Annotated in this window: 55 protein-coding genes and 1 tRNA gene (2 of these 56 only partly in view); 22 read left to right on the top strand and 34 right to left on the bottom strand. The window is 68.8% G+C overall.

All coding sequences use genetic code 11. The features are described 5' to 3' along the window. Positions 1-303: the beginning of a UDP-N-acetylglucosamine 1-carboxyvinyltransferase gene (gene murA, locus ACN27E_RS25615; protein ID WP_422745828.1), read on the bottom strand. The gene continues 951 nt to the left of window position 1, outside the view; the window shows 303 of its 1,254 coding nt (coding positions 1-303); it begins with the start codon at positions 301-303; the stop codon falls past the left edge of the window. An 81-nt stretch (positions 304-384) separates the two neighbouring features. On the opposite strand from murA, the gene ACN27E_RS25610 reads away from it, so the two are divergent. Then, positions 385-966, top strand: coding sequence for a cob(I)yrinic acid a,c-diamide adenosyltransferase (locus tag ACN27E_RS25610; RefSeq protein WP_422745826.1), 582 nt, complete (start codon positions 385-387; stop codon positions 964-966). On the opposite strand, the gene ACN27E_RS25605 is transcribed toward ACN27E_RS25610, so the two are convergent. The 16 genes from ACN27E_RS25605 to ACN27E_RS25530 form a co-directional block, all read right to left on the bottom strand. After that, positions 960-1,406 (bottom strand): DUF2550 domain-containing protein, encoded by a 447-nt coding sequence (locus ACN27E_RS25605; RefSeq protein WP_422745825.1) that lies wholly within the window; start codon positions 1,404-1,406, stop codon positions 960-962. The two genes, ACN27E_RS25610 and ACN27E_RS25605, sit on opposite strands and share 7 nt — an antisense overlap. Positions 1,407-1,448: 42 nt before the next feature. After that, a complete protein-coding gene (locus ACN27E_RS25600; RefSeq protein ID WP_422750125.1) occupies positions 1,449-1,814 on the bottom strand; it encodes a F0F1 ATP synthase subunit epsilon in 366 nt (121 codons plus the stop codon). Positions 1,815-1,816: 2 nt separating this feature from the next. Next, entirely contained in the window at positions 1,817-3,367 is a 1,551-nt protein-coding gene (atpD, locus tag ACN27E_RS25595; protein ID WP_422745823.1) for a F0F1 ATP synthase subunit beta, read from the bottom strand. A 21-nt stretch (positions 3,368-3,388) separates the two neighbouring features. Continuing rightward, positions 3,389-4,318: a F0F1 ATP synthase subunit gamma gene (locus tag ACN27E_RS25590; protein ID WP_422745821.1), complete on the bottom strand. Its 930-nt coding sequence runs from the start codon at positions 4,316-4,318 to the stop codon at positions 3,389-3,391. 27 nt (positions 4,319-4,345) lie between these two features. After that, positions 4,346-5,992, bottom strand: a complete 1,647-nt coding sequence (atpA, locus tag ACN27E_RS25585) for a F0F1 ATP synthase subunit alpha (RefSeq protein WP_422745818.1) — start codon at positions 5,990-5,992, stop codon at positions 4,346-4,348. A gap of 51 nt (positions 5,993-6,043) precedes the next feature. After that, complete coding sequence (locus ACN27E_RS25580) at positions 6,044-7,375, bottom strand: F0F1 ATP synthase subunit B/delta (RefSeq protein WP_422745817.1); 1,332 nt, start codon at positions 7,373-7,375, stop codon at positions 6,044-6,046. Positions 7,376-7,378: 3 nt separating this feature from the next. Beyond that, entirely contained in the window at positions 7,379-7,888 is a 510-nt protein-coding gene (locus tag ACN27E_RS25575) for a F0F1 ATP synthase subunit B (RefSeq protein ID WP_422745816.1), read from the bottom strand. A 21-nt stretch (positions 7,889-7,909) separates the two neighbouring features. Further along, entirely contained in the window at positions 7,910-8,155 is a 246-nt protein-coding gene (locus tag ACN27E_RS25570; protein WP_024449289.1) for a F0F1 ATP synthase subunit C, read from the bottom strand. A 76-nt stretch (positions 8,156-8,231) separates the two neighbouring features. Continuing rightward, the gene (gene atpB / locus ACN27E_RS25565) at positions 8,232-8,987 is read right to left on the bottom strand and encodes a F0F1 ATP synthase subunit A (protein ID WP_422745813.1); all 756 of its coding nucleotides are present in this window, start codon (positions 8,985-8,987) and stop codon (positions 8,232-8,234) included. Further along, positions 8,984-9,430, bottom strand: coding sequence for an ATP synthase subunit I (locus ACN27E_RS25560; protein WP_422745811.1), 447 nt, complete (start codon positions 9,428-9,430; stop codon positions 8,984-8,986). Before ACN27E_RS25560 ends, atpB begins: the two co-directional genes overlap by 4 nt. A gap of 253 nt (positions 9,431-9,683) precedes the next feature. Continuing rightward, the gene (locus ACN27E_RS25555; RefSeq protein WP_422750123.1) at positions 9,684-10,859 is read right to left on the bottom strand and encodes a glycosyltransferase family 4 protein; all 1,176 of its coding nucleotides are present in this window, start codon (positions 10,857-10,859) and stop codon (positions 9,684-9,686) included. Positions 10,860-10,890: 31 nt separating this feature from the next. Next, complete coding sequence (locus ACN27E_RS25550; RefSeq protein ID WP_422745810.1) at positions 10,891-11,547, bottom strand: L-threonylcarbamoyladenylate synthase; 657 nt, start codon at positions 11,545-11,547, stop codon at positions 10,891-10,893. Further along, positions 11,544-12,410 carry a peptide chain release factor N(5)-glutamine methyltransferase gene (gene prmC / locus ACN27E_RS25545; RefSeq protein ID WP_422745809.1) on the bottom strand — a complete coding sequence of 289 codons (867 nt, stop codon included), beginning with the start codon at positions 12,408-12,410 and terminating at the stop codon, positions 11,544-11,546. The genes ACN27E_RS25550 and prmC overlap by 4 nt, the downstream gene beginning before the upstream one ends. Beyond that, entirely contained in the window at positions 12,407-13,468 is a 1,062-nt protein-coding gene (prfA, locus tag ACN27E_RS25540; protein ID WP_422745807.1) for a peptide chain release factor 1, read from the bottom strand. Before prfA ends, prmC begins: the two co-directional genes overlap by 4 nt. A gap of 78 nt (positions 13,469-13,546) precedes the next feature. Next, positions 13,547-13,789, bottom strand: coding sequence for a 50S ribosomal protein L31 (gene rpmE, locus ACN27E_RS25535; protein WP_422745806.1), 243 nt, complete (start codon positions 13,787-13,789; stop codon positions 13,547-13,549). Between the two features lie 120 nt (positions 13,790-13,909). Beyond that, positions 13,910-14,503, bottom strand: a complete 594-nt coding sequence (locus ACN27E_RS25530) for a maleylpyruvate isomerase family mycothiol-dependent enzyme (protein ID WP_422745805.1) — start codon at positions 14,501-14,503, stop codon at positions 13,910-13,912. Between the two features lie 94 nt (positions 14,504-14,597). Between ACN27E_RS25530 and ACN27E_RS25525 the strand changes: the two genes are divergently transcribed. Then, positions 14,598-15,002: a MarR family winged helix-turn-helix transcriptional regulator gene (locus tag ACN27E_RS25525; RefSeq protein WP_422750122.1), complete on the top strand. Its 405-nt coding sequence runs from the start codon at positions 14,598-14,600 to the stop codon at positions 15,000-15,002. Here the strand turns inward: ACN27E_RS25525 and fadD1 are convergent. Continuing rightward, positions 14,983-16,569, bottom strand: coding sequence for a fatty-acid--CoA ligase FadD1 (gene fadD1, locus ACN27E_RS25520; RefSeq protein WP_422745803.1), 1,587 nt, complete (start codon positions 16,567-16,569; stop codon positions 14,983-14,985). The genes ACN27E_RS25525 and fadD1 overlap by 20 nt on opposite strands. Positions 16,570-16,715: 146 nt before the next feature. On the opposite strand from fadD1, the gene ACN27E_RS25515 reads away from it, so the two are divergent. Continuing rightward, positions 16,716-17,330: a TetR/AcrR family transcriptional regulator gene (locus tag ACN27E_RS25515; RefSeq protein WP_422745801.1), complete on the top strand. Its 615-nt coding sequence runs from the start codon at positions 16,716-16,718 to the stop codon at positions 17,328-17,330. 53 nt (positions 17,331-17,383) lie between these two features. Here the strand turns inward: ACN27E_RS25515 and rho are convergent, their stop codons facing one another. The 6 genes from rho to argS all read right to left on the bottom strand — a co-directional run bounded on the left by rho (position 17,384) and on the right by argS (position 26,105). Continuing rightward, positions 17,384-19,387, bottom strand: a complete 2,004-nt coding sequence (rho, locus tag ACN27E_RS25510; RefSeq protein WP_422745799.1) for a transcription termination factor Rho — start codon at positions 19,385-19,387, stop codon at positions 17,384-17,386. A gap of 290 nt (positions 19,388-19,677) precedes the next feature. Beyond that, positions 19,678-20,622 carry a homoserine kinase gene (gene thrB / locus ACN27E_RS25505; protein ID WP_422745798.1) on the bottom strand — a complete coding sequence of 315 codons (945 nt, stop codon included), beginning with the start codon at positions 20,620-20,622 and terminating at the stop codon, positions 19,678-19,680. Positions 20,623-20,633: 11 nt separating this feature from the next. Next, positions 20,634-21,716 (bottom strand): threonine synthase, encoded by a 1,083-nt coding sequence (thrC, locus tag ACN27E_RS25500; protein WP_422745794.1) that lies wholly within the window; start codon positions 21,714-21,716, stop codon positions 20,634-20,636. Further along, positions 21,713-23,035, bottom strand: coding sequence for a homoserine dehydrogenase (locus ACN27E_RS25495; RefSeq protein ID WP_422745792.1), 1,323 nt, complete (start codon positions 23,033-23,035; stop codon positions 21,713-21,715). Before ACN27E_RS25495 ends, thrC begins: the two co-directional genes overlap by 4 nt. Continuing rightward, a complete protein-coding gene (lysA, locus tag ACN27E_RS25490; protein WP_422750121.1) occupies positions 23,032-24,372 on the bottom strand; it encodes a diaminopimelate decarboxylase in 1,341 nt (446 codons plus the stop codon). The genes ACN27E_RS25495 and lysA overlap by 4 nt, the downstream gene beginning before the upstream one ends. 80 nt (positions 24,373-24,452) lie before the next feature. Next, complete coding sequence (argS, locus tag ACN27E_RS25485; protein WP_422745791.1) at positions 24,453-26,105, bottom strand: arginine--tRNA ligase; 1,653 nt, start codon at positions 26,103-26,105, stop codon at positions 24,453-24,455. Between the two features lie 101 nt (positions 26,106-26,206). On the opposite strand from argS, the gene ACN27E_RS25480 reads away from it, so the two are divergent. The 3 genes from ACN27E_RS25480 (at position 26,207) to ACN27E_RS25470 (ending at position 28,926) form a co-directional block, all read left to right on the top strand. Then, a tRNA-Arg gene (locus ACN27E_RS25480) sits at positions 26,207-26,282 on the top strand. 120 nt (positions 26,283-26,402) lie between these two features. Continuing rightward, positions 26,403-28,319, top strand: coding sequence for a DUF1214 domain-containing protein (locus ACN27E_RS25475; RefSeq protein WP_422745789.1), 1,917 nt, complete (start codon positions 26,403-26,405; stop codon positions 28,317-28,319). A 190-nt stretch (positions 28,320-28,509) separates the two neighbouring features. Then, positions 28,510-28,926 carry a ChaB family protein gene (locus ACN27E_RS25470; RefSeq protein ID WP_422750119.1) on the top strand — a complete coding sequence of 139 codons (417 nt, stop codon included), beginning with the start codon at positions 28,510-28,512 and terminating at the stop codon, positions 28,924-28,926. A gap of 30 nt (positions 28,927-28,956) precedes the next feature. Here the strand turns inward: ACN27E_RS25470 and ACN27E_RS25465 are convergent, their stop codons facing one another. The 3 genes from ACN27E_RS25465 to ACN27E_RS25455 are packed head-to-tail and all read right to left on the bottom strand — an operon-like array spanning position 28,957 to position 31,268. Next, positions 28,957-29,868: a haloalkane dehalogenase gene (locus tag ACN27E_RS25465; RefSeq protein ID WP_422745787.1), complete on the bottom strand. Its 912-nt coding sequence runs from the start codon at positions 29,866-29,868 to the stop codon at positions 28,957-28,959. A 47-nt stretch (positions 29,869-29,915) separates the two neighbouring features. Next, positions 29,916-30,341 carry a nitroreductase family deazaflavin-dependent oxidoreductase gene (locus tag ACN27E_RS25460; RefSeq protein ID WP_422745786.1) on the bottom strand — a complete coding sequence of 142 codons (426 nt, stop codon included), beginning with the start codon at positions 30,339-30,341 and terminating at the stop codon, positions 29,916-29,918. Positions 30,342-30,377: 36 nt separating this feature from the next. Beyond that, a complete protein-coding gene (locus tag ACN27E_RS25455; protein ID WP_422745785.1) occupies positions 30,378-31,268 on the bottom strand; it encodes an SDR family NAD(P)-dependent oxidoreductase in 891 nt (296 codons plus the stop codon). Between the two features lie 177 nt (positions 31,269-31,445). Between ACN27E_RS25455 and ACN27E_RS25450 the strand changes: the two genes are divergently transcribed. The 6 genes from ACN27E_RS25450 (at position 31,446) to ACN27E_RS25425 (ending at position 37,563) form a co-directional block, all read left to right on the top strand. Further along, entirely contained in the window at positions 31,446-32,957 is a 1,512-nt protein-coding gene (locus ACN27E_RS25450; RefSeq protein WP_422745783.1) for a hypothetical protein, read from the top strand. Between the two features lie 61 nt (positions 32,958-33,018). Further along, positions 33,019-33,462 (top strand): nuclear transport factor 2 family protein, encoded by a 444-nt coding sequence (locus ACN27E_RS25445; RefSeq protein ID WP_422745781.1) that lies wholly within the window; start codon positions 33,019-33,021, stop codon positions 33,460-33,462. A 37-nt stretch (positions 33,463-33,499) separates the two neighbouring features. Beyond that, complete coding sequence (locus ACN27E_RS25440; protein ID WP_422750117.1) at positions 33,500-34,657, top strand: sulfotransferase family protein; 1,158 nt, start codon at positions 33,500-33,502, stop codon at positions 34,655-34,657. Then, a complete protein-coding gene (locus ACN27E_RS25435; protein WP_422745780.1) occupies positions 34,654-35,907 on the top strand; it encodes a hypothetical protein in 1,254 nt (417 codons plus the stop codon). The genes ACN27E_RS25440 and ACN27E_RS25435 overlap by 4 nt, the downstream gene beginning before the upstream one ends. Position 35,908: 1 nt before the next feature. Then, complete coding sequence (locus tag ACN27E_RS25430) at positions 35,909-36,745, top strand: oxidoreductase (protein ID WP_422745778.1); 837 nt, start codon at positions 35,909-35,911, stop codon at positions 36,743-36,745. Continuing rightward, positions 36,745-37,563 (top strand): mycofactocin-coupled SDR family oxidoreductase, encoded by an 819-nt coding sequence (locus ACN27E_RS25425; protein ID WP_422745777.1) that lies wholly within the window; start codon positions 36,745-36,747, stop codon positions 37,561-37,563. The genes ACN27E_RS25430 and ACN27E_RS25425 overlap by 1 nt, the downstream gene beginning before the upstream one ends. On the opposite strand, the gene ACN27E_RS25420 is transcribed toward ACN27E_RS25425, so the two are convergent. After that, positions 37,560-38,696: an MFS transporter gene (locus ACN27E_RS25420; protein ID WP_422745776.1), complete on the bottom strand. Its 1,137-nt coding sequence runs from the start codon at positions 38,694-38,696 to the stop codon at positions 37,560-37,562. The two genes, ACN27E_RS25425 and ACN27E_RS25420, sit on opposite strands and share 4 nt — an antisense overlap. 17 nt (positions 38,697-38,713) lie before the next feature. Here ACN27E_RS25420 and ACN27E_RS25415 point away from each other — a divergent pair, with 17 nt between their 5' ends. The 6 genes from ACN27E_RS25415 to ACN27E_RS25390 all read left to right on the top strand — a co-directional run bounded on the left by ACN27E_RS25415 (position 38,714) and on the right by ACN27E_RS25390 (position 46,205). Then, positions 38,714-39,277: a TetR/AcrR family transcriptional regulator gene (locus ACN27E_RS25415; RefSeq protein WP_422745774.1), complete on the top strand. Its 564-nt coding sequence runs from the start codon at positions 38,714-38,716 to the stop codon at positions 39,275-39,277. A 179-nt stretch (positions 39,278-39,456) separates the two neighbouring features. After that, a complete protein-coding gene (locus ACN27E_RS25410) occupies positions 39,457-40,257 on the top strand; it encodes a hypothetical protein (protein ID WP_422745772.1) in 801 nt (266 codons plus the stop codon). A gap of 132 nt (positions 40,258-40,389) precedes the next feature. Beyond that, on the top strand, positions 40,390-41,925 hold the full coding sequence (locus tag ACN27E_RS25405; protein WP_422745770.1) for a PGRS repeat-containing protein: 1,536 nt from the start codon (positions 40,390-40,392) through the stop codon (positions 41,923-41,925). Between the two features lie 644 nt (positions 41,926-42,569). Beyond that, positions 42,570-44,120 (top strand): PGRS repeat-containing protein, encoded by a 1,551-nt coding sequence (locus ACN27E_RS25400; RefSeq protein WP_422745768.1) that lies wholly within the window; start codon positions 42,570-42,572, stop codon positions 44,118-44,120. A 111-nt stretch (positions 44,121-44,231) separates the two neighbouring features. Then, entirely contained in the window at positions 44,232-45,569 is a 1,338-nt protein-coding gene (locus ACN27E_RS25395) for a flavin monoamine oxidase family protein (protein WP_422745766.1), read from the top strand. A 96-nt stretch (positions 45,570-45,665) separates the two neighbouring features. Next, positions 45,666-46,205 (top strand): hypothetical protein, encoded by a 540-nt coding sequence (locus tag ACN27E_RS25390; protein ID WP_422745764.1) that lies wholly within the window; start codon positions 45,666-45,668, stop codon positions 46,203-46,205. A 10-nt stretch (positions 46,206-46,215) separates the two neighbouring features. On the opposite strand, the gene ACN27E_RS25385 is transcribed toward ACN27E_RS25390, so the two are convergent. Further along, positions 46,216-47,097: an LLM class flavin-dependent oxidoreductase gene (locus ACN27E_RS25385; RefSeq protein ID WP_422750115.1), complete on the bottom strand. Its 882-nt coding sequence runs from the start codon at positions 47,095-47,097 to the stop codon at positions 46,216-46,218. 119 nt (positions 47,098-47,216) lie between these two features. On the opposite strand from ACN27E_RS25385, the gene ACN27E_RS25380 reads away from it, so the two are divergent. Genes ACN27E_RS25380 through ACN27E_RS25370 form a run of 3 tightly spaced genes read left to right on the top strand, consistent with a single transcriptional unit; the run spans position 47,217 to position 50,073 of the window. Further along, the gene (locus ACN27E_RS25380) at positions 47,217-48,524 is read left to right on the top strand and encodes a histidine kinase (protein WP_422745762.1); all 1,308 of its coding nucleotides are present in this window, start codon (positions 47,217-47,219) and stop codon (positions 48,522-48,524) included. After that, a complete protein-coding gene (locus tag ACN27E_RS25375; RefSeq protein ID WP_422745760.1) occupies positions 48,512-49,156 on the top strand; it encodes a response regulator transcription factor in 645 nt (214 codons plus the stop codon). Before ACN27E_RS25380 ends, ACN27E_RS25375 begins: the two co-directional genes overlap by 13 nt. Before the next feature lie 32 nt (positions 49,157-49,188). Continuing rightward, on the top strand, positions 49,189-50,073 hold the full coding sequence (locus ACN27E_RS25370; protein ID WP_422745758.1) for a DUF4097 family beta strand repeat-containing protein: 885 nt from the start codon (positions 49,189-49,191) through the stop codon (positions 50,071-50,073). Here the strand turns inward: ACN27E_RS25370 and ACN27E_RS25365 are convergent. Further along, entirely contained in the window at positions 50,054-51,070 is a 1,017-nt protein-coding gene (locus tag ACN27E_RS25365) for a nitronate monooxygenase (RefSeq protein WP_422745756.1), read from the bottom strand. The genes ACN27E_RS25370 and ACN27E_RS25365 overlap by 20 nt on opposite strands. A gap of 141 nt (positions 51,071-51,211) precedes the next feature. Between ACN27E_RS25365 and ACN27E_RS25360 the strand changes: the two genes are divergently transcribed. Beyond that, the gene (locus ACN27E_RS25360; protein ID WP_422745754.1) at positions 51,212-52,306 is read left to right on the top strand and encodes a dihydrodipicolinate reductase; all 1,095 of its coding nucleotides are present in this window, start codon (positions 51,212-51,214) and stop codon (positions 52,304-52,306) included. Positions 52,307-52,369: 63 nt separating this feature from the next. Here the strand turns inward: ACN27E_RS25360 and ACN27E_RS25355 are convergent, their stop codons facing one another. The 4 genes in view from ACN27E_RS25355 to ACN27E_RS25340 are tightly spaced (at most 41 nt apart) and all read right to left on the bottom strand, a layout consistent with a single transcriptional unit that may run on beyond the window. Continuing rightward, positions 52,370-53,959: a threonine/serine ThrE exporter family protein gene (locus ACN27E_RS25355; protein ID WP_422745752.1), complete on the bottom strand. Its 1,590-nt coding sequence runs from the start codon at positions 53,957-53,959 to the stop codon at positions 52,370-52,372. Positions 53,960-54,000: 41 nt separating this feature from the next. Next, complete coding sequence (locus tag ACN27E_RS25350; RefSeq protein WP_422745750.1) at positions 54,001-54,489, bottom strand: Rrf2 family transcriptional regulator; 489 nt, start codon at positions 54,487-54,489, stop codon at positions 54,001-54,003. A 17-nt stretch (positions 54,490-54,506) separates the two neighbouring features. Continuing rightward, a complete protein-coding gene (locus ACN27E_RS25345) occupies positions 54,507-56,015 on the bottom strand; it encodes an NAD-dependent succinate-semialdehyde dehydrogenase (protein WP_422745748.1) in 1,509 nt (502 codons plus the stop codon). Between the two features lie 5 nt (positions 56,016-56,020). Then, a protein-coding gene (locus tag ACN27E_RS25340; protein WP_422750114.1) for an FAD-binding and (Fe-S)-binding domain-containing protein crosses the window boundary here: on the bottom strand, positions 56,021-56,961 show its end. The gene runs 1,960 nt beyond the window's last position; 941 of the gene's 2,901 nt are visible here — the last part of the coding sequence; its start codon lies off the right edge, out of view; it ends in the stop codon at positions 56,021-56,023.

The following is a 56,961-nucleotide window of genomic DNA, read 5'->3' as shown; positions in this document are numbered from 1 at the left end:
TGGTCCGAGCACACACACCGAGGCCCGGAACTGCCGGACCGCTGCGAAGTCGGCGTCGTATTTGAGCTCGTCGGGACTGGTGATGCGCACGGTGTCGCCGTCGAGTTCGACCGTGGCGCCCAATCCCCGCAGCACCTCGGCCATCAGCGGGACGTCCAGGATGTCCGGGCAGTTGGTGATCGTGCTCGTGCCCTCGGCCAGCAGCGACGCTGCCATCAGTTTGAGCACACTGTTCTTGGCACCGCCGACGGCGACTTCGCCTGACAACCGGTGTCCCCCGGTCACCACGAATCGCTCGCTCACGCGGCCAGTGTAAACAGCGCTCTCGGCCATGTCAGTTTCCTGGAACATACTGGCCGAACGCCGCGCGGTACCGTTTCGGCCATGGCCGTACACCTCACCCGTATTTACACGCGGACCGGCGATGACGGAACGACCGGGTTGAGTGATTTCAGCCGGGTGTCCAAGAACGATCCGCGGTTGGTCGCCTATGCCGATTGCGACGAGGCCAACGCTGCGATCGGCGTCGCGGTCGCGTTGGGCGAGCCCCCCGAGCAACTGCTGACCGTGCTGCGCCAGATCCAGAACGACCTGTTCGATGCGGGCGCCGACCTGTCCACGCCGGTCGTCGAGAATCCGCAATATCCGCCGCTGCGCATCACCGCGCCCTACATCGACCGCCTCGAGTCCTGGTGCGACGAATTCAACGAACCGCTACCGGCGTTGAACTCCTTCGTCCTGCCCGGCGGCACCGGGCTGTCGGCACTTCTGCACGTCGCCAGGACCGTCACCCGACGCGCCGAGCGATCGGCCTGGGAAGCCGTTGCGGCACATGGCGATTCGATCAGTGTGCTACCTGCCAAATACTTGAACCGACTGTCGGATCTGCTGTTCATCCTGTCTCGGGTGGCCAATCCGGGCGGCGATGTGCTCTGGCAGCCGGGCGGTACCCGCGACGATCAGTAGTTGCGCCGGCGCGCACGCGGCGACGGCCGCGACTCGAGCCAGGACATGAAGGCGGTCAATGCGCCACGGTCCAGGGCGATCTCGTACGCGCGGCCCCGCTCGGGACTGATATCGCGCAGCTCGAGGACGACGATCTCGTCGGTCATGATGTCGAATTCGTCTCCCCGTGGGGATCGGCGGGACACCACTTCCAGGCCGCGGCGGCTCAACCGGCGGTCGGGCCACCAGCGCAGGCTCGACAACCGGTAGAAGCCGGCTTCTCCCCCGCGGTACCGCACCACGCCGTGGCGCCAACCGTGCCCACCGACCGCCGGGAAATCACGCATGATCGCGGCGGTGCCGCCGACCTGGCGCAGCTTCCACAACCGATAGAACAGCACGCTGACGACCAGCAGTAGCACACCCACGAGCGCGACCATGCTCCACATGGGCGCGCTCATCTGTACTCCCCGTCGCTTCGCTCGCCCCGGTGGCGGACCGCGCTAGTCGATCTGACCGAGCGCGCGAAGCCTCGCGCGACCCCTGGCCGCCGTCGCCGGATCGTCGGAGTCCGCGTCGCTGCGCGCCTGGCTCTCGTCGATCTCCGACTCCAGCGCGGCGGACTCGGCCAGGATGATCACGTTCGACTCGGTCACCGACATGAAGCCGCCGTCGACGGCGACCCGCAGATCGTCCTCGCCCTCGCGTTCGACGCGCACCATGGCGTCGTCGACGAGCTGGGCCACCAGCGGAATGTGCCGTGGGAGGATGCCGATCTCACCGGACGTCGTCCGAGTGAATACGAACGACGCCTTACCCGACCAGATCTCCCGCTCGACGGCGACGATCTCAACGTCCAGGTCGGCCATCGTCATTCGCCCTTGTCGGCGTCGTCATCCTTGGAGTCGTCATCCTTGGAATCGTCATCCTTGGACTCGCTCTGGGCCGGCGCACCGTCACTGGCGTTGTCGTCGATCTTCGCGCCCAGGCTCTCGGCCTTGCGCTGCAGATCCTCCAGACCACCGATGAGGAAGAACGCCTGCTCGGGCAGGTGGTCGAAATCGCCCTTGCTCAGCTTGTCGAACGCCTCGATGGTCTCCTTGAGCGGAACCGTCGAACCCGGCTGGCCGGTGAACTGCTCGGCGGCCATCATGTTCTGGCTCAGGAAGCGCTCGATACGACGTGCCCGCTGCACCAGCTGCTTGTCCTCCTCGGCGAGCTCGTCGATACCGAGAATGGCGATGATGTCCTGAAGATCCTTGTAGCGCTGCAGGATCCGGATGACTTCCTGAGCGACGCGGTAGTGCTCGTCGCCCACGACCGAGGGGTCGAGGATCGTCGAGCTCGACGCCAGCGGGTCCACCGCCGGGAAGATGCCCTTGGAGAACACCGTTCGGGACAGCTCCGTGGTCGCGTCGAGGTGCGCGAACGTGGTGGCCGGCGCCGGGTCGGTGTAGTCGTCGGCGGGCACGTACACGGCCTGCATCGAGGTGATGGAGCGACCGCGCGTCGAGGTGATGCGCTCCTGGAGCTCACCCATCTCGTCGGCCAGGGTCGGCTGGTAACCCACGGCCGAGGGCATACGGCCGAGCAGCGTCGAGACCTCCGAACCGGCCTGGGTGAACCGGAAGATGTTGTCGATGAACAGCAGCACGTCCTGCTGCTGCTCGTCGCGGAAGTACTCCGCCATCGTCAGCGCCGACAGCGCGACGCGCATACGGGTGCCCGGCGGCTCGTCCATCTGGCCGAACACCAGCGCGGTGTCCTTGAGCACGTTGGCATCGCCGAGCTCGACCCAGAGGTCGTTGCCCTCGCGCGTGCGCTCACCCACGCCGGCGAAGACCGAGGTGCCGCCGAAGTTGCGGGCGATACGGTTGATCATCTCCTGGATGAGCACCGTCTTACCCACGCCGGCACCGCCGAACAGGGCGATCTTGCCGCCACGGACGTACGGGGTCAGCAGGTCGACGACCTTCAGACCGGTCTCGAGCATCTCGGTACGCGGTTCGAGCTCGTCGAAGGCCGGGGGCTTGCGGTGGATCGACCACTTCTCGAAGTCCTTGCCGTAGCCCGGATCATCGAGGCAATCGCCCAGGGCGTTGAACACATGGCCCTTGACGCCGTCGCCCACCGGGACCGAGATCGACGCGCCGGTGTCGGTCACGTCGACGCCCCGGACCAGGCCGTCGGTCGGCTGCAGCGAGATGCAGCGCACGAGATTGTCACCCAGGTGCTGGGCAACCTCCAGCGTCAGGGTCTTGGCGAGGTCTTTGTAGTCGATCTCGGCGTGCAGAGCGTTGAACAGCTCCGGCACGGAGCCGCGCGGGAACTCCACGTCGACCACCGGGCCGGTCACGCGTACGACGCGGCCCGTGGTGTCGCCGCTCTTCGTCGACTCTTTTTGTTCGGTAGCAGCAGTCATTTTCTCTTCGCTTCCTACGGGCTACTTCTTGGCGGCGTCCGCGAGCGCGTTGGCGCCACCGACGATTTCGCTGATTTCCTGGGTGATCTGGGACTGCCGCTCACGGTTGGCCATCAGGGTCAGGTCCTTGATCAGATCGTCGGCGTTGTCGGACGCCGACTTCATGGCGCGCCGGCGCGAAGCCGACTCCGACGCCGCCGCTTCGAGCATCGCGGCGAAGATGCGCGTCGAGACGTACCGCGGCAGCAGCGCGTCGAACAGCGTCTCAGCGCTCGGCTCGAACGAGAACAGCGTCCGAAGGCTGTTGTCGTCCTCTTCGCTGTATTCCACCACCATCGGGGCGATGCGGCGGGCGATCGCCGACTGCGAGAGCATCGACCGGAACTCGGTGAAGACGATGTGGAGTTCGTCGAGGCCCAGGACACCGTCGGCGCCCGCGTCGTCGCCCTCGTCGTCGACACCGGCCATGAACGCCTCGACCAGCGTCTTGCCGATCTCCTGCGCATGCTCGTACTCCGGCCGCTCGGAGAAGCCGGTCCACGACTCGGCCACGTCCCAGTTGCGGAAGCTGTAGTAGCCCAATGCCTTTCGGCCGACGACGTAGAGCACCGGCTCTTTGCCCTCCTCGCGGAGCAGCGAGAACAGCTCCTCGGAGCGGCGGAACACGTTGGCGTTGTAGGCGCCGGCCAGCCCGCGGTCGGAGGACACCACCAGCACACCGGCACGCTTGGGCTGCTCGCGTTCGACGAGCAACGGATGGTCCAGCGCGCTGGCGCTGGCCAGTTCGGTGAGCATATTGGTGATCTCACGGTCGTAGGGCCGAGCCGCTTCGACTCGGGCCTGCGCCTTGGCGATACGCGAGGTCGCGATCATCTCCTGAGCCTTGGTGATCTTCTTGATCGACCCGGCGGAGCGGATGCGGCCGCGCAATTCGCGCAGTGTTGCTGCCATGTGTTTCCCCTTGGACCCTTCGGTGCCTTACTTCTTCTTCGGGGCGGGCTTGCGGACCTTGACCGATTCCTTCTCGAGGTCCTCCTCGGCCATGGCGTCGACGTTCTCGTCGGGAACCACCGACTCGCCGGAGGTGCTCTCGAAGCCCTTCTTGAAGTCGTTGACGACGTCGGTCAGCGTCTTCTCGAGCTCGTCGGAGAGCTTCTTGCTCTCGCGGATCTCCTTGAGGATCTCGTCCTTCGAGGAGCGGACGTGCTCGAGCAGTTCCTGCTCGAAACGCTGCACGTCCTCGACCGGGACCGAGTCCAGGTGGCCGCGGGTGCCGAGGAAGATCGCGACGACCTGCTCCTCGACCGGCATCGGGCTGTTCTGCGGCTGCTTCAGCAGCTCCACCAGGCGGGCACCGCGGTCGAGCTGCGCCTTCGAAGCCGCATCCAGGTCCGACGCGAACGCCGCGAACGACTCCAGCTCGCGGTACTGGGACAGATCCAGACGCAGCGAACCGGCGACCTCTTTCATCGCCTTGATCTGGGCGGCGCCGCCGACGCGGGACACCGAGACACCGACGTTGATCGCCGGTCGCACACCCTGGTTGAACAGGTCGGTCTCCAGGAAGCACTGACCGTCGGTGATCGAGATGACGTTGGTGGGGATGTAGGCCGAGATGTCGTTGGCCTTGGTCTCGATCAGCGGCAAGCCGGTCATCGAGCCGCCACCCAGTTCGTCGGACAGCTTGGCGCAACGCTCCAGCAGCCGGGAGTGCAGGTAGAACACGTCACCGGGGAACGCCTCGCGGCCCGGCGGGCGGCGCAGCAGCAGCGAGATGGCGCGGTAGGCCTCAGCATGCTTGGTCAGGTCGTCGAACACGATCAGCACGTGCTTGCTGTCGTACATCCAGTGCTGGGCGATTGCCGAACCGGTGTACGGCGCCAGCCATTTGAAGCCGGCCGAATCCGACGCCGGGGCCGCGACGATGGTGGTGTAGTCCATCGCGCCGCCCTCTTCGAGGGTGCGTCGCACCGACGCGATCGTCGTGCCCTTCTGGCCGATGGCGACGTAGACGCAGCGCACCTGCTGGTCGGGGTCACCGGTCTCCCAGTTCTGGCGCTGGTTGAGGATGGTGTCCACACAGACCGCGGTCTTGCCGGTCTTGCGGTCGCCGATGATCAGCTGGCGCTGGCCGCGACCGATCGGCGTCTGCGAGTCGATGGCCTTGATACCGGTCTGCAGCGGCTCACTGACGCCCTGGCGCTGCACCACCGACGGGGCCTGGAGCTCCAGTGCACGACGCTCGGTGGTCTCGATCTCGCCGCGGCCGTCGATCGGCTGACCGAGCGGGTTCACGACGCGGCCGAGGAAGCCGTCACCGACGGGCACCGACAGCACCTCGCCGGTCCGCTTGACCTGCTGGCCCTCTTCGATCTTCTCGAAGTCACCGAGAACGACCGCGCCGATGCTGTGCTCGTCGAGGTTCAGGGCGACGCCCAGGACACCACCGGGGAACTCGAGGAGCTCCTGCGTCATCACCGAGGGCAGGCCCTCGACGTGCGCGATGCCGTCACCGGCATCGATGACGGTGCCGATCTCTTCCCGGTCGGTGTCGGTGGCGAAGTTGGCGACGTAGTCCTCGATCGCCCCTTGGATGTCAGCAGCCGAGATTGTCAACTCTGCCATGGGTTCGTTCCTGCCTGTCTGAGTTCTTTGTCGTGAGTTCTGGAGTGGGGGTTAGTCGGGCAGCCGGGTCTCGGCCGATTCGAGGCGCGAGGCCAGGGATCCGTCGATGACCTCGTCGCCCACCGCGATGGTCAGGCCACCAAGGATCTCGGGCGCGATGTGCAGCTGGATCGAGACCGGGTGGCCGTAGATCCGGCTGAGCACCTCGGTGAGGCGCGTGCGCTGCGCGTCGCTCAGGCCGTCGGCGGCGTTGACGTGAGCCACCACCTCGCCACGGCGGGCCACCGCGAGCCCGGCGAGTTCGCGCACCGCCTCATCGGCGCGCTCACCGCGCAACAGCTCGACCGTCTGGGCCAGCAGCGCCTTGGTGGTGTCACCCGCCTGGTCGCCGAGCAGCCGGTTCAGCAATTCGATGCGGCCGTCCGCCGGAGTGGTGTAGTCGCTGAGCACCGCGGACAGCCGGGACTCCGAGTCCAGGATCCGGCTGAATCGGAACAGCTGGTCCTCCACGTCGCTGGTCTCGTCGTTGCGCTCGGCGCGGACCAGTAGGGCCAGCTGGGCGACGTGACGCATCGCGTAGTGCAGATCCGATTCCTCGGACCAGCGCTGCGCCGCAGCGGTTTTCACCAACTCCAGCGCGCTGTCGGAGACCTTGCCCGACAGCAGCGCCTCGGCCAGGTTCGCCTTGGCGTCGCCCTGTTCGGTCGGCTCGCTGAAGTGCTTGCTCAGCACCGGCTCGCTTCTGAGCAGCTTCGCGACGGCGGCCAAATCGTCACCGAGACCGGTGAGGCCGTTCGCGTCGACGTCAGCGGTCAACTCGTCGAATCGCGCCACCAGCGTCTTGAGCGAGTCGCGGCTCGTGGCGCGCAACCGCGCACCCGCGGCGTCGTCGAGCGATGCCTCCGACGGAGCCATCGCGTCGAGTTCGTCGAGGAACCGGTCGACGGTCGCGGAGCGGTTGCCGTCGTCGGAGACGTGCTCGCGCACCAGCTCGCGGGCGCGGGCGACCGACTCGGTGCCCAGGTGCGACCGGAGTTCCCGGATGAGCTGCTGGCGCAGCAGCTGAACCTGCGCGGCGCCCTGCACCTTGATCCGCTCGACCTCTGCGTCGGCCTGCGCCCGCAGCTGCTCGGTGATCTTCTCCGCGTCGGTGCGGGCCTCCTCCACCACGCGGGCGGCGTCGGCTTTGGCCTCCTCGACCGCCTTGGCGTGCTGCTGGTCGGCTTGGTCGACCTTGTTGGCCGCGGTGGCGCTCTCCTCGAGTTGCCGGCGCACCGTGTCCTGCTGCGTCTTCATCATCCGCTTCACGGGCGGCACGACATAGCGCACCACCAGGAACACGATGAGCGCGAACCCGATCAGCTGACCGATGAAAGTCGACATGCCCTAGCGCCCCTGTCCCGTGGTGGTCGGCGTACCGATCTCGACGCCGAGCACCCGGCTGGCCAGGGTCGCCGACAGCGTCTCGATCGACGTCTGCAACTCGTCGGCCGTCTGCCGGCCCTGCCGGGACAACTCGTCGTTGGCCGCCTCCAGCGTGGACGCCGCCTCGGCGCCGGCCCGCGCCCGGTGGTCCTCGACGATCTGGCGTCCGTCGCCGCGGGCCTTGTCGCGGATGGCCGCAGCCTCCCGGCGCGCGGACCCCATCACCTTCTGGGAGTCCGCCTGGGCTGCTGCGAACAATTCGGCCGACTTGCGGTTGTCCTCGACCGTCTTGGTGACCATCGCTTCGCGATCGTGCAGCACCTTGCTGATCGGCGGCACCACGAATTTCGCGATGACGCCGAGAACGATCAGGAAGATGAGCAGGACGAAGAAGAAGGTGCCGTTGGGGACGAGGAAGTTCCCGCCCCCGCCCTCTTCGGCGGCCAGGATGGTCGTGCTCAGGTCAACCATGACTGAAGATTCCAAACTGACTTAGCCGACCGGGGTGGCGAAGACGAACAGCGCCATGAAGGCCAGGTTGATGAAGTAGGCGGCCTCGACCAGACCGACCGTGATGAAGAACGGTGTGAACAGCCGACCCTGGGCCTCGGGCTGCCGGGCGATGCCGGCGATCAGGGCGTTACCGGCGATACCGTCGCCGATACCCGCACCGATGGCGCCACCGGCCATGATCAGTCCACCGCCGATGAGGGCACCGGCCGCGATAGTGGGATCCATCTTTATCCTCCTTGATAACTGGTAGTCGGACTACCAGGACGTGGGTCGAGCGGTTGTTTTCGGTTCGTCTGTGGGATCAGTGGTGATCTTCGTCGAGTTCCATCGACTGGCTGAAGTACAGGATGGTCAGCAGGGCGAAGATGAACGCCTGGATGGCGCCGACGAACAGGTCGAAGCTCTTCCAGATGGCGTTGGGCGCCCACATGATCCACGGCGGGAACAGCGCGATCAGAGCGACCAGGATGCCGCCGGCGAAGATGTTGCCGAAGAGTCGCAGGGACAGCGAGATCGGCTTGGCGAGTTCCTCGACCAGGTTGATCGGGGCCAGCACCGCGACGTGGCCCTTCAGCAGCTTCTTCGGGTGACCCAGCACGCCACGGCGCCAGAAGCCGGCCGCGTGGTAGGCGATGAACACGAACAGCGCCAAGGCGAGCACGAAGTTGATGTCGGATGCCGCGGGCTTGAGCAGCTCGTGGATGCCGGTCTCGTCGGAGTACTGCACCGGCAGCACCGACAGCCAGTTGGCGATCAGGATGAACGCGAACAGCGTGACCGCCAGCGGCAGCACGAAGCCGGCGACCCGCATGCCGATCGCGCTCTCGATCTGGTTGCGCATCTGAACGGTCAGCGCCTCCCAGAACAACTGCACCCCGTTGGGAACGCCGGTCGAGGTGACCTTGGCCCGCAGGAAGAACGCCAGGCCGAGCACGATCGCCGCGGCGATCGCGGTGGAGAGGATGGTGTCGGTGTTGACCGTCAGCCCGAACCAGTGGGCCTCGGTGTGATGGCCGACTTCGATGCCACCTTCGGCGGCGAGGATGGTCTCGGTCATTGCTGGGGGGTCTCTCCTTCGAGTCCGTCAGCTGCTTGTGCTTTGAGCTTCTTCACCACCGGCAGGGTCGTGGAGGCGACCAGGATGACCTGGAAGAGCGCCATTCCGAAGACCACACCGAGGCCCTGCGGTTTGAAGATGTAGGCGATGGTCAGGCCGATCACGGTCATGATCAGCAGGCGGGTGGCCGAGTTCATGGCCATGTTCCGCTTGAGCGGGTGGTCCTTGGCGGTGATCGACAGCACGGAGCGCTGGATCATCACGGCGTTGAGCAGACCGAGCCCGAGCCCGATCGCGAAGAACAGCGCCACCATCGGATAACCGAGCAGGGTGGCGGCCACCGCTGCGGCGGCGGCCAGCAGTACACAGATGACGAGTAGGCGCACCGGTCGGAAAGCGACTGCGGGCAACACCAACGGCGCGTCCTGCGCTGGCGTCGTCACGACTTCACCTCAATCCCGCGGTTGTGTGGAGGAGCTGATCCCGGTGTACCTGTGAGCAACCTGTCCGAGAGTATCGGAGCGCGTATCGCTCGCTGGAATCACCCAAGGGGTAGCTCCCTTTTGTCGGTCTGATTCGGCACCGATCGGTACTCCGATGGGCCGGTGGCCGGCAACCCGCGAGGTTCAGGTTTCGGGTCTTGGCTGGGTTCTAGCAGCACCGTACCACATGGTAGGCGGCCCTAAACCGGACCTACTACTTTTTGTCGTACATCGGCTCGGAGGGCTCGTTGCGCCGCCTCACGAGCGGTATCAGCGTCACCACGATCGCGACCAGAATCGCCGCGGCCATCACTGCCCCGGTGTAGCGGGGGTCGAAGAAGATGGTGCTGGCCGCCCCCAGCGCGACGATGCCCACCCACAGGTAGATCAGCAGCACGACGCGGCGGTGCGAGTGCCCGATCTCCAGCAACCGGTGATGCAGGTGCATCTTGTCGGGGCTGAACGGGCTCAACCCCGCGCGGGTGCGCCGGATGATGGCCAGCAGCATGTCCAGTGCGGGGACGAACATGACGGCGACGACCAGCAAGAACGGCGAGAGCAACGCGAACACGTCGCGGGCGCCGTAGGCGGTCTGCGAGATCGGTCCGGCGGCGGTGGTCGACGCCGCGGCGAGCATCAGCCCGATCAGCATCGATCCCGAGTCGCCCATGAAGATCTTGGCCTTGTGGAAATTGTGCGGCAGGAAACCCAGACACGCCCCGGCCAGCACCACCGAGATGACGGCCGGCGGATAGAACAGCACGTCGCCGCCGTGATCGCGTAACAGTCCGATGGAGAAGATGCAGATCGCCGACGCGGTGATCAGCCCGAGCCCGGCGGCCAGGCCGTCGAGGCCGTCGACGAAGTTCATGGCGTTGACGATGGCGACCGTGAGCGCCAACGTCAGCAGGATCGACGAGACCTGGTCGAGCACGATCGTGCCGACGCCGCCGATCGGGATGTAGAGCACACTCCACGCGACACCCATGGTGACCAGCACGCTGGCCGCGGTGATCTGACCGGCGAACTTGGTCAGCGCGTCGAGACCCCAGCGGTCGTCGATCAATCCGATCACCATGATGAGGCCGCCCGCGACGACCACCGCGGGCATGCCCGTGGAGTAGACGAAACCGCGGGTGAGCGCGGGTAGCTGCGACGCCAGCAGCACCGCCGCCGCCACCCCGATGTACATGGCGAGCCCGCCCATCCGCGGCGTCGGCTGGACGTGGACGTCGCGTTCCCGGGGGTAGGCCACCGCCCCGAGGCGGGTCGCCAGCGCACGCACCCACCCGGTCGCGAAGTAGGTGATGATCGCGGCGGTCAATCCGACCAGGGCGAGCTCGCGCAGCGGCACACCGGTGCCGCGATCGGACAGCGCAAGGACATCCATCACCGCGTGACGCTACTGCACTGGACCGTGCTCAATCGGTGAGCAGACTCTCGGCGTTGACGCCGAGGACCTCGGCGACGGCGTCGGCGCCGATCGGTCCCGTGCGCAGGATGCGCGGGTGCACACCGGTGAGGTCGACGATGGTGGACGCGGCCTGCTGTTCGGACGGGCCGGCGTCGAGGTACACCTCGACCAGGTCACCGAGCTGGTCGCGGGCCTCTGCTGCCGTGACGGCGGCGGGCCGGCCGGAGATGTTGGCGCTGGAGACCGCCATCGGACCGACTTCCCGGAGCAGTTCGATGGCGACCGGATGCAGTGGCATACGCAGCATGACCGTTCCGTGCGCGTCGCCGAGATCCCACTGCAGCGACGGCGCCTGCCGGACCACGAGGCTCAACGCCCCGGGCCAGAACGCCTCGATCAGCTCCCGCGCGGTGTTGGGCACGGTGTAGACGAGGCCGTCGATGGTGTGCCACGAACCGACGAGCACGGGCACCGGCATATCCCGGCCGCGGCCCTTGGCCGCCAGCAGCGCGGCGACGGCTTCGCTGTCGAAGGCGTCGGCGCCGAGACCGTACACGGTGTCGGTGGGCAGCACGACCAGCCGGCTGCCCTTGAGTGCGCTGACGGCCGAGGCGATGCCGGTGGCCCGCTGGTCGGCGTCGGTGCAGTCGAAGAGTTCGGTCATGGCATCTGAACCTCCGTGTCGCGGCGGGTGGCGGTGACGAACCTGGGCCGGCCGGTCAGATCCCGTCGCGGGGTGACGTCGCCGAAGCCGCCGATCCGGACGAATGCCTCGACGGTCTGCGCCGAGGTGGTGTCGTCGTGCTCGACGGCGCACCGACCACCGGCTCGGAGCCAGCGCTTGCCCAGCGCGGCGATCGCCTCGATGACCGTCATACCGTCGGGCCCGCCGAATAGCGCATGCGCCGGGTCGTGGTCGGTCACTTCGGGTGGCAGGGCGGCACCGTCGGGAATGTAGGGCGGGTTCGCGACGAGCACATCCACAGCCGAGTCCAACTCGGGCATCAGGCCGCGGGAGGTGACGTCGGCGTCCACGAGTTCGACACCGGTGCCGTCGAGGTTGCGGCGGGCGTAGCCCAAGGCGGCCGGCGAATCGTCCACGGCGATGACACGAGCCGCCGGTCGGTGGGTGGCCAGCGCGAGGGCCAGCGCACCCGACCCGGTGCACAGGTCCACGATCACCGGATCCGACGGAAGGGTCAGCCCCATGGCCCATTCGAGCAGGGCCTCGGTCTCGGGCCGCGGGACGAAGACCCCGGGGCCCACCGCGACCTCGACGGGGCCGAACGCGGCGGTGCCGACGAGATGTTGCAGCGGGATCCGCCTGGCCCGCTCGGCCACCAGGCCGTCGTAGCGGGCAGGGAAGTCGGCGGGTAGATCGTTAGGTCCGGTGAGCAGGCCCAGGCGCGTGCGATCGGTGCCGGCGGCGTGCGCGGCCAGCAACTCGGCGTCCACCCGGGCCGAGCCGACGCCCGCGTCGGCAAGCGCCGCCGCGGCGTCGTCGATCAACCGGCGCAGGGTCGTCATGCGCGTTGCAGTCGGGCCTGCTTGTCGGCGGCGGCCAGCGCGTCGAACAACGGATCGAGGTCCCCGTCGAGGACCTGGTCGAGGTTGTGCGACTTGAAATTGATGCGGTGATCGGCGATGCGGTTCTCGGGGAAGTTGTAGGTGCGGATCCGCTCGCTGCGGTCGACGGTGCGGATCTGGCTGGCCCGGTCCGCCGAGGCGTCGGCCTGAGCCTGTTCCTCGGCCAGCGCCTGCAGCCGGGCGGCGAGCACCTGCATCGCGCGGGCCTTGTTCTGCAACTGGGAGCGCTCGTTCTGACAGGTGACGACGATGCCGGTCGGCAGATGGGTGATGCGCACGGCGGAATCGGTGGTGTTCACGCCCTGCCCGCCCTTACCCGAGGATCGGTAGACGTCGATCCGCAGGTCCGATTCGTCGATCCGGACCTCCTCGACCTCGTCCGTTTCGGGATAGACGAGGACGCCGGCCGCCGACGTGTGGACCCGGCCCTGCGATTCGGTGACCGGAACGCGCTGCACCCGGTGCACACCGCCCTCGAATTTCAGCCGGGACCAGACACCGTCGGCCGAGTCGCCCTTGCTGCGGATGGACAGCGTGGCGTCCTTGTAGCCGCCCAGGTCGGAGTAGGTCTCGCCGAGCAGCGACACGGTCCACCCGTGCCGTTCGGCGTACCGGGTGTACATCCGGGCCAGGTCGGCGGCGAAGAGCGCGGACTCCTCTCCGCCCTCCCCCGACTTGACCTCGAGGACGATGTCGTCGGCGTCGTGCGGGTCGCGCGGGGCGAGCAGATCCGACAGCTGCGTCTCGAGCTGGTCGACCTGCGCCTCGAGCTCGGGGACCTCCGCGGCGAAGGATTTGTCGTCGGCGGCCAACTCGCGAGCCGCCTCGAGGTCGCCGCGGGCCGACTCGAGCTTGCGGTGCGTGGCGACGACGGGCGCGAGCTGCGCAAACCGCCGGCCCACCCGTCGGGCGCGGGCCGCGTCGGCGTGCAGCGCAGGGTCGGCGAGCTGCGCCTCCAGGTCGGCGTGCTCGGCGAGCAGCGTGTCGATCGCGGTCATCGCGACGACCTCCTTCCCGAAACGCAAACCGACGCCCGGCCTGCGCACACGGCGGCAGATCGGGCGTCGGACTGGTAGCTAGTTGTCGGCTGCGGACTTCTCGGCGCCGGCGGACTTGCGCTTGCCGTAGCGCTTCTCGAAGCGGGCGACGCGGCCGCCGCTGTCGAGGATCTTCTGCTTGCCGGTGTAGAACGGATGGCACTGCGAGCAGACCTCGACGTTGATCTGGCCGCTCTGCTTGGTGCTCTTCGTGGTGAACGTATTGCCGCAGCCGCACACCACAGTGGTGTCGACGTAATCGGGGTGAATACCCGTCTTCATTGCTGGTCCTCTTCGATAGGTGGCCGCCGGGTCGCCCGTCCATGCGTGGGCAGGATCGGACGTGAACCGGAACCGAGGGTGTGACTAGCGATCGATTATGCCAGGACGACCGCTGTCAGCCTAAACGCCGGCCTCCAGGCGACTATTCCGTCCGGACAGGGCCAATACGATGTCGCGGATCGGCCCCGTCAACGGTGCCCCGGCGCCGCGGCGGAAGTCGGCGTCGGTGGCCTGCAGCGCGTATCCGGCGAAACGTCTGCGGGCGTGGAACGGGAAGCCCATCTCCCACAGCCGCTCGGCGGCCAGGACGGCCGGCGTGGTCGGCATGGGCAGATCGACACCGATCGGCACGGCGATGTCCTGACCGTGCACCAGCACGTCGGTCAGCGGGTCGGCCACCGCCGTCCCGGGCGGTCGGCGTCGCACGCCGGCCATCGCGCGGATGGCGGCGACGAGCTGGTCGGGCGTCCGCGGATCCGTGCGCGCCAGCCGCGCCAACATCGCGTTGAAGCGCAACCCCGACCGCGCCGCTTCCCACCCCATCCGCGGCCAGCTCATCGTCGAGTGGGTGAGATGCGCGGTGACGTCGCGTACCGCCCACCCCGGACACAGCGACGGGGCCGCCCATTGGTCGGCGGTCAGCGTGGCCAGCAGGTCGGCCAGCGCGGCACGCTGCGCGTCGATGTGTGTCCAGATCTCGTCGTCGGATCGCACCACGCCTCCCCCATAGTCAGGCTTCCTGTCTAGTTAGACAGGAAGCCGTACTAAAGTCAAGGCTGTGACCGACGGACCCTCGACGGCGAACCTGATGTTCATCGCATACCGGGCGGCGGAAGCGCAGGTGCTGAAAGCACTGCGGACCGACGGGTTCGCGGATCTCACGCTTGCGCAGTGCCGCCTGGCGCAGCGACTGCGGCCGGCGGGGATCCGCATCACCGACCTCGCCGACGAGGCCGGGGTGACCAAGCAGACCGCAGGCGGTCTGCTCGACGAACTCGAGCGCAACGGGTATGTGACTCGCCACCCGGATCCGGTGGACGCCCGCGCCCGGCTGATCCTGCTCAGCGAGCGGGGTCAGCGGCTGTGCGCCGCGGCGGCGGCCGAGGTGACCGCGGTGGAGACGCAGTGGCGGCGACGGCTCGGCGCAGTGGCATTCGCCGAATTGCGCGAGGCGCTGTTGTCGCTGCGCGAGATCACCGATCCGTACCGCTGAGGTCCCGGTAGACACCCGCGCGGTCGCGCTTCCAGATCACCCGCCCGCGCGGTTGCACACCCAGGGCGACGAGTTCGCGCTTGAGGATCTTGTTGGTCGCGGTGCTCGGCAGATCGTCGGCCACCCAGAGGTAGCGCGGCCACGCCTTGGGCGAGAGGTCCGGCTGCTCGGCAAGGAATTCACCGAACTCCGCGGCGGTCAGCTTCGCGTCGTCCTGGAGCACGACAGCCGCCATCACCTGATCACCGACCAGGTCGTCGGGCACCGGGTACACCGCGACGCGGTTGATCGCCGGCAGCCGCAGCAGGATCCGTTCGATCGGCGCCGCGGTGAGGTTCTCCCCGTCGACGCGCATCCAGTCCGCGGTGCGGCCGGCCAGGTAGATCCAGCCGTCGGCGTCGCGGTAGGCCAGGTCGCCCGACCAGTACATGCCGTGGCGCATCCGGTCGTCGGTGGCGCCGTCGTCGTTGTAATACCCCTTGAACAGACCGCCGCCTGCGGTGTTGACCAGCTCTCCGATCGCGGCGTCGGGATTGGCGAGCGCGCCGTTCTCGTCGAAGCGCGCGATGTCGCATTCTTTGACGGTCTCGGGGTCGTAGATCGCAACGCCGGGGAAGCCCCGGCCGATCGAACCGACCGGGCAGTCGTCGGGCCGGGTGATGATGACGGCCGTCTCGGTCGAGCCGAAGCCGTCCCAGACGGTGCAGTCGAACCGCCGGGCGAACGCGTCGATGTCGCGGTCGGCGGCTTCGTTGCCGAAGGCGATGCGTAGCGGATTGTCGTGGTCGTCGGGCTTCTCCGTCGTCGCCAGGATGTAGGCCAGCGGCTTGCCGACGTAGTTCATGTAGGTGGCGGCGTAGTGCCGGATGTCGGTCAGGAACCGGGATGCCGAGAAGGACGCCGGCGCCATCGCCGCACCCGCCCCGACCGCGACGCTCCACCCGGCGTACACGGCGTTCGAGTGGAACAGCGGCATCGCCAGATAGCACACATCGTCGCTGGTCAGACCGTAGCGGTCGACCAGGGCGCTGCCCGCGAACAGCACCATCGCATGCGGCACCTGCACGGCCTTGGGTTCTCCGCTGGTACCCGAGGTGAAGATCATCATGAAGGTGTCGTCGGCCCCGACCTCGCGGTGCGGGGTCAGCGCCGGGGCGGCCGCCAGACGCGTCATCCATGCGTCGGAGCCGGTGTCGAGGACGGTGACGCCGGGCAGGTCCAGACCCTCGATCAGGTGTCGGTGTTCGGCGTTGACCACGAGAAGCTGACAGTCCACCCGGGCGATGTCGCGGGCCAGCGCGTCGCCGCGGCGCGTGGTGTTGATCCCGCACAGCACGTAGCCGCCCAGCGCGGCCGCGGCGAGCGCGGTCAGCATGTCCGGGGTATTGCCCAGCAGCACGCCGACGTGCAGCGGTCGCGCCGGGTCGGCCGCGCCGATCAGTGCCGCCGCCTGCCGGGATGCCTCGGCCACGTGCTCGCGCCAGGTCCAGCTCGCGTCGCCGTAGCGCACCGCGACGGTGTCGGCATCGGCGCGCTCGCGAAGCAGTTGCTGCAGCGTCTCCGGCATCGGCAGGCCACCTCGATTCGACGGAGTAAACAGATTTGACGATCTGTCTACCACGTTGTCCTGTGTCACCGCACCGGTGCTCTGCTTGGCAGAATGCAGTGACCGCGGCCGTTCCGCGGCGAAATGCCCGAGGAGGTGGCACACCGGTGCCGGCAACCACGCCCACACGGTCGGTCCGCGACCGGTTGATCGACGCCGCCGAAGAGTGTCTGCGCAGCAAGGGGATCCGCGCGACGACGGTCTCGGAGGTGGCTGAGGCGGCCGGCGTATCGCGCGGCTGGCTCTACCGGCACTTCCCGGACAAGGTGACGCTGCTCGGGGCGGCCATCGTGCGCCTGAACGAGGCGTACTGGTCGGAAGCGCACGCCATGCTCGAGCAGATATCGGGACTGGACGCCCAGATCACGGCGGGCATCCGGCACGGCCGCAGCGCCTATGACGATCCGGGTGCACTGCTGATGAGGCTACGACTGGCAGAACCCGACGAGTTCACCGCCTGCGCCGGCGCCGGGGTGCAGGGCCTGGTACCCGACCTCGCTCAATTCTGGAGCCGGTATCTACTCGCCGCACGCGAGCGCGGCGAGATCCACCCGGCGACGGACATCCCGGAAGCCTCGGAATGGGTTGCGCGGGTGCTGATTTCGCTGGCAACGGTGCCGGGCGACACCCTGGACCCGGCAGACGCGGCCGCTCTGCTGCGGCAGGTGCGGCGCTACGTCATGCCGGGTCTGCAGGCCGATCCCACGGCCGAGCAGACGTAAAAGGCCCCCGACACGCCGGGCGTGCGGGGGCCTTTGCGTCTGCTCGCACAGAATCAGTCGCTGTCGGCCGAGCCGGGTGCGGTCTTGGACACCTGCACCAGGAACTCGTAGTTGTTCTTGGTCTTGCGCAGCTGGCTCATCAACAGGTCGATGGCCTGGTGACTGTCGAGTCCGGACAGCACCCGGCGCAGCTTGTGCACGATCGCGAACTCATCCGGCGAGAGCAGCAGCTCGTCCTTGCGGGTACCCGAGGGGTTGACGTCTACCGCGGGGAATACCCGGCGCTCGGCGATCTTGCGGTCGAGCTTGAGCTCGGCGTTGCCGGTGCCCTTGAACTCTTCGAAGATCACCGTGTCACCGGTCGAACCGGTCTCGACCATCGCGGTGGCGATGATCGTCAGCGATCCGCCGTCCTCGATGTTGCGCGCCGCACCGAGGAACCGCTTCGGCGGGTACAACGCGGTCGAGTCGACACCACCGGAGAGGATGCGACCCGACGCCGGTGATGCGTTGTTGTAGGCGCGGCCGAGGCGGGTGATCGAGTCGAGCAACACGACCACGTCCTTGCCCTGCTCCACCAGCCGCTTGGCCCGTTCGATGGCCAGCTCGGCGGCCTGGGTGTGGTCTGAGGGCGGCCGGTCGAAGGTGGAGGCGATGACCTCACCCTTGACCGAACGCTGCATGTCGGTGACTTCTTCGGGGCGCTCGTCGACCAGCACCACCATCAGATGGCACTCGGGGTTGTTGCGGGTGATCGCGTTGGCGATGTCCTGCATGATCGTCGTCTTACCGGCCTTGGGCGGCGACACGATCAGGGCACGCTGTCCCTTGCCGATCGGCATGATCAGGTCGATCACGCGAGTGGTCAGCTTCTCGGTGCTGGTCTCGAGGCGTAGGCGCTGATTCGGGTACAGCGGGGTGAGCTTGCCGAATTCGGGGCGGTTCTTGGCCGCCTCGACCGGACCACCGTTGACGGTGTCGAGCCGAACCAGCGGGTTGAACTTCTGGCGCGAGTTCTGACCGCCGCCGTCGCCCTCCTTCGGAACACGGACCGCACCGGTGACCGCGTCGCCGCGGCGCAGACCGTTCTTACGCACCATGTTCATCGAGACGTAGACGTCGTTGGGCCCGGCCAGATATCCGGAGGTCCGGACGAATGCGTAGTTGTCGAGGACGTCGAGGATGCCCGCGACCGGCTGAACGACGTCGTCATCGCGCAGTTCGGCGTCGCGGTCGTTACCCCCGCCGCCCTCGCCGCCGCGCTCACCGCGGCGCCTCCGGTCCCGGAATCGACGTCCGCGCCGGCCCTGGCGACCGTCGCCATCGTCGTCGTCGTCATTGTTGTTGGCGTTGTTGTTGTTGGCGTTACCGCGGTTGTTGCGACCCTGCTGGTCGTCGCGCTGCCGGTCGCCGCCGTCGTTCCTGTTGTCCGACTTGTTGTTGTCCGACCTGTTGTCCGACTTGTTGTTGTCGGACTTGTTGCTGTCCGACCTGTTGTCGGACTGGTCGTCGGAGCGCCGCTGTCCGCGGTCACCCTTGGGTTCGTCGTCGGCCGGCTTCTCCTGGTGCGCGCGCTCGGGAGCGGACGCGTCGGCGGCCTCGGGCGCGGCCTGGGGGGCTTCGCCGGCGCCGGCATTGCCGGCCTCGGGCGCACCGGCCCGGCGGGCGGAGCCACGACGCTCACGGCGCGGCGGGGTCTGCGGGGCGGCGTCGGCTGCGCTCTGCGCGGGCGCGCTCTGGGCAGCGGCGGGCTCGGCCGGGGCGGTCGGCTGCGAGCCGGCGCCCTCCCGGCGCTCGCGGATCGCCGCGATGAGCTCGCTCTTGCGCATACCGGAGGCGCCTTCCACCCCGATCTGCTTGGCCATGGCCCGCAGTTCGGGCAGCACCATCGAGGTCAACGAGGGCCGCCGGGCACGATCACCGGAGGCGACGTCCGCGGTGGGGGCCGTCTCCGCGGCCTGCGGCTCGACGGCAGGTGCGCCCGCCACATCGGTGGTCACGGGGGTCGGCAGGTCGCGTTCGGCGCTGTCGGCCGTGACGAGGTCCGTATCGGTCACGGATTTCCTTTCTTTCCCTCGCCGATTGCGTGGTGCGAGGGTTCCAAGATGCTTCGGCGTTCAACCAATCCGCTGAACGCGAAGTACCCACCGTCGCCTCTGCAACGGTGATCGACGGGAATCGCCACGATGAGGCGAACCGTCAGTCCACGAGTGAAACACGGGAGAGATGAGTGGTCGTCCTAGTGTCGGCGCAGGCAGAGCCGCTGCGATTGCTGGACGTTGCCGAGGATAACCCGCCTGGGTGTCGGAAGCAAGAAACCCCACTCCACAGGATGTCGAGTGTCGGGTCAGTGCCCGATCGTCACACCCGATGTCCAACGAACACCCTCGCCCACCTTCATCTCCCGCACGGCGAATCCGTTGGCGGCGCCGTACTCGAGGGCTTGTGCGGGCAGGCCCGGAGCCGTAGTCAGAGCCAATAGCGCAGGTCCGGCCCCCGACAGCACCGCTGCCACGCCACAACCGCGCAGCAGCCGCAGATATTCCGCCGAGGCGGGCATCGCCGGGCCGCGCTGCCGCTGATGCAACACGTCGTCGGTCGCTGCCATCAGCAGGTCGGGCCGTTCGGTCAAGGCCACCACCAGCAGCGCGGCGCGGCTCAGGTTGAAGCGGGCATCGGTGTGCGCGACGAGATCGGGCAGGAGCACGCGAGTCTCCGCGGTCGAAGACCTCACCTGGGGAATCGCGGAGAACAGGTGGATACCCGGATGCAGCCGCAGCGCCGCAGCGGCATAGCGGGCCGACGGTCCGGCGCCCTCGGTCCAGGTGACCACCGCACCACCCATGACCGCGGCGGCGGCGTTGTCCGGGTGACCCTCGAACTCCGACGCCAGCTGCACCAGCGCCGCCTCGCTCAACGGCGTCGAATCAGATTGCGCCACAAGGCCGTTGGCAACGGCGAGACCCCCGACCACGGCGGCGGCCGACGAGCCGAGGCCGCGTGAGTGCGGGATCTCGTTGCGGCAGCGCACGCTCAGGCCGCCGGCCCGGCAACCCGCCGCGCGCAGTCCGGCTTCGATCGCACGCACCACCAGATGGGACGAGTCGAGCGCCACATGCCCGGCACCCTCGCCCTCGACCTCGACGGTGAGCCCGGTTTCGAGGGTGTCCACCCTGATGTCGTCGTAGAGACCCAGCGCCAGGCCGAGACTGTCGAAGCCCGGCCCCAGATTCGCGCTCGATGCGGCGACGCGGGCCGACGCGGTGAGTCCGGCGGGCAGGAGGTGGGTCACGGTGCGATCCGTCAGACCAGGCCGAGTTCGGCGACCACCGCGACCGGGTCGACCGGAACGGCGGTCACGACGGGCATGCCCTTGAGGGCGGTGTCGGGGTCCTTGAGACCGTTGCCGGTCACCGTGCAGACCACAGTCGAACCCCGCGCCACCCACCCGTCCTCGATCGACTTCAGCAGGCCGGCGACACTGGCCGCCGACGCCGGCTCGACGAACACCCCTTCACTGCGAGCGACCAGGTGGTACGCCGCCAGGATCTCTTCGTCGGTGGCGGCCAGGAACCGGCCACCGGACTCCTGCTGGGCTTCGACCGCGGAATTCCAGGAGGCCGGTGCGCCGATGCGGATGGCGGTCGCGATGGTCTCGGGATTCTTCACCGGTGCACCGGAGACCAGCGGCGCGGCGCCGGCGGCCTGGGTGCCCAACATGCGTGGCAGCCGATCCGACAGCCCGTCGCGGTGGTATTCGGTGTATCCCTTCCAGTACGCCGTGATGTTCCCGGCGTTGCCGACGGGCAGTGCGTGCACGTCGGGGGCAGTCCCCAGCGCGTCCACGATCTCGAACGCCGCGGTCTTCTGGCCCTCGATGCGGTACGGGTTCACCGAGTTCACCAGAGCGATGGTCGGGAAGTCAGCGGTCAGCTTGCGCGCCAGCTCCAGGCAGTCGTCGAAGTTGCCGTCGATCTGGATGATCCGGGCGCCGTGCATGACGGCCTGGGCCAGCTTGCCCATCGCGATCTTGCCCTGCGGGATCAGGACGGCACAGGTCATCCCGGCTCGCGCGGCGTACGCGGCGGCCGAGGCGGAGGTGTTGCCGGTCGACGCGCAGAGCACCGCCTGCTGACCGCGGGCCGCCGACTCGGTGACCGCCACGGTCATGCCCCGGTCCTTGAACGAACCGGTCGGGTTCAGTCCCTCGACCTTCAGATGCACTGTGCACCCGGTCTGTTCGCTCAGCCGCGGCGCGTACACCAGCGGCGTGCCGCCTTCGAGCAGCGTCACCGTCTTCCAGTTCTCACCGATCGGCAGGCGGTCGCGGTAGGCCTCGATGAGCCCCGGCCAGGGCCGGTGCACTGCCGCGGAGGGCGAGGTCATTCGTTGGTTCCTTCCATGCGCAGCACACTGTTGATGCTCTGCACGACGTCCAGATCGCCGAGCGCGGAGACGGTTTCGGACAGAGCGGCATCGGTGGCCCGATGGGTGACGACCACGATGCGCGCACCGCACGGCTGACCGCCCTCGTCCACCATCCCCTCCTGGCGCACCTCGGCGATGCTGACCTCACGCTTGCCGAACTCCGAGGCGACCGCGGACAGCACGCCGGGGCGGTCCGCGACGTTCATGCTCACGTAGTAGCGGGTCGGGATGTAGCCGATCGGAGACACCGGCAGCGCCGCGTATTTCGACTCGCGCGGCCCCAGTCCACCCTGGACGCGGTTGCGCGCGGCCATCACCAGATCGCCCAGCACCGCCGATGCGGTCGGAGCACCACCGGCACCCTGCCCATAGAACATCAACCGACCGGCGGCCTCGGCCTCGACGACCACCGCGTTGAACGCCCCGCCGACCGACGCCAGCGGATGGCTCAGCGGCACCAGGGCCGGATACACCCGCGCCGACACGCGCTCCTGACCGTCGGTGGTGAGGCGCTCGCAGATGGCCAGCAGCTTGATGGTGCAGCCGAGCGCACGGGCGGATTCGAAGTCTTCCGCGGACACCGAGGTGATGCCCTCGCGGTACACGTCGTCGGCAGTCACCCGCGTGTGGAACGCGATCGAAGCCAGGATCGCCGCCTTGGCCGCGGCGTCGTAGCCCTCGACGTCGGCGGTGGGGTCGGCCTCGGCGTAGCCGAGTGCGCTCGCGTCGGCCAGTGCGGCCGCGTAGTCGGCTCCGGTCTCGTTCATTGCCGAGAGGATGTAGTTGGTGGTGCCGTTGACGATGCCGGCCACCCGCAGCACCGAATCACCGGCCAGCGACTGGGTGAGCGGACGGATCACCGGGATGGCGCCGGCCACTGCCGCCTCGAAATACAGGTCCACCCGTGCGGATTCCGCGGCCTGGGCCAGTTCACCGGTCGACTGGGCCATCAGCGCCTTGTTTGCGGTGACGACGGACTTGCCCTGTTCCAGGGCCGACAGGATGGCCTTGCGGGCCGGCTCGACCGGACCCATCAATTCCACGACGATGTCGACGTCGTCGCGTGACACGAGCTCTTCGACGTTGTCGGTCAGCAGGTATACCGGCACGCCGCGATCGTCGGCGACCCGGCGCACGCCGACGCCCCGCAGCACCAAGGGCGCCCCGATGCGGGCGGCGAGGTCGGCCGCACTGTCTTCGATGATGCGGACCACTTCGCTGCCGACGTTGCCCAGACCCAGAACTGCTACGCCGATCTGCTTCTCGGGTGTACTCATTGACCACTCACTTCCAGACTCAACAGGTCCTCGACCGTCTCGCGGCGCAGCAGCAGACGGACTCGCCCGTCGCGCACCGCCACCACCGCCGGACGGCAGATCATGTTGTAACGGCTCGACATCGAATAGCAGTAGGCGCCGGTGGCCGCCACCCCCAGCAGGTCACCGGGGCCGACGTCGTCGGACGCCCAGGTGTCCCGGACGACGATGTCCCCGCTCTCGCAATGCTTTCCGACCACCCGACTCAGGGTCGGTTCAGCTTCGCTGAGCCGCGAGATCAGCCGTACATCGTATTCGGCACCGTAGAGCGAGGTACGGATGTTGTCGCTCATCCCGCCGTCGACGCTGATGTAGCGCCGATGTCGCGTCGACGAGACGGCCACGTCCTTGACCGTGCCGACCTCGTAGAGGGTGATGGTGCCGGGCCCGGCGATCGCCCGGCCCGGTTCGACGACCAGGCGCGGGGTGGGCAGGCCGACCGCGACCGATTCGTCATGCACGATGGTGGTCAGCTTGGCGGCGAGTTCGGCGATCGGCGGCGGGTCGTCGTGCGGCAGATACGAGATCCCCAGTCCGCCACCGAGGTCGACGGTCGACATCTGCGAGGTCTTCTCGACGCCGAACTCCTCCACGACGTCGCGCAGCAACCCGATCACCCGGCGGGCAGCGATCTCGAAGCCGGCGACGTCGAAGATCTGCGATCCGATGTGGCTGTGCAGACCGACCAGCCGCAGATTGTCGGTCGCGAACACCCGCCGGACCGCGTCGAGGGCAGCGCCGGTGGCCAGCGAGAGGCCGAACTTCTGATCTTCGTGCGCGGTCGAGATGAACTCGTGGGTGTGGGCCTCCACGCCGACGGTCACGCGGATCAGGACGTCCTGCACCACGTCGGCCGCCCGGGCGATCTCGTCGAGGCGTTCGATCTCGATGGTCGAGTCGACGACCACGTGTCCGACACCCGATGCGACGGCCAGCTGAAGCTCGGCCGGCGATTTGTTGTTGCCGTGCAACGCGATCCGATCAGCCGGGAAGCCGGCGTGCAACGCCACCGCCAGCTCTCCCCCGCTGGCGACGTCGAGGGCGAGACCCTCCTGGTCGATCCAGCGGACCACCTCACTGCACAGGAACGCCTTGGCCGCGTAACGGACGTTCTCGCCGCCCCCGAACGCGGCGGCGATCTCGCGGCACCGCGAGCGGAAATCGTCCTCGTCGATGATGAACACCGGCGTGCCGAACTCGGCGGCGATGTCGGTGACCCGGATGCCGGCGATGGACACCACACCGTCGTCGCCGCGACGGGCGTTGCGCGGCCACACATTCGGGGCCAGGGAGAGCATCTCCTCGACGCTCACCGGACGCGGCGGCGCGCCGCCATGCTGGACCTCTTCGGCGTGGCGGGGGCCGGCGGGGTGCGCGTTCACATCCGCTCCGGGGCGCTGACACCGAGGATCGCCAGACCGTTGGCGATCACCTGTCGGGTGGCCTGACACAGCGCGAGCCGCGCCGAGTGCAGGTCGCCGGCATCCTCATCGCCCATCGGCAGGACGCGGCACGAATCGTAGAACCGGTGATAGTCCCCGGCGAGATCCTCGAGGTAGCGACAGACACGGTGCGGCTCACGCAGGGCGGCGGCGGCTTTGAGCACCCGCGGGAACTCACCCAGATTGCGGATCAGCGTGCCCTCTTTGTCGTGGGTCAGCAGATCGAGGTGTCCGGTGCTCGCGGCGATGCCCAGGTCGGCGGCGTTGCGCGCCAGCGCGGACAGCCGGGCATGGGCGTACTGCACGTAGTACACCGGATTCTCGTTGCTCGCCGACGACCACAGCGCGAGATCGATGTCGATGGGGGTGTCCACCGAGGAACGGGTCAGCGAGTAGCGCGACGCGTCGACCCCGATCGCCTCGACGAGGTCGTCGAGGGTGATGACGGTGCCGGCCCGCTTGCTCATCCGCACCGGCTGGCCGTCGCGCACCAGATTGACCAGCTGGCCGATCAGCACCTCGACGGTGTCGGGATCGTCTCCGAGTGCGGCGGCCGCGGCCTTGAGCCGGGCGATGTAGCCGTGGTGGTCCGCGCCGAGCATGTAGATGCACAGGTCGAACCCGCGCTGACGCTTGTCCAGGAAGTAGGCCAGATCGCCGGCGATGTAGGCCGGGTTGCCGTCGCTCTTGATCACCACCCGGTCTTTGTCGTCGCCGAAATCGGTGGTGCGCAACCACGTTGCGCCGTCCTTCTCGTAGATCGCACCGGTCTCGCGCAGCTTGGCGATCGCCTCGTCGACGCGGCCGGAGGTGTGCATCGAGTCCTCGTGGGTGAACACGTCGAAGTCGGTGCCGAATTCGTGCAGCGAGGTCTTGATGTGGCTGAACATCAGGTCGACGCCGACGGCGCGGAACGTCTCGCGCATCTGGTCGTCGGGCAGGGCCAGCGCGTCGGGAGCATGGGCGAGGACCTGGGCGGCGATGTCGCCGATGTAGGCACCGGCGTAGCCGTCCTCCGGGGTGGGTTCCCCCTTCGCCGCGGCGATCAGCGAGTTCACGAAGCGGTCGATCTGCGCGCCGTGGTCGTTGAAGTAGTACTCCCGGACCACCAGCGCGGACTGGGTGGCCAGCAGCCGTCCCAGCGCATCTCCGACCGCGGCCCACCGGGTCCCGCCGATGTGGATCGGGCCGGTGGGGTTGGCCGAGACGAACTCGAGGTTGACCCGGCGCCCGGCCATCTCCTCGGAACCGCCGTAACCGTCGCCGGCGGTGATGATCTGCTCGACGATGACGTTCTGCGCGGACGCCTCGATGCGCAGGTTGACGAAACCGGGGCCCGCCACGTCGGCCGAGGCGATGCCCGGGGCGGCGGTCAGGGCATCGGCGAGCCACCCGGCCAACTCGCGCGGATTGGCGCCCGCCTTCTTGCCGACCTGCAGGGCCAGGTTCGTCGCGTAGTCGCCGTGCTCGGGGTTACGCGGACGTTCCACCGTGACCGTCGCGGGCAGCGCTGCGGAGTCGAGGTCGTGCTCGGCGAGCACCGCGGCGGCGGTGGTCCTGAGCAGCTCGGCGAGGTCGGCGGGTGTCACGGGGGTCCATCCTATGGTCTGGGGTGGTCAGCGCCCGAATCCATTACCCCCGCCCGGATGCGCTAGGCTGTGCCTGCCCAACTGGCGCGGTTGCATCACGCGCCCCCGTAGCTCAGGGGATAGAGCGTCTGCCTCCGGAGCAGAAGGCCGCAGGTTCGAATCCTGCCGGGGGCACCACGCAATATCGCAATGTGTCTTGCGTCACACCCCGTCAGGTCATACGGTGACGCAAGGTCCGGCCGTCGACTGCTGACGCGAGTGCCGACCTCGTGTGGTTCTGACGGGAGGACTCCCGCGATGGCAGTGCAGCCGGGCAGATACGCACGCGTCATCGGCACGATCGGCGGCCTGGCCGTCGCGCTGGGTATCGGCACGGCGATCGCGATGAATCCTTCTTGTGCCGGCGCGGACGACGGCGTCTCCGCCGACGGCACCTCGACAGACTCCCAGCCGGCGTTGTCGGGCCCCTCGACTGCGCCCGGACGTGCGACCCGCGCAGTCGCCGACGATGAGGACGATCGACCCCGCGACGTCCACCGCCGGCGCAGCGCATCGATGGTCAGCAGCGGCGACGAGGACTCACCCGAGTCGTCCGCCGAGCCCTCGCAGACCGACCTCCCGACCCGCGCCGTCCCGTCGATCGCCGCTCGGGTCGTCGATGAGCCGACCAACGAGGTCACTTCGCACCCGGTGGTTCCGCGGTCCCCGAAGCCGACCGCCCGGGCCAGTGCCGACCCGGTCGCGCCTGCTCCACCGCCCCCGCCCGCGGAAATACTCGGCTGGGCGCGCCGAGAACTCCGGCCGGTGGCCGAAGAAGTGACCGCACCCCGGGTGAGCCCACTCGCAACGCCCGAGCAGTTGGCGGCGGAGCGAACGGCCACCGAAACGGTGCAATCACTACCGGTCAGACTGATGACACATGTTCTGCGCCAACAATTCTTGGCCTCAGCCCGAGCCCGCTACGGCCACGTCGACGACGACAACATGATGGCGCTGGACCGGGCTGTCGACGAATACGCGATGGCCGCGGCCTTCCAGCAACAGCTACTCGACTCGATGAATCCCGCGGTCATCACCCAGGTCGCCCCGCCGCACACGTGGTTCGGACAAACGGTGCAGGGTTCGCGTCTCCTCTACGACAACCCGGACACCATCTACCGATTCATGGCCGTCAACGGCGCCTCGTCATATGTCATCGCCGGCCGGTTCCACCGCACCGGCGGCGCTGAGATTCCCACGGAGTTGACGTTCAGCGTGCTGGAAGGCCTTGCCGGGACGACGTCGTCGCTGCTGACCTACGACGAGCTGGAGATCAACGCAGACGGGACGTTCGTGATCACCGTGAGCAGGGAACCCGCCAACGGACGCCGGAACCACCTGCAGCTCACCCCCGGCTCAACCATCATCGCAGCGCGAGACACGTTGGGCGACTGGAACACCGAAGTTCCGATGAGCCTGTCCATCACCCGGGTCGGCGGGCCACCCGACAGCCTCTTCGCCCAGATCGGCGGGTTCGCGTTCCTCGGGAACCTGGTCAGCGCGAATCCGTTGTTGACCACGCTGGTGTCTCTGGTTCCCCCGCTGCCGTATCTGCCACCGGTGGTGCGCGGTCTCTTCGCCGCCGCCATCCTGGTGGTACGCGGCGCCAACGAGCAGACCAAGTACATGGCGTTGGCGACCACGGATCCCGAAACCGGAGTGCCGCGACCGGTCAACACCGTGAGCCAGCCGGCGAGCAACGCCGAATTCCTTGCCAACCAACGGCAGAGCAACGGTCACTTCCAACTCGCCGACGATCAGGCCCTTGTCCTCCGGATCGATCCCGGCCGAGCCGGTTATTTCGTGGTTCCCATCTACAACATCTGGACCATCACCGACAACTACTGGGATCAGCCGACGAGCCTGAACAGCAAGCAGGCGCGGCGCAACGACGACGGCACCTACACCGTCGTGATCTCCCCGACCGATCCCGGCGCGGCCAACTGGGTTTCCACCGGCCGACTGCACCAGGGCGCCATCGCGATCCGGTTCCAGGATCTCGGCGCCGAATCCCTCGGCGAGCCGCGGATTCTCGACCAACGCGTGCTGACACACGCGGAATTGCGCGACCACCTGGCACCCGGCGCCTTCGTCACCGGTAGCCAACGCGCTGCACAGCTCGCCGCACGCATGGCCGGCTTCGACACCCGCTGGGCGCCTTATCCGCAGCCATAGCGAACGTCGATGTCGCCGGGTTTCCGGCGACCAGTCGGTCGCGTCCCCTCGTTTCCTACCGGCGATGCTCGGGTACTGCTTTGAGAGCTGCCGAGGTTGTGGCAAGCGACTGTTCAGCGTTGTTGCTTCATCAGATCTCGGCAGGCCTCATGTCTGACCAAGGTTCAGGAGGGAGCGACACATGCCCATCATGAAGAAGAAGAGCGGCAAGCCCAGGATCAGCGAATTGCCGAGCACTCTGCAGAAGTCCGGGAAGAAGGCGCAGCGCACATTCGCCAAGGCTCACGACGCCGCAGCCAAGGAGTACGGCGACGGTGAGCGAGCTCACCGCGTCGCCTATAGCGCGCTCAAGCACAAGTTCGAAAAGGTCGGCGACCACTGGGAGAAGAAGGACAAGAAAGGACCGTCGGACGAACGCGCCCGCGACGGCGGACCCGATGCCAGTGGTGCCACCGCCGAAGGCGTCAACGCCAACTCCAGCAAAAAGCATCTGGTCGATGTCGCGCGAAAGCTCGACATCAAGGGTCGGTCGACGATGAAGAAGGACGAGCTGGTGTCGGCGATCAAGAAGGCCAATCGGCGCGAAACCGCCAGCAGCCGCCGCTGACCCCGCGCCGTGCTGGGCGCCTTCGGGCGCTCAGCGGGAGGTGCGATCGCCCTCCCACGACAGCAGGCGCTGCGCGAGCTCTGGACCGCAGTCCTCCTGCACGAAGTGGCTCCCGTTGATGCGATCGTGCGGCTGGCCGGCCGCACCCGGGATGTGCGCGATCAGCGGGCGATCGGCCTTACCGAGGATCGGATCGCGGGCACCGAACACGGCGAGGAAGGGCTTCTCCCACCGTCCCAGCGCATCCCACGCGGCGCGGTTCGCCGGAATCGCGGGATCCTGCGGTGACGTCGGCACCAGCAGCGGGAACGCTCGGGCACCCGCCTGATAGGCCTTGTCGGGAAAGGGTGCGTCGTAGCCCGCCCGGACGTCGGCGGACATCGAGGTGACGGTGCCGACCGAGACGAGCCGGCCGGCGGGTAGCACCGGGGTGTACTTGGCGAACGCGCGCCATACGTGGAACGCCAACGGTGTGCTCTGCCGCGCGGTCGGCAGGAAGCCGTTGGCCACCATGATCCGGCCGATCCGGTCGCCCTGCTCGGCCGCCAGCCGCAGACCGATCAACGACCCCCAATCCTGGACGAACAGCGTGACGTCACGCAGATCAACCTGCTCCAGCCACGACCTCACCCACTCGACGTGCCGAAGGTAGGTGTAGTCCTGAATGCGGGTGGGTTTGTCCGACCGGCCGAACCCGATCAGATCGGGCGCCAGCACACGCCGTCCCGCGGCGACCAGCGGCGGGATCATCGACCGGTACAGATAGCTCCAGGTCGGCTCGCCGTGCAGCAGCACCACCGGTGGGCCGTCAGCCGGCCCCTCGTCGACGTAGTGCATACGTAGCGGTCCGGTGTCGCTCGCCGTCACGTCGAGGTAGTGCGGACCGAACGGGTATCCGGACAAGTTCGCGAATCGTGCGTCGGGTGTTCTGAGAACGTCCACGCACACCAGACCACCACGGCAGCCCTGACCGCGGCAAGGGCTCGACTCTAGGGCTCGACGATGAAGACCGGGATCTGCCGATCCGTCTTGGTCTGGTACTCCGCATAGGGCGGGTACGCCTGCACCGCGAGCTTCCACCAGTGCTCCCGCTCGGTGCCCTCGATCTCTCGGGCGGTGCCCTCGAAGGTCTTCTCACCGTCCTGGACGGTGACGGCCGGATTGGCCTTCACATTGAAGTACCAGCTCGGGTGCCTGGGGTCACCACCCTTGGAGGCCACCATCGCGTAGCGGCCGTTCTCCTCGACCCGCATCAGCGGCACGTACCGCTTCTTGCCGGACTGGGCGCCGAGGGTGGTGAAAAGCACGACCGGTCGGTCGAACACCTCGACACCGTCGGTGGTTCCCTGGGCCAGGATGCGCTCGGTCTGCTCGCGAACCCAGTCGGTGGGGCTCAGTTCCGGTTGCTCGGTCATGCACGTGCGCAACGGCGCGGGACCGCAGGCTATTCCCTAGACGGGCAGCGAGGTTCCGGTCTCACGCTCGGCGAACTGCCACAGGGTGCGGGCGTTGTCGTAGTCGCACGCGTTCGCGGTCCGGCCGCTCAGCGCCGGTCCCCCCTTGAACCCGAACCGCCCGTCGATGCCCACATAGCTGCCCGGGGGGATCGGCTCGGTGAGGCAGTACAGCGTCGGGGCCGCTCCGGCCTCGATGTCGTTTCCGATGACGTTGGCCGCCGCCGTGACCACCGCGTGGAAGGCGGTCATGACGCGGGTGTCCGATACGTTCGCCAGGTTGGACGCCACGTAGCCGGGATGGGTGAGATAGGCGCTCACCGGTGAACCGGCCGCACGCAACCGGCGGTCGAGTTCGAGCCCCCATAGCATCACCGCCAGCTTGGAACGGGCATACGCCGGGAACGCCGACCACTTCCTCGATCGCAGATGCGGATCGTCGAACGCGATCGTCGCCTGCTTGTGCGCATCTGATCCGACGTTGATGATCTTGGACCGCACCCGGTCGAAGAGCAGGTTGGTCAATGCGAAGGGGCCGAGGAAGTTCGTGCCCAACGTCATCTCGAAACCGTCGACGGTATCGCTGTGCCGCTGGGCGACCAGCCCGGCGTTGTTGATCAGGACGTCCACGTCGCCGTCGAACAGGCTCGGGAAGGCGCGCACCGACGACAGGTCGGCCAGGTCGAGTTTGACCACCGACGTATGGCCACCCATCTCCGCCGCGCGCTGAGCGCCGAGTTCGAGGTTGCGGACCGCCAGGATGACGTCGGCGCCCGCGCGCGCAAGTGCGGTCGCGGTCGCCAGGCCGACACCGTTGGTGGCACCGGTCACGATGATGCGCTGGCCGGTCATGTCGCCGAGCCGAGATACTGACCAAGGTTGAGTCACCCCGTGAGGTTAGCCAGGTAGCCGACTTCTCGGTGTCATGCCTCCGCCACCAAGACTTCGCTGACCGCTTGCCCACCGGTGGCTGCGAGCGCGTTAATATCCGTCCGGTCATGGCGGACCGGGCTTCCGCCGCATCTCGACATTCCACCCAATTCACGGACGGGACGGGCACTTTCGATGGTCGACGGGCGCAGGATCGGTGTGGGCGGAATCGTGGTGGCGGCGGGTATCGGGCTTGCTGCGATGGCCGGGCAGGCGGTCGCCTCGGCCGACACCTCGGGAGGCGAACAGGGCGTGCGTTCCGGTCACAGCACCGGACCGGCGAGTACGTCGACCCCACGTCGGGTCGGCGTCGAGGCCGGCGAGGCACGCGGAGCAGGCGCGAGTAGCCCGGACCGACCCGCCGCCCGGTCCGACGCGGGGACGAAGAACGGCGACGGCGTCTCAGCCAAGCGCATCGCCGATGCGCGCACGCAGACCCGCGTAGCCGAACGCGACGCCGACGCCACGTCGATTTCCACCGCCCTGTCCGACCCCGCAGCCATGAGCGGCGTGGACACCGGCGACAACCCGCAGGCGCCGGCCGTGGGGTCGGCGTTGTGGACGGTTCTCGGATCGGCGCGCCGCACCGACGATTCGACCGACCCCGTCGATGCGGGCGACGACCAGGACACCCACCACACCGGGGCCACCGGGGACACCGGGATCGAGGACCCGATCCCCGCCGCCGACAACATCTTCTTCGCCACTGGCACCGCCACTGCCGCCAAGACCTCCGGTAACCCGCCGTGGCGGACGGATCTCACCCGAGGCTTCACCGTGACCAACCTTTCGGCCCACGAGGTCGTCCTCACCTCCCAGTCCTACGAGATCCGCGGATCGGGGCCGAGCACCACATCGGCACTTCCGCCGGGTGGGAGCCAGCATTTCGAACTCTCCCGATTCTGGTTCGACAGCAATACCGCGACCCTCACCTACCGCCAGAGCGATTCGACGCGTGAATACACCGTCACCCTGCGCAACAACGCGATCCTCGCGGGTGGAAGTGAAGCTCCGGGGTTCGCCGTCCGCTGCAGCGGAGGCCCCTGCACCGCCCGGGACACCTGGGACGAGTGGAGTGATCAGGTGTCCTTGCTCGACGAGACCGGCACGTCGATCGCGGTGCCCAAAGACCGGCAGGATGCACAGGTCAAGGCCATCAACGCACTGTGTGCGAACGGCAACGCGACGTGCCGCTTCATCCCGAAGACCACCGACGAGAACGCCTTCTCGGAGCTGCATCCGACGGGCACCACCCTGGCCAACAGCACCGGCAACAAGATCGAGAAGACCGTGACGGTGTCCGATGTCGCGACCGTCACGTCCAACATCAAGCTCTCGGCGAAGGTCGCGCTGGACGTCCTCAAGCTCGCCAAAGCCGAGTTCAACGCGGAGTACGGCCGGCAGTGGACCGATTCACACACCTTCTCCGAAGCGATGAAGTTCTTCATCGAGCCGGGCAACGAGGTGACGGTGTTCGCCCGGACTCCGGTCATCCGCTACTACGGCGACATGGAGATCACCATCGGCAACACCACGGTCGTCGTCTCCGACATCTACTTCGACTCACCGCGTAGCGACGCCGGCTCCGGCTCCCGGTTCGAAGTCGTCGAGACGAAGATCGGGAGGCCCGGCGGCATTTCCGCATAGTCGCCCGCCGGCACTGCTCAAACCGTTGACATGACACTTCCGGACTGGTTGTCTACCGCCAATGAGCGACGCCGCCCGAGAGATCGAGAATCTGGTGTACACCTACGCCGAGCGCATCGATGCCGGCGATCTCGACGGTGTCGCGGCGCTGTTCGCCCATGGACGGATCTGCGGGATGGCGGACGGCCCGCCCGAGACGGTGTTCGAAGGCACCACCCGGGTTCGCCAGATGTACGACATGGCGACCCGTATCTACGATGACGGCACACCGAAGACCAAGCACTTCACCACCAACGTACGGCTCGAGGTGAACGAGTCGGCGGGAACGGCCAGCGGCAACGCGTACTACTGCGTCACCCAGGCCACCCCTGAGCTGCCGTTGCAGGTCATCGTCACCGGCCACTACCGCGATACCTTTCACCGCCTGGACGGTGCGTGGTGGTTCGACACCCGGATCATGTTCGTCGACCAGATCGGCGACACCAGCCACCATCTGAAGTTCTGAACCTCAGGTGCCGCACTCCTTCACCGCGGCGTCGCTGATGGCTGCTGCGCAGCAGAAGGAAGGGCTGTCCGACTGGGGCCCGCTGCCGTTCGAAGAACCGCTGGACGTGCTCGCGGAGAGCTATGGCGAGGCCGGACTGAACGACGTCGGAGCCCACATCCTGCGCTCGGGTCTGGTGCACAGCCTGCGGATGCGGCTGCGGACCCAGGAGTGGATCAGGCGGCACCCGGAAATCACCGAGGAGGTCATCGAGGACCCGGTCGTGGTGGTCGGCATGATGCGCAGCGGCACCACCCTGATACAGCGGATCCTGGCCGCCGACAGCCGGTTTCACTGTGCCTACGGCTGGGAGGTGGTCGAGGCCGCACCCCGGCTCGACCACGACTGGTCCGGGGCGGAGGATCCGCGCATCGCGGTCAGCGAGAAGCGCGAGGCGATGTCGCGTGAGCTCGCGCCCGAGTTGTTCTCGATCCATCCGATGCACGCACGTGAACCGGAGGAGGAGATCGTCTTCCTCGCCGATGCGTTCCTCTCGCACGTGCCGGAGTCCGGCGCACACGTCCCCCGCTACCGGTCGTGGATCGACGAACAGGATTTCGGTCCGGCCTATACGTACCTGCACCGGATGTTGCAGTTCCTGCAGTGGCAGAAGCGGCAGGCCGGGCACACGGCCCAACGCTGGGTCCTGAAATCCCCTGCCCACCTGGGGTACCTGGACACCCTGCGAGCCCGGTTCCCCGGCCTGCACATCGTGCACATGCACCGCGATCCGCGCGAGACGATCCCGTCCGGCGCGAGCTTGAACGCCACCCTGCACGCCATGCATGCCGACGGGGTGGACAGGCACCGGATCGGCGCCGAATGGCTGGAGCGGATGGGCTGGACCAACGACCGGGCGATGCGCGTCCGCGATACCTGGGCCGATGAACAGGCCCGCTGTACCGACATCGAATTCGCCGACGCCGTCGCCGATCCGATCGGACAGGCAGCCAGGGTGTACGACGCGATCGGCATGTCACTGACCGCCGAGGCCGGAGCCGCGATGGGGCGCTGGCTGGCCGAGCGCCCCCGGGTACCGGCTCGTCCGCCCTACTCCGCTGCCGAGTTCGGGTTGACCGACGAGCGAATCGACACCCGGTTTGCCGACTACAACACACGTTTCCGTGCCCATGCCAGCACCAGGAGATCATCATGACCGACTTCACCGAAGATCCCGTCGCCACCGCCGAACAGCACGCACAGGAACTGGCCGCTCTCGACCTCATCGAACATCCGACGGTCCGGGCGGCCTATGCCCGCGTCGCGGAGAATTGGCTGAGCCGCGCGAAGGCGTCGGAGGCCATGCGGGAACGCTTCGACGACGCGTTCGCCGAGGTCATGTTCTCCGCCGCGGTGTGGTCGTCGAATCAGGACCCGCAGCGACCGAAGGTCAGCTGCATCACCCGGCTGGGCCACCCGCTCGACGGGCGCCGGATCCCGGGATCGCGCTGGGGGATCGACAATCCGGACAGCGTCTACCGGGTGATCCCGATCTCCGGCGACGAACGGTACGAGATTCGGGGCCGGGTCGGCCCGAATCGCATGACGGAGAACTACTTCACGCTATGGGACGCCAACATGGGCACCGTCGCGGTGCTCAACGGCCGCACCATGGAGGTCGCTGCGGACGGTTCGTTCACCATCACCGTCGACTCCGACCCTGCCGGCGGACGGCCCAACCATGTGCAGACGACGCCGGAGGCGCACGAGTTCTACATCCGCGACGTGCTGCTCAACTGGGATCGCGACGACCCGAACCACCTTGCGGTGCACCGTCTGGGCGCAGAACCGTCCCGGCCCGCACGCACTCTCGACGAACAGGCCGACGCCACCGCGGCGATGATGGCGCACTTCGCGAATTTCACCGGCAAGCTCAGCCACGGGGTGTACAAGATGGCTGCCAACCGCTTCGACCTCGCATGGTCGGCCGACCGGGTCGGAGCGATGCGCAACCAGGTCTACGTCATGGGCCGGTTCGATCTTCAACCCGGTGAGGCGTTCGTGGTGGAGGTGAGCGACGGCGGCGCGGAGTACTTCACCGTTCCGCTGAGCAACATCTGGGGGACCACGCTGGACATCGTGGACCGCACCGGCAGCCTCAACAAGGCGCAATCGGTACCGAACGAGGACGGGACCTACACCTACGTCATCTCCCCCACCGACCCCGGAGTGGCGAACTGGATCGACTCCGATGGTCTGCGCGAGGGCATTCTGACCCTGCGGATGGCCGAGTTCGGTGCGGCCGGGCCCCGGGAGGATCTCGGCGCGCGGGGCCGGGTGGTGCCGCTCGACGATCTCGACGACGAGGTGCCGGGTCTGCAGCGGGTGTCGGCGCAGGAGCGCGCCACCGCGTTGTCCGACCGCCGCGCGGCCTATCTGCGCCGCCTTCCCGAAGGGACGAACTGACATGGCGCGCTGGCTGATCACCGGATGCTCCACCGGCATCGGGCGGGAGATCACCCGCGCCGCACTCGAAGCCGGCCACTCGGTGGCGGTGACGGCGCGGCGCGTCGAGACGGTGTCCGACTTCGGCGAGGCATTCGGCGACCGCGCCCTGCCCGTCGCGCTCGACGTCACGGACAAGACCCAGATCGCCGATGCGGTGCGCGCGGCCCACGACACCTTCGGCGGTATCGACGTGCTGGTGAACAACGCCGGAAACGGATATCTGTCGGCCGTCGAGGAGGGCGAGGACGACCAGGTGCGAAAGTTGTTCGACACGAACTACTTCGGCGTGGTCGACCTGATCAAGGCGGTGTTGCCCGAGATGCGGGCCCGGCAATCCGGCCACATCGTCAACATCTCGTCGATGACCGGTCTGGTGGCCAACCCGCCCAACGCCTACTACTCGTCCACCAAATTCGCCCTGGAGGCCCTGACCGAGGCGCTGGCCCAGGAGGTCGCGCCGTTCGGCGTCAAGGTCACCGCCATCGAGCCCGGCGCCTTTCGGACCGACTGGGCATCCCGGTCGATGTGGGAATCAGCCACGCCCATCGGCGAATACGACGCGAACGTCGGTGCCCGCAAGACGATGATCAAGGAGTTCGCCAACCACCTGCCCGGTGATCCCCGCAAGGTCGCGGACGCCGTTCTGATGGTGACCACCCTCGACGAGCCGCCACTGCGGCTGCTGCTCGGCCGCGACGTGCTCAAGGCCGTCCGCGACAAACTGGCCGCGTTCTCGGCGTCGATCGACCAATGGGAATCGGTCACCAAGGACGTCAACTTCCCGAAGGGCCAGTGATGCCGGCTCTGGACGGTCAGGTCGCCTTCATCACCGGAGCCGCCCGCGGCCAGGGCAGGGCCCATGCCGTCACGCTCGCCGGCGAAGGGGCGGACATCATCGCGGTCGATCTCTGTGCCGACGTCGCGGCCACCGGGTATCGCGGAGCCACCGGGGACGACCTCGAGGAGACGGTCCGGCTCGTGCAGGCCGCGGGCCGCCGAATCCTGGCGCGACCGGTGGACGTCCGAGATCCTGAGGCGCTGCAGGCCGTCGTCGACGAGGGAGTCCGGATGTTCGGCCGGCTGGACATCGTGGTCGCCAACGCCGGCGTCATTCGCGTCACCGACACCGAGCAGCGCGCCCAGACGTTCCGCGACATCGTCGAAGTCAACCTGATCGGCGCGTGGAACACCGTCGACGCCGCCATCCCGGCCCTGCTCGAGGGTGGGCGCGGCGGTTCCATCGTGCTGACCAGCTCGACGCAGGGCATCAAGGCCTCGGGCACCGACCGGCCCGGGATTCAGGCCTACGCGGCGTCCAAGCGGGGTCTGGTGGCGCTCATGCAGGCCTGGGCGACCCAGCTCGCCCCGCATGACATCCGGGTCAACACGATCCATCCGAGCGGGGTGGCCACCGACATGATCATCAACGAGACGACGATGGCACTGGCCGCCGCGGAGGATCCATGGCTGATGGCCCAGCAGAACGCGTTACCCATCGCGCTGCTGGAACCCGCACAGGTGGCCAGGGCGGTGGCCTGGCTGGTCTCCGACGCCGGGCGGTTCATCACCGGTACGTCGTGGCCGCTGGACGCGGGCTTCCTGCTCCGGAACTAACGGGCGCGTTCGGCCTCCGGATTGCGCGCCGGTCGTAAGGCCATGGCCGTCACCCCGGCGGCCGCCGCGATGACGAACGCCGTGGCCAGGCCGACGGCTTCGGCAAGCACCCCCACCGCGGGAGCGCCGAGCGCCTGCCCCGCCGCGATCCCGAAGAACGACAGGGCGACGCCGAACGAGACACTGTCGGCAAAGACCCGGGTGGCCCACACCAGGACCAATCCCGTCGCGGTGATGTACGCAGCTCCGAATGCGGCCGCCGCGAGCAGCACGGCAATCGCCACATCGGCGCACAACCCGTAGATCAACGTCGCGCCCGCCATCGCCAGGCTGGTGATCCGCCACGCCGGCGCCAATCCGATTCGCGTCACCAGATCGCCACCGAACGCCCCGGCGATCCCTGCCCCGCCGAGCAGCGTCCACGCCACGACGGAGGTGGTCTCCCCCAGGCCGTCGGCCAGTTCGCGGCCGAACGTCCACACCGCGGCACTGCCGAACCCGGTCAATACCGACGCCGCGACCAGGCCCACGGTGCCGGGCCGCGACGCGACATGCGGCAGGGAACGCCCGGGCGTCTCGGTGGGCGCCGGAATGACCCAGGCCACCATGACCGTCACCGCGGCGGTGATCGCGGCCATGACCGCCCAGGCCAGTCGCCACTGACCGAACAGCATCAGCGCGATCGGCGCCGACATGACCACCCCGACTCCGGTGCCGGCATTGACCACCGTCTGGGCGCGATCCCGGACTTCTGCGCGCACCCAGCGGGCCACCGCGGCGGCCAGTGGCGGCGACGCCAGGCCGGTACTGCTGCCGGCGATCAGGACGCCGGTGGCCAGCAGGGCTGTCGAGGGCGCCGCCGCCACCATCGACATGCCGGCGGTCGCGACCAGACCGGCGCCGACCGCGACCCGGCGGGCCCCGATGCGTTCGGTGAGCACCGTGCTGGCGATGACAGCGACGCAGTATCCGACGTAACTACCCGACCCGATCAGCCCGATCGCGGCCGGCGTCAGTGCGAACGCACCGGACAGGACCGGTGTGAACAACCCGTAGGCGAATCGCGCGAAGCCATAGCAGCAGGCGGTGAGGAGGGTGCCCGCGGCCACAATCCAGTAGAACGATCGTTTCACTTTGGTAGATTGGCACGATGTCCGGTCCGCGGCAACCCGCGCGTGCCCGGCTGCTGCGCGCGGCCGACGAGCTGTTCTACGACCACGGCATCGCCGGCACCGGCGTGGACGCGGTGATCGAGCGGGCCGGGGTGGCCACCGGATCCCTCTACAAGAATTTCTCCGGTAAAGACGATCTGGTGGCCGCGTACCTGGCTGATCGCGACCACCGCTGGCGCGAGGAGTGGGAATCGGCCATCGCGGCTGCCCACAGCCCTGTCGACCGAGTACTGGCCCTGTTCACCGCGACCGACAAATGGCGCGACCGGGCGGGTCTGCACCGGGGGTGTGCCCACATCGCAGCCGTGAACCAGCTCCCCCCGGGGCACCCCGGGATCGCGGTCGCCGTCGCCCACAAGCGGTACGTCATCGACCGGCTGGCGGAGTTGATCGCCGCGGCCGGTGTCGCCGATCCCGCCGCAGCGGCGGCCGACATCGCCCTGATCTACGACGGGATGCTCAGTGCGTTCGCCGTTCGGGCGGATCCGGATCCGGTAGGCCGGGCCACCCGCCTCGCCCGAACGGTCCTGGCCGTCGCGTAGGCGCATTTGCTGAAACTGCAAGTATTCGTCGGCTCGACCCTCGCCCGGCGCCGGCCTCCGGTGCGGCAGGCCCATTCGCCCTCTTCGGCAACGGCGGCAACGGTGGTGACGGCGGTGCCGGCGTCGACGGCGCCGACCGGGCGAACCCGGATTTCGGTGGGGTCGCCGGCATTCCGGTCGTGGGACTGCCCGGTACCTTCGCCGGACCCGCCACCGGACCGGCCACGGCGGGCAATGGCGGAGACGGCGGCAACGGAACCGGCACCGGTCGGTTGGCCGCCGGGGGCATCGGCGGCGTAGGAGGAGTCGCGGTGGCGGCCCCGGGCGGCCAGGCCACCGGCGGCAACGGCGGACGGGGTGGCGACGGCGCGTTCGGCGGGGCGGACGGCGGCAAGGGCGGTAAGGGCGGCCGTGCGCAGGCGATGTTCGCCGTCGTCGGCGGCAACGCCGTCGCCGGCAACGGCGGCGACGGCGGCAGGGGTGGCAACGGCGTCGACGGTGAACACGGGACCGCGGGCGGCGCGGGCGGCCACGGCGGTGCCGGTGGAGTCTTCGGCTCCGGTGGCCGAGGCGGCAACGGGGGCAACGGTGGCAACGGCGGGGACAGCCTCGGCGTCGGTGGACACGGAGGCAGCGGCGGCGACGGCGGCTTCGTCAACGGCGCCGACCGCGTCGACAACGTCGGCGGCAACGGCGGCAACGGCGGCGACGGCGGCGACGGCGGCAACGGGGGCAACGGCGGCAACGGCGGCGCGGCCGGTAAGGGCGGCGCCCCAGGCATATTCGGGCCGGCCGGCGTCGACGGTGCGGTCGGTAAAGGCGGAACCGGCGGGAATGGCGCCGCCGGCGGCACGGGCGGCAGCGGAGGCGCGGCCGGGGCGGTCACCCCGGCGGGCAAGGCCGGAACGGTAGGCGCCCGCGGCGCCGACGGCTCCCCGGGCGGGCGCGGCCAGGACGGGGTGGACGGCGGCAACACCTGACCGGCGCCGGGATTTGCTGAACTCACCCGACCGCGGCAGCCGCACACTTTCCCCGAGCTGAACCAAAGTCGTCAACCAGGTTTCGGCGCGGTGCTACGTTGCTGCCATTCGCCACGGTTGAAGGGGGTCCCGATGGGCAGGAACGCGAAGAGCACCGCGGGGATCGCGGTCACCGGTGTCGGGCTGTTGATGTCCGCTCCTGCTGCGGCATTGCTCGCCATCCCCGGTACGGCTCATGCGGCACCGGTGGCGCCGGCGCCGGCCCACATCGAGCGGCGCGCACGATCCCTGCTGCGTCTGGCCTCGAATTTCATCGGCAACAGCATCTCGACGTCCAATCCGCTCGCGGCGGCGTTCAGCAACCCCATCGACCTGCTGCTCGACGTGGCTGGATTCATCCCGCTCCTCAACATCTTCATCGGAAACGGCATCCCGGGAATCCTGCCCGGCACCGACGGTGGCGACGGCGGCTTCTTCATCGGAAGCGGCGGCGACGGCGCCCGCGGCCTGCTCCCCGGCGAGAACGGCGGCAACGGCGGCAACGCCGGCCTGTTCTGGGGTAGCGGTGGCAGTGGCGGACACGGCGGCGCCGGCGGGGCGGGCGGCAATGGTGGCAACGGTGGCATGTTCGCGTTGTTCGGCAGTGGCGGCAACGGCGGCAACGGCGGCAACGGCGGCAACGGGTACGACCCGCTGATCGAGGGACTGCTCGGCGAGAAGACCCCGGGCGGTCGAGGCGGAAACGGCGGCAACGCAGGCCAATTCGCATTCTTCGGCAGCGGCGGCAACGGCGGTAACGGCGGGGCCGGCGTGAACGGCTCCGGCAGCGGGAATCCCCTCCTCGGCGGCACCCCGGGCGAGCCGCTCCTGGGCGAATTCGGGGAGTCGGTGTTGGACATCGCCGGCACCGCAACCGCAGGCAATGGCGGAAACGGTGGCGACGGGACGGGCACGGGGCGCCTGGGCTTCGGCGGCCGCGGCGGCTTTGGGGGCGAAGCAGTGCTGGGTGCCGGCTTCAAGGCCGTCGGCGGCAACGGCGGCAACGGCGGCAACGGCGCCGACGGCGGGGCCGACGGCGGCCACGGGGGGACAGGCGGCTTCGCCATCGCCGCAGTGACCGGCCATGGCGAGGGCGGCACCGGCGGCAACGGCGGTAACGGCGGGAATGGCGTCAACGGTGAGAACGGCACCACGGGCGGCCCTGGCGGGAACGGCGGCGCGGGCGGCATCTTCGGTGACGGTGGACGCGGCGGCGCAGGCGGCGCGGGCGGTAACGGCGGTAACGGGGCGGTCGGTGGCGTCGGCGGCAACGGCGGCGACGGCGGCAGCGCGATCATCATCGACCATCCGCAGAACCGCGGCGGCAACGGTGGCAACGGCGGGAATGGCGGAAACGGCGGCGCCGGTGGCAACGGCGCCGATGGCGGTGCCGCCGGAAAGGGTGGCCCTGCGGGCGTGTTCGGCTCCCCGGGCGTGAACGGAGTCGTCGGTAAGGGCGGCGTGGCCGGGATCGGCGGCGCGGGCGGCAAGGGCGGCAACGGCGGCGCCGGCGGGACCGCGAAAGGCGCGCTGAGCGAAAACAACGGGAAGGCCGGCTCGGCAGGCAACGACGGATCCGCCGGGTCGAACGGCCAGAACGGTGTCGACGGCGGCAACGCCGGCATCTGAAGCCTGAACGTCAACTACCAGTTGAGGAGCGACACATCGCCGTGGCGGCGCAGGCCGCTCATTGTTGTCGCCTACTGAAGCAGCGGCGACCGCGCGGTAACCGCATTAGGCATCGGGTTGCGGCAGCAGACGTTGTCGCCCCGTTTGCGCAAAATCGCTTGGTGACCATCACGCACGACGGGCGAGAAGCAAGCCGAAGTGCCCGGAAGAGTCAAGGCGCGAGCAGGCTCGCCGACGCGTGCTCCGGTGAGGCGACGGGGAATCGCCGCGTGATTACAGGCTCGAGGAGAAGATGGACGAACGAGTGAACGTGCGTTTGCTGGGACTGAAGGAAACGCGCGTCACGCAGCGAGCGGCCGCATACCACTCGACCCAAGCAGCTACCACCTAAGCTGAACGTCAGCTGATAGAACGCTGAGCAGCGCGTCGCGGAACGAGCGGCTCGCTGTTACTTCGCCTATTTAATCGCCAGATTCGCCGCCGTGGCGCAATCGCCTTTCTTAGGACATGTCGACATCGGGTGGATCCAGCTACCAGTTAGCGAAGGACCGTATCCTCACGGCGAAATTCGTCCGACTTAAGAGATAAGGCATGTTACGTTGCTGCGGCGCGTTCCTTGCTTCAGCAACGAAAGGGAGACCTCGATGGGCAAACACTCCAGAACCAATCGTTCCGTTCGATCGGCGAAGACCGGTTGCGCAACGGTCGCCGGAGCCGGTCTATTGCTTGCCGCGCCCGCCGCAGCACTGCTCGCCCTTCCCGGCGCGGCCCAGGCGGCCCCGATGGCCGCCGTGCCTCAGCAGGGGTCGTGCGGCGCGCTGGACCTCGGCTGCATCCTGGGCGGCGGATTGTTCGGTAGCGGAGCGAGCCCTTCCTCCAGCGCAGGCCGGCCGGCTGATCCGCTGGATCCGATCCTCGACTTCTTCGGCGTGATCCCGATCGTCAACATCTTCATCGGCAACGGCATCGACGCCCTCCTGCCGGGCGGGGACGGCGGCAACGCCGGCTTCTTCTTCGGCAGTGGCGGTGACGGCGCCGCTGGCGCGCTGCCCGGCCAGGCCGGCGGCAACGGCGGCAACGGCGGCTTCTTCTATGGCAGTGGCGGCTACGGCGGCGCCGGTGGCGCCGGTGCACGTGGCGGCGAAGGCGGCAACGCCGGGATCTTCGCCTTCTTCGGCAACGGCGGCAACGGCGGCAACGGCGGCAACGGCGTGGATCCGCTGCTGGGCATCGTCGGTGAGCGCACCCCGGGCGGCGCGGGCGGCAACGGTGGTGACGCGGGCCTGCTCGGCCTCTTCGGCCGTGGCGGTGCCGGCGGCAACGGTGGCGCCGGTGTGGACGGACCTGACACGTTGGCCAACCCGCTCTTGGGCGGCGTGCCGGGACTTTCCTCGCTGATTACGCTGCCGACCGTAACGATTGCTGGGGACGTCATCGGAGGCAACGGCACTCCTGGCGCAAGCGGGACCGGCGTCGGAGTTTTAGGCATCGGCGGCAACGGAGCAGCAGGTGGAACCGCCGTTGCAGTATTGGGTTCGGCCACGGGAGGCAACGGTGGCGCAGGCGGGAATGGGTCTCCCGGGGGGGCCGCGGGCGGCAATGGTGGCGCAGGCGGTAGCGCAACCCCGCTGATAGCGACGGGTCCAGCCACGGCAGGGAACGGTGGAAGCGGCGGAAACGGTGGGGCCGGGGTTGCCGGCGGCAACGGTACTGCCGGCGGACCGGGCGGTGCGGGTGGCCGCGGCGGCCTGTTCGGGGCCGGCGGACCTGGTGGCAACGGCGGCAACGGCGGCAACGGTGGCGACAGCTTTGCGACCGGTGGCGCTGGCGGAATCGGTGGGCCCGGTGGCGCGATTATCACCATCGGTGGGATCAATTCCGTGAACGGCGACGGTGGCAGAGGTGGTGACGGTGGCGCCGGTGGCGCCGGCGGAAACGGCGGCGACGGCGGAGCTGCTGGTAAGGGCGGCGCGGGCGGCCTGCTGGGCTCCGGTGGCGGCGACGGCGCTGTGGGCAAGGGCGGCACAGGCGGCAAGGGCGGTCCGGGTGGTGCGGGCGGTTCTGGCGGATCCGCAGGAGGCCTACTACCGGGCGCCCTTGGTCGGCCTGGACAACCTGGCGATCGCGGCAACGACGGACCTCAAGGTGCCGATGGCGCGAACGGCGTCGACGGCGGGAACACCGGCAACGGCTAGAACTGCGTTGCTGCGATGAGCACCGGGGCGTCGGCTGTGGCCGGCGCCCCGGTTTCGTCGGAATCTGCCAACTGAACTTCAAGATCACCCATCGGGGCTAGCGTCACCGCCATGGGCCCCGTCGGCCGCCGCGAGTTCACGCTCGGCCTCAGCGCACTCGCCGCCGCCGCAGCGCTTCCCGGCTGCGATGACGAATCGCCGAAGCGGTCACCCGGCGAGCATGTCGTGGTGATCGGAGCGGGCTTCGCCGGCTTGGCGGCGGCGCGGCGGCTCGCCGAGGCCGGGGTCCGCGTCACCGTTGTCGAGGCCAGGGACCGGATCGGCGGGCGCACCCGCACCGATACCTCACTCGGCGTCCCGGTGGATCTCGGGGCGTCGTGGATCCACGGCACCGAAGGCAACCCGCTGCTCGGGCTGGCCGACCAGGTGGGCGCCCGGACGATCCCGACCGATTTCGAGGACGTCGTGCTGCTCGGGCCCGGCGGCGCGGTCGACCCCGGCGCCGCGGCCGCCGCGTCGGCAGACTGGCACCAGATCAGCGGGGCACTCCAACGTCGGGTCGAGACAGCCGATTCCGACGAGACGGTGGCTGACGGCCTGGCCGGTATCGCGAACTTGAATGATCCGCTGGTCGCCTGGAACGTCGCCTCGAGCATCGCCGGGGAGTACGCCGCCGATCCGGACCAGCTGTCGCTGCGTTGGTTCGGCAGCGAGGAAGAGCTCGGCGGTCCCGATGTGCTGTTGCCCGACGGGTACACCCAGCTGTCCGCACGCCTCGCACAGGGTCTGGACGTCCGACGGTCCACCGAGGTGACCCGGATCGCGCACAGTTCGGCCACTGTCCGCGTCGAGACCTCGCAGGGCACGATGACCGCCGACCGTGTGATCGTCACCGTCCCGCTGGGAGTGCTCAAGGCCGGCGCCATCGGGTTCGATCCGCCGCTGCCGGCGGCGAAGCGCTCAGCCATCACGCGTCTGGGCTTCGGGCTGTTGAACAAGGTCGTCGTCATGTTCGACGAACCGTTCTGGCCGCGGGAGCGGCCGGTGATCGGGCTCGTCGGTGACAATCAACCGGTCACCGACCTGGTCAACGGATGGTTGTTCACCGACCGGCCACTGCTGGTCGGCCTACGCGCCGGGGACGCGGCGTGGTCACGCGAGCCGATGTCGGATGCCGACGCCGTGGGCGAACTCGTCACCGCACTGCGGGCGCCACGACCGACCGGGTCGCTGGTCACCCGGTGGGGCGAGGACCGCTACGCCCGCGGGTCCTACAGCTTCATCGCTGTCGGTTCCGGCCCTGACGATATGGACGTGCTGGCCGAACCCGTCGGTGATCGTCTGTTGTTCGCCGGCGAGGCCACCAATGCCGAGTACTTCGGCACGGTGCACGGCGCCTATCTGAGTGGAGTGCGCGAGGCGGAGCGGATTCTGCGATCGCCCCGGTGATCCACTGGTACCGGCGCATCGACTAGACCGCGTAGTCGCCCGCAGGCCGGTACCGGCACCTATGATCGAAGCGATTTCCATTTCAAGGGGTTGATCGTGAACATCAAGCGCGTCCTGGCCGGGGCATCGATCATCGGTGTCGTCGGTATTCCGGCGGCCTGGCTGGGCTCGGGCGTCGCCGCCGCCGACCCGGACCGCAACGCCGACGAGCAGCGCGAGGAGAACTCGGCGCCACGCTGGGAGATACCGCCGCAGATCTCCGAGGAGATCGCCAAGAACGTCCGCAACCTGCCGTCGCCGATCGGTGTCGACGCCACCGTTCCGGTCAACATCCCGTTGCCCGACGTGGTGCCAGACCTCGCCGTACCGATCGTCTTCAATCCCCCGGCGCTGAACGTGCCGGCTCCGAGCGCGCCGAGCATCGATCCGCTCAACCCGCTGGGCCTGCCGCCGCCGCCGGCGATCAACCCGCTCAATCCGCTCGGGCTGCCGCCGCCACCGCCGGCGATCAACCCGCTCAACCCGCTGGGGCTGCCGCCGCCACCGCCGCCGCCGGCCATCAACCCGCTCAACCCGTTGGGCCTGCCACCTCCGCCGGATCCGTTCAACCCGCTGGGGCTGCCGCGCCTGTGGTGAACGCTCGGGGTTAGCCGAACTGCTTGACCGCGTCGGCCACCCGGTGCAGCTGGGTGATGTCCGAGCTCGTCGGAATCAGGTGCACCTCGTCGGTGCCGATGTCGGCGAACCGGGCCAGCACCTCGAGCAGTTCGTCCTCCGAGCCCGCGAATCCCGTGTCCGGAGCCATCGCGTCGACGATCTCGGCGGGGATCCAGTTCATGTAGCGGCGTAGGTGGTGATGCATCTGCGCGCGGGCCTCGTCGCGGTCGCCGATGGCGAACCAGAACGACGTCGCGAGATGCGGTGCCGGCTTGCCGGCCTGCCTCCACGCCGTGCGCGCGACGTCGAAGAGCTCGGCCTGCTTGTCGACGTCGAGGTCGAGGATCGTGCCGGCCATGCCCTGAGCCCACCCTGCTGCGCTGCGCACCGTCTTGGGGCCGATGGTGCCGACGAGCAGCGGCGGCCCGCCGGGCTGCACCGGCGCCGGCCCCACCGGAAGCACCGACTCGGTGAGCTTCTCACCGGCCCATACCCGCTTCATTATCGCAACGCGCTCGGCCATGGCTCGCATGGTCTGCGTGGCTGGATCGGCGCCGACCGCCCGGTAATCCTCGTGGCGGCCCCCGACGCCGATGCCCACGGTGAGCCGTCCCCCGCTGACGAGGTCGCCGGTGGCCAGCCCTTTGGCCAGCATGACGGGATCGTGCAGCTGCGGCACGATCACCGTGGTCACCAAACGCACCCGGTGGGTCCAGGCGGCCAACGCACCGAGCAGGGTGAGGCTGTGGGGATTGTCGAAGGCGATCCGCTCCCCCCAGCACAACGCCGAGAACGGGCCCTCGTCGACGATTTCGGCCCAGGACCGCAGCAGTGCCGCGTCGAGGTCGGGCTCCATCACCGGCATGGTCATTCCGATACGCACGGTAGCGATTCTGGCACGCCGCCCGGTTCGGCCGCGGGGGTTATCCCCCGCCGGGTTCGCGGGGAAACGCTGTGTCGCGGTGTGCCGTCAGTCCCTAGGTTGGTGGCATGGTCGCAGTCAGCAGCGGTTCCGCCCCGGCCGCCGTCGCCGCAGGCTCCGCCACCGGGTCGCGGCGGCACATCGGCCTCGTGCCGACCGCGTCGATGATCACCGGCGCCGCCGTCGGCGTCGTCTGGTTCTGGATTCCGCTGATCATCGTGGTCGCCGGCATTTCCTCGATCCCCTCCGGTATCGGATTCGCCCTTGCCGCGGTGACTTTCATCTATCTCATGCGCGGCGTCGACTGGTTCGAACGCCGGCGCAGCGAGGCCGTCTTCGGGCTGGCGATCCCGGTGCCGTATCGACGTGTCTCGTCCTACACCGGTGTTCAACGCTGGCTGCACCAGCTGTGGCTCGATGTCAGCAGCGCGCGCTTCTGGAAGGCAGTGGCCCACCACTATCTGCGGCTGGCCTATGACATGGCCGCGACCGGAATCGCCTTCGCGCTGCTCGTGGTGACGTTCATCGGCCCCGCGACCGCGCTGGCCGTCGAGCGCAGCGACCCGGACGCCGGTCTGTGGTCCCCGTCGCCGGTACTGGCGTGGCTGCTGGCCGTGATCGCTGCGGCCGGAGCCGTCGCGATTCTGGTTTTCGCCCCGATGCTCGACGCGGCGATCGACCGTCGGGTCCTGGCACCGTCACCGACTGCGGCCCTGAAATATCAGGTGAGCGCCCTCAACGATGCTCGGGTGGGGGCGATGTCGTCGGCGCAGACCGAACGTCACCGCATCGAACGCGATCTGCACGACAGCGTGCAACCCCGGCTGGTGTCGTTGGCGATGGCCATCGGTCTGGCGCAGACCAAACTCGACACCGACCTCCCCGCCGCCAAGCAACTCATCGCCGAGGCCCACGACGAGGCGAAGAACGCCCTGGTCGATCTGCGCAACGTGGTCCGCGGTATCGCGCCGACGATCCTGGCCGATCGCGGACTCGACGCGGCCCTCTCGGCGGTCGTGCAGCGCATCGAGAACAGCGGCGTTCCAACGACGTTGGACCTTCACCTCCCGCGACGACTGCCTGACGAGGTGGAGTCGGTCGCCTACTTCGTGGTCGCCGAGGCGCTGACCAACGTGGCCAAGCACGCCCAGGCCCGCCAGGCGGTCGTCACCGTACGGCTCGACGAGAGCGCTGAGTTGCTGCACGTGTCGGTGTTCGACGACGGCCGCGGTGGCGCCGCCATCACCGACGACGGTGAGGCCACCGGGTTGCGCGGACTCGACGAGCGGGTCCGTGCAGCGCGCGGCACACTGACAGTGACCAGCCCGGCCACCGGCCCCACGATCGTCACGGCGGTGTTGCCATGCGCATCGTGATCGCCGAGGATTCGGCGCTGTTGCGAGCCGGAATCGAACGGATCCTGTCCGATGCGGGACACCAGGTGGTGGCCGGCGTGCCCGACGCCACCGATCTGCTGCGGCTGGTCAACGACGAACGGCCAGACCTGGCGATCCTCGATGTGCGGATGCCGCCGACGTTCACCGACGAGGGCATCCGGGCCGCCGCACTGCTGCGCCGCCAGAATCCCGAGTCACCCGTGCTGGTGCTGTCACATTACGTCGAGGAGCGTTACGCTGCTGACCTGATCGCTTCGGACACAAAGGGTTTCGGATACCTGCTCAAGGACCGGGTGGCCGACGTCCCCGCCTTCCTCGACGCCGTCGCGGTCGTCGGCGGCGGCGGCACGGTGCTCGATCCCGAAGTGGTCTCGCAGATCCTGGTGCGCTCGCGCCGACGGTCGGCGCTCGACGAGCTGACCCCGCGCGAGCGGGAGGTGTTACAGCTCATGGCCGAGGGCAGGACCAACTCGGCGATCGCCGCCGCACTGCACATCTCAGTCGGCTCGGCGGAGAAGCACATCGCCTCGATCTTCATGAAGCTCGATCTGGCCCCCGACGAGAGCGAGAACCGCCGCGTGCTGGCGGTCCTGCGCTTCCTCGAATCCTGACTCCGCATCCTGACCGCCCGGAAAGGACCGTCATGACCGCCATCGCCCCGCCACCCGCTCCCCCGGGGAATCCACCGGATCTGTCGCCGGGTGGCCGAAAGGCCCTGCGCGGCGGGTTCATCGCCGCCGCCGCGGTGATCGTGGTCGCAAGCCTCGCCGCGCTCGCCGTCACTGCATGGGGGGTGAGCACCGTGCGGGTGACCGCCGACAGCCGCACCCTGCCCGCCACCGTGCGTTCGCTGACCATCGACACCGGTGACATACCGATCGCCGTGCGGATCACCGACGACCGCGACGCCCGGGAGCCGCGACTGGACCTGCGTCTGGTGAACACCACCGGAAGCGGCGAACACCACCTGACGGTGTCGGCTGACGGCGCCGATACCCGCGTGGGCGTCGAGGGCCGACCCTCGCCGATCCTCGACTGGGCCCGCGGCGGTGAGATCACCGTGACGCTGCCACCCGAGCAGGCGCGGCGGATGACTGTGCGCACCGAACAGCAGACCGGTGTGGTGCTGGCCCAGACCGACCTGGATCAGCTCATCGCCCAGACCACCGACGGCGCCGTGATCCTGGGTGCTGCGGCGCGGCGGATCGAGATCCAGACGGTCGACGGCGACGTCGCCGCCCACCGCCCGATCAGCGTCAGCGAACGCTTCACCGCCACGACGTCCGATGGCGACATCGCCGTCGACTTCGCCGACGCACCGCGGACCGTCGAGGCCACCAGCCGGGGCGGCGATGTCGTGCTGGGGCTGCCGCCGCAGGGGCCCTACCTGCTCAAGACCGGAGGCGATGGATCGGTGACCGTGCAGGTACCCGAGACCGCCGACCCCGCGGCCGCCGTCGCGGAGGTCACCGCGCGCTCAGAACGCGGTGACGTGGTGATCGAGGAGGTCACGTCAGCCCGGCCATGATCTCGGCGACCGAACCGGAGGGGGCCGACCGGAACCCGGTGCCGGCCCAGATGTTGGTCCCGTGCGGGTCGCCCGCGCGCACGGCCGCCGCACGCAGCGGACCGGTCAGATGGTGCACCTGCGGATAAGCCAGCGGCGCCTGCGCGTCGTGATCGACGACGAAGCGATTGCGCAAACCGCGCGCGTAGCGGCCGGAGAACGCCTTGGTCACCACCGTCTCGGTGAACTGCGGATCGCGCAGCGCGCCACGATGCACCGGCGAGCTGCCCGACTCGTCGGCGAGCAGGAATGCGGTACCGAGTTGGGCGGCCACCGCGCCGGCGTCGAGTACCCCGGCCACCGCCCGCGCGTCGATCAGGCCGCCGGCGGCCACGACGGGCAGGTCGATCGCGGCGAGCACCTCGGCCAGCAGGTCGGTGAGCGGTTGGGTGGGCGGTCGCACCGCCGCGTCGAAGTGGCCTCGATGCCCGCCCGCCTCGGGACCCTGCACCGCCACCACATCCACGCCGCGGTCCGCCGCCGCGCGCGCCTCCTCGACGGTCGTCACCGTCCCCACCGTGGCGATGCCGACGCTGCGCAATCGCGTCAGCTCGGTTGCGCTCGGCAGGCCGAAGGTGAAGGAGACGACCTCGGGGCGCAGCTCGCCGAGGACGTCGAGCTTGGCCTGCCAGGCGTCGTCATTCCAGCGCGGTTCCCCCGGCTGGGCACCGTAGCGCCGTGCGTCGGGCGCCAGCTGCTCGGCGTAGGCCAGCACCTCATCCCGGCCCGCGACACTCGGTTGCGGCACGAAGAGATTGGCGCCGAGTGGACCCGAAGTCAACGCCTGGGCGGCGCGCAGCCGGTCGGCGAACGCGTCGGCGGTCAGATAGCCGGCGGCCACGAAGCCGAGCCCGCCCGCCTCGGTGCCTGCCGCGGCCAGCTCCGGGGTGGACGGCCCACCCGCCATCGGTGCGACGATGACGGGCCGGGTCAGGTCACGAATATCGAAAACCGTCATGACGCCATCCTGCATCCTTGACCACATGGCCATCACGCCCGACCACTCGATCGTCGCCGCCGTTGATCGCAGCGAATCCGCGGCCTTCCTCGGCGACCTGTTCGGAATGCCCGCCGTCCCCCGGACGTACGGTTGCGGCGAGTGAACGCCCCGTTGCGGGTGATCCAGTGGGGCACCGGCGCCGTCGGCGGCGAGCTCATCGCGACGATCCTCGACCACCGGCCCGATCTGCAGCTCGTCGGGGTCAGGGTGTACTCGGCCGACAAGGGGGGCGTGGACGCCGGAACCCTGGCCGGCCGGGAGCCGATCGGTGTCGCGGCCACCACCGACACCGCCGCCGTCGTCGCACTGGATGCCGACTGTGTCCTCTACACCCCGCGCATCGTCGACCTCGACGACGTCTGCGCGCTGCTGGCCAGCGGCAAGAACGTCGTCACCACGGCCTTCCTCTTTCACCCCGAGCGTCAACCCGCCGATGTCCGGCGACGGCTCGAAGAAGCCTGCCGCCAGGGCGGTTCCACCGTGCACGGCAGCGGGATCAACCCGGGCAATCTGTCCGGTGTGCTGCCGCTGGCGCTGACCGGGATGAGCCGCACCATCGAGAAGATCACCCTGCAGGAGCGCGCCGACTGGTCGGTCTACGACAGCACTGCGATCACGTTCGACAACATGTCGTTCGGTCGGCCGATCGAGCAGATCAGCCCGACCGCAACCGATTTCCTCGCGTTCAACAGCGCCATCTTCAGCGAGGAGGTGTGGCTGCTCGCCGACGCGCTGCACGCCGGTATCGACGAGGTGACCGCATCGGTCGAGGCCGTCCCGGCCCTGGCCGATCACCAGATCTTCGACCACGTCCTGCGTGCGGGGACCACCGCGGGGCAACGCTGGAACTGGGTGGGTCGCCGGGCCGGTGAACCGCTCGTGGAGATCGAGACGTTGTGGACGGTCGGCAACGAGTACCCGTCACACTGGCCGACGCCGCGGCACGGCTGGACCCTGACCATCGAGGGTGACCCGTCGATGCAGGCGCACGTGATCGCGCTGGCCAGCTTCGGCCGGGCAGCGAGTATGGCCGAACACGTCAACGCCGCCAACATCGCCACCGCCATGCAGGTGCTCAACGCGGTGCCCGCGGTCTGCGCCGCCGAACCGGGCTTCGCCACCATGGCGACCCTGCCGCTGATCCGCAGTGCGGTGGGTTTCGGCAACGCTCAGCGCACTGCGGCCTTGCCGTAGACGCCAATCAGGCCCAGCGCGGGGCGACGGCCCTGCGCAGAGCGTCGCGCCGACACACCGACCTCACCGTTCGGTCGGGTCACCGCCCGGGGGACCCGCGGAGTCGTCGGTGTCGGCGTCGGCGTCATCCTGGGACTCCGGTTGCAGCGCGACGCTCCACGACCGCCGGTGCGGATTGCGCATCTGCTGCTGGACGGGTGACGGCCGTAACGCAACCACGTTGCCGATGGCCCGGCGGAGTCCGGGTGGACCTTCGACACGCAGGATCTGACCGATGCGCCCGGCGCGGTAGCGCAACGGCGAGCCGAGCAGCTCACCCATCACCACTCCGGCACCGATGGCCAGCGCGATCGCCGCGGCCCCCAATGCCTGCGCGATTCCGCCGGGGATGTTCCGATCGACGGCGAAGTAGAACACCGCGCGGAAGACGGCGAGGCCGGGCAGCATCGGTGTGATGCCTGCTGTCGCGGTGACCAGCGCCGGAGCCTGCCGGCGGATGGAGATCAGCGTGGCGAGCAAACCGACGCCGACGGCCGCGGTTCCCGTGGCGACCACCCCGCCGAATCCCGCGGCGCCGAGGCCGATCAGCACCGCCTCCGCCAGACCCGCGGCGACACCGGCGGTGACCACCGAGCGCAGCCGGGCGTAACTGGCGATCGTCAGGCAGGCGCCGGCGAGCGCCGCGCCCAGCACGGCGAGCAGAATCGGCACCGGCCGGGTCGGCATCACGAACGACTCGGTGGCGTCGACGTGGAGCTCGATCTGGATACCGGCAAGCGCGGCGACCTGCAGTCCGGCCAGGATGCCGACGACGATGCCCGCGGTGAGGAACAGGACGTCACCGAGACGGGCCACCGCCGTGACCATGTACCCCGTCAGCGCGTCCTGTACCGAACCCACCAGGGTCAGGCCGGCCAGCAGCATGACGATGCCGGTCGCGACGAGCGCGGTCGGTCCGACACCGGCGAACAGGTACGCCGCGGCGGCGATCATCGTCGCGATGAACGCACCCGCGGCCTGCTGGAAGAAGAACGGGGTGCCCAGCCGGTTGAGCACCCGGCCGACGCGATCGATCAGCACCGATGAGACGGCGGCCAGGATGCAGGTCAGCCAGGTTCCGCCGAACAGCATCGCGATACCCAGGGCGAAACCGGCCCAGCCCACGGTGGCGACCCAGCGCGGGTAGGGATGTGGCCGCTCGGACAGCTCGTCCATCGCGTCGTGGGCTTCGTCGACCGATACACCGCCGGAGGTGATCCGCCCCACCAGCAGATCGAGTTCGGCGAGCCGTGAGTAGTCGGTCGAGCGGGCATGGACCGACCGCACGATGGTCACCGGCGAACTGTCAGCGGTCGGCGGCGCCGAGACGAAGATGGTGGTCACGAAGACGTCGACGACGCAGTCGGTGAGCTGGTAGGCCTGCGCCACGTCCTGGGCGGTGGCCACCATGTCGGCAGTGCCGGACCCCGATGACAGCATCACCTCGGCGATCCGAAGGGTCAGGTCGAGGACCTTGCGGGTGTGCAGCTCGCTCAGTCCGCCCGACACCCGCCTGCGCTGACCGGCACCTGAGGCCGGGTCGCGCCGGCCACGCAGCGCGAGGTGCAGAGGGCGCCGACGCCGGGCCGGCCAGTCAGATCGATCGAACTCCACGCCACGACCATACTGATGTGGCGAACCCGCTCAGGGGCAGGCTATTTGGTGTCCACGCGATCGCGGTGACCGCGCTTGTGCTCCTGGTCCAGGTACTCCCCCGCCATCGCCGCGACGTGGGGCGGAAGACCACCGGACGCCACATCGGCGAGGCTGGTGCCCTCGAGCACGGATCGCATGCTGGCCCGTAACGCCCGCCACACATCCGTCAGCGCGGCTGTCGGACCCGAATACGGCAGGTCGCCCAGGCCGATGTCGCGGACGCTGGCCAGGGGACCGTCGATGCAGCGCAGCACATCGGCCAGGCTGATGTCCGCGGCGGGGCGGGCAAGGGCGTATCCGCCGTCGCGGCCACGGTGGCTGCGCACCAGCCGGTCGGTGCGCAGCTCCGAGAGGATGTCGACGAGGAACTGTGCGGGGATGCCCTGCGCCTTGGCCAGGTCGTCGGTCTTGACCAGCACACCGTCGTCCACGGTGGCCAGTTGCACCATGGCGCGAACGGCGTACTCCGCCTTGGCCGACATCCGCATGGGGCCAGGTTAGCCGGTCAGCTCGTCCGGGCAGATCCCCTGCGCCGAGGGACCGCGAGGTACTTGTACTCGAGGAACTCGTCGATCCCGACGCGGCCGCCTTCGCGGCCCAGCCCGGACTGCTTGACACCGCCGAACGGCGCGGCCGGGTTGGACACCACACCGGTGTTGACACCGACCATGCCCACCTCGAGCCGCTCGCTCAGGTCGAACGCCCGGTCGATGTCTTGGCTGAAGACGTACCCGACCAGTCCCCAGCAGGTGTCGTTGGCGCGTCGGACCACGTCGTCCTCGTCGTCGAAAGGGATGACCGGAGCGACCGGGCCGAAGATCTCGGTGGTCATCAGATCGGATTCGGCGGACACATCGGCGAGCACGGTCGGCGGGTAGAAGTAGCCCGGTCCATCGGGTAGCCGGCCGCCGGTGAGCGCCGTGGCGCCACGGGCCAGCGCGTCGTCGACGAGTCGTTGCACCTTGGCGCGCCCGGGGGAATCGATCAGCGGCCCCACCTCGGTGCCGTCCCGGAGGCCGTCGCCCACCGTCAGTGCCGCCATGCGTGCCGCCAGCCGCTCGGCGAAGGTCGCGGCGATGTCGCGGTGGACGTACATGCGGTTGGCCGCTGTGCAGGCCTCGCCCATATTGCGCATCTTGGCTACCATCGCCCCTTCGACCGCCACATCGATGTCGGCGTCGGCGCACACGATGAACGGTGCATTGCCCCCCAGCTCCATTGATGAGCGCATCACCGTCTCGGCCGCCTGCCGAAGCAGCACCTTGCCGACCGAGGTCGAGCCGGTGAAACTCACTTTCCGCGCCGCGCCGCCGGTCATCCAGCGCTCCACCACGGTCGCCGCGTCGGTCGTGGTGACCACGTTGAGAACGCCGGCAGGAAGACCACTTTCGGAGATGATGTCGGCCAGTGCCAACGACGTCAGCGGAGTCTGGGGCGCCGGTTTGAGGACCATGGTGCATCCGGCGGCGATCGCGGGCGCGATCTTGCGCGTCCCCATGGCCAACGGAAAGTTCCACGGGGTGATGAGCACGCAGGGACCGACCGGTTCGCGGGTCACGATGATGCGGTTCGCACCGTCCCCGGTGGTCGTGTGGTCACCCGATATCCGAACTGCCTCCTCGGAGAACCACCGGAGGAATTCCGCGGCGTACGCGACCTCACCCCTCGCTTCGGCGAACGGCTTGCCCATCTCCGAGGTCATGACACCGGCCAGCCAGTCCTGCCGGTCCATCACCAGATCGTAAGCCCGACGCAGGATCTCACTACGCTGACGCGGGGGCGTGCGACCCCACGCCGGCTGCGCGTCCACGGCCGCCGCCAGCGCGTCATCCCCGTCGGCAGGCCCGGCGTCGGCGACGACTGCCAGTACCTCGCCCGTGGCAGGATTCTCGACCTCGAACACCTCGCCGCCGGCGGCATCGCGCCAGCGTCCGCCGATGAGCAGCTTCTTGGGGATCGACCCGATGTCGACGGGCGACATCGTGGCGGCGGTACCGGTCGTAGGGGCCGTCATTGGGTTCAACTCCTTGGGGGGTTCGGGTCGAGGATCTGCGCGAGGTGGCGGGAGGCGGCTGGTCCAGCCCGATCGGTGAGCTGTCTGGCCTGCATGTGGCAGCTGAAACCGTCGGTGAGCACGACGGCGTCGGGATCAGCCCGCAACGCCGGCGCCAGCGCCTGTTCGGCGACGGCCATGCTGACATCGAAGTGCTGCCGCTCGAAGCCGAAGTTGCCTGCGACGCCGCAACATCCGGTCGCCTCCCGGATCTCGTCGATGCCGACGGCCGCGAGAGCGCGGCGCTGGGTGGCCGGACCGAACACCGCGTACTCGTGACAGTGGGTCTGCACGGTGACCGTCTTCGGCAGCGTTGCAGTCGGCGACCAGCCGCGTTCACCCTGATGCCGCACCTGCTCGGCGAAGCTGCGCACCCGACTCGCGACCCGGCGGGCGGCATCGCTGTCGACCAGCGCGGGCAGGTCATGGCGCAGCGCGGCGGCACAGCTCGGTTCGGTGACCACGATGGGCCGGTCGGTCCCGTCATCGAGAGCAGTTGCCGCGGCCGCCAACTTCTTCCGGGCCTGCCGCAGCTGACCGGTGGAGATCCAGGTGAGCCCGCAGCAGAGGTCCATGCGGACCTCGGGGCGCAGTCCGGCGTCCTGCACGACCCGGGCCGCCGCTCCCCCGACCTCCGGACGGAAACCCCTGGTGAAGGAATCGACGAGCAGCACGACATCCCCGTCACGGGCTGCGGGTGCTGCGAGTTCCCTGCGGATCTGGCGCCGGGAGGCGAATCGGGGCAGTCGCCGGTGGGGGGTCAGACCGCCCAGCCGCAGGACCGGTACGCGTAGCGGGCCGGTCAGTACCGCATTCACCGCCGGTGCGAGCCGCGACGTCACACTCAACCATCGCGGCAACCAGCCCAGCGAATAGTGGGCCATCGGACGGATGCGGCCGCGATAGT

Origin of the sequence: Mycobacterium sp. WMMD1722 (assembly GCF_049315205.1) — a bacterium.
Classification (GTDB): Bacteria; Actinomycetota; Actinomycetes; order Mycobacteriales; family Mycobacteriaceae; genus Mycobacterium.
The sequence above is the reverse complement of the archived record's forward strand: the minus strand, read 5'-3'. Positions and strand labels throughout refer to the sequence as shown.

Coding starts and splice junctions, on each gene's coding strand:
- ACN27E_RS25610 (WP_422745826.1), top strand. CDS start 385: ATGGCCGTACACCTCACCCGTATTTACACGCGGACCGGCGATGACGGA.
- ACN27E_RS25605 (WP_422745825.1), bottom strand. CDS start 1,406: ATGAGCGCGCCCATGTGGAGCATGGTCGCGCTCGTGGGTGTGCTACTG.
- ACN27E_RS25600 (WP_422750125.1), bottom strand. CDS start 1,814: ATGGCCGACCTGGACGTTGAGATCGTCGCCGTCGAGCGGGAGATCTGG.
- atpD (WP_422745823.1), bottom strand. CDS start 3,367: ATGACTGCTGCTACCGAACAAAAAGAGTCGACGAAGAGCGGCGACACC.
- ACN27E_RS25590 (WP_422745821.1), bottom strand. CDS start 4,318: ATGGCAGCAACACTGCGCGAATTGCGCGGCCGCATCCGCTCCGCCGGG.
- atpA (WP_422745818.1), bottom strand. CDS start 5,992: ATGGCAGAGTTGACAATCTCGGCTGCTGACATCCAAGGGGCGATCGAG.
- ACN27E_RS25580 (WP_422745817.1), bottom strand. CDS start 7,375: ATGTCGACTTTCATCGGTCAGCTGATCGGGTTCGCGCTCATCGTGTTC.
- ACN27E_RS25575 (WP_422745816.1), bottom strand. CDS start 7,888: ATGGTTGACCTGAGCACGACCATCCTGGCCGCCGAAGAGGGCGGGGGC.
- ACN27E_RS25570 (WP_024449289.1), bottom strand. CDS start 8,155: ATGGATCCCACTATCGCGGCCGGTGCCCTCATCGGCGGTGGACTGATC.
- atpB (WP_422745813.1), bottom strand. CDS start 8,987: ATGACCGAGACCATCCTCGCCGCCGAAGGTGGCATCGAAGTCGGCCAT.
- ACN27E_RS25555 (WP_422750123.1), bottom strand. CDS start 10,859: ATGGATGTCCTTGCGCTGTCCGATCGCGGCACCGGTGTGCCGCTGCGC.
- ACN27E_RS25550 (WP_422745810.1), bottom strand. CDS start 11,547: ATGACCGAACTCTTCGACTGCACCGACGCCGACCAGCGGGCCACCGGC.
- prmC (WP_422745809.1), bottom strand. CDS start 12,410: ATGACGACCCTGCGCCGGTTGATCGACGACGCCGCGGCGGCGCTTGCC.
- prfA (WP_422745807.1), bottom strand. CDS start 13,468: ATGACCGCGATCGACACGCTGCTCGCCGAGCACGCCGACCTGGAGGCG.
- rpmE (WP_422745806.1), bottom strand. CDS start 13,789: ATGAAGACGGGTATTCACCCCGATTACGTCGACACCACTGTGGTGTGC.
- ACN27E_RS25525 (WP_422750122.1), top strand. CDS start 14,598: ATGTTCATCGCATACCGGGCGGCGGAAGCGCAGGTGCTGAAAGCACTG.
- fadD1 (WP_422745803.1), bottom strand. CDS start 16,569: ATGCCGGAGACGCTGCAGCAACTGCTTCGCGAGCGCGCCGATGCCGAC.
- thrC (WP_422745794.1), bottom strand. CDS start 21,716: ATGACCTCGCCCTCCGCGGCAGTGCACCGGCCCTGGCCGGGGCTCATC.
- ACN27E_RS25495 (WP_422745792.1), bottom strand. CDS start 23,035: ATGAGTACACCCGAGAAGCAGATCGGCGTAGCAGTTCTGGGTCTGGGC.
- lysA (WP_422750121.1), bottom strand. CDS start 24,372: ATGCTCTCCCTGGCCCCGAATGTGTGGCCGCGCAACGCCCGTCGCGGC.
- ACN27E_RS25475 (WP_422745789.1), top strand. CDS start 26,403: ATGGCAGTGCAGCCGGGCAGATACGCACGCGTCATCGGCACGATCGGC.
- ACN27E_RS25470 (WP_422750119.1), top strand. CDS start 28,510: ATGAAGAAGAAGAGCGGCAAGCCCAGGATCAGCGAATTGCCGAGCACT.
- ACN27E_RS25460 (WP_422745786.1), bottom strand. CDS start 30,341: ATGACCGAGCAACCGGAACTGAGCCCCACCGACTGGGTTCGCGAGCAG.
- ACN27E_RS25450 (WP_422745783.1), top strand. CDS start 31,446: ATGGTCGACGGGCGCAGGATCGGTGTGGGCGGAATCGTGGTGGCGGCG.
- ACN27E_RS25445 (WP_422745781.1), top strand. CDS start 33,019: ATGAGCGACGCCGCCCGAGAGATCGAGAATCTGGTGTACACCTACGCC.
- ACN27E_RS25440 (WP_422750117.1), top strand. CDS start 33,500: ATGGCTGCTGCGCAGCAGAAGGAAGGGCTGTCCGACTGGGGCCCGCTG.
- ACN27E_RS25435 (WP_422745780.1), top strand. CDS start 34,654: ATGACCGACTTCACCGAAGATCCCGTCGCCACCGCCGAACAGCACGCA.
- ACN27E_RS25430 (WP_422745778.1), top strand. CDS start 35,909: ATGGCGCGCTGGCTGATCACCGGATGCTCCACCGGCATCGGGCGGGAG.
- ACN27E_RS25425 (WP_422745777.1), top strand. CDS start 36,745: ATGCCGGCTCTGGACGGTCAGGTCGCCTTCATCACCGGAGCCGCCCGC.
- ACN27E_RS25415 (WP_422745774.1), top strand. CDS start 38,714: ATGTCCGGTCCGCGGCAACCCGCGCGTGCCCGGCTGCTGCGCGCGGCC.
- ACN27E_RS25405 (WP_422745770.1), top strand. CDS start 40,390: ATGGGCAGGAACGCGAAGAGCACCGCGGGGATCGCGGTCACCGGTGTC.
- ACN27E_RS25400 (WP_422745768.1), top strand. CDS start 42,570: ATGGGCAAACACTCCAGAACCAATCGTTCCGTTCGATCGGCGAAGACC.
- ACN27E_RS25395 (WP_422745766.1), top strand. CDS start 44,232: ATGGGCCCCGTCGGCCGCCGCGAGTTCACGCTCGGCCTCAGCGCACTC.
- ACN27E_RS25385 (WP_422750115.1), bottom strand. CDS start 47,097: ATGACCATGCCGGTGATGGAGCCCGACCTCGACGCGGCACTGCTGCGG.
- ACN27E_RS25380 (WP_422745762.1), top strand. CDS start 47,217: ATGGTCGCAGTCAGCAGCGGTTCCGCCCCGGCCGCCGTCGCCGCAGGC.
- ACN27E_RS25375 (WP_422745760.1), top strand. CDS start 48,512: ATGCGCATCGTGATCGCCGAGGATTCGGCGCTGTTGCGAGCCGGAATC.
- ACN27E_RS25370 (WP_422745758.1), top strand. CDS start 49,189: ATGACCGCCATCGCCCCGCCACCCGCTCCCCCGGGGAATCCACCGGAT.
- ACN27E_RS25365 (WP_422745756.1), bottom strand. CDS start 51,070: ATGACGGTTTTCGATATTCGTGACCTGACCCGGCCCGTCATCGTCGCA.
- ACN27E_RS25350 (WP_422745750.1), bottom strand. CDS start 54,489: ATGCGGATGTCGGCCAAGGCGGAGTACGCCGTTCGCGCCATGGTGCAA.
- ACN27E_RS25345 (WP_422745748.1), bottom strand. CDS start 56,015: ATGACGGCCCCTACGACCGGTACCGCCGCCACGATGTCGCCCGTCGAC.